48 protein-coding genes (2 of these 48 running past the window's edge) are annotated in these 57,671 nt (G+C 58.8%); 22 read left to right on the forward strand and 26 right to left on the reverse strand.

Annotated elements, in window-relative coordinates; all coding sequences use genetic code 11:
- The 13 genes from ACIPF8_RS11570 to ACIPF8_RS11630 all read right to left on the reverse strand — a co-directional run.
- Nucleotides 1-245: the beginning of a mechanosensitive ion channel family protein gene (locus ACIPF8_RS11570; protein ID WP_400421018.1), read on the reverse strand. It extends 1,117 nt beyond the left edge of the window; the window shows 245 of its 1,362 coding nt (coding positions 1-245); the start codon lies at nt 243-245; its stop codon lies off the left edge, out of view.
- A gap of 93 nt (nt 246-338) precedes the next feature.
- Entirely contained in the window at nt 339-1,592 is a 1,254-nt protein-coding gene (locus ACIPF8_RS11575; RefSeq protein WP_400421019.1) for an RsmB/NOP family class I SAM-dependent RNA methyltransferase, read from the reverse strand.
- A gap of 227 nt (nt 1,593-1,819) precedes the next feature.
- Nucleotides 1,820-2,449, reverse strand: coding sequence for a phosphoribosylglycinamide formyltransferase (purN, locus tag ACIPF8_RS11580; RefSeq protein WP_400421021.1), 630 nt, complete (start codon nt 2,447-2,449; stop codon nt 1,820-1,822).
- A 189-nt stretch (nt 2,450-2,638) separates the two neighbouring features.
- Nucleotides 2,639-3,037 carry a barstar family protein gene (locus tag ACIPF8_RS11585; RefSeq protein ID WP_400421023.1) on the reverse strand — a complete coding sequence of 133 codons (399 nt, stop codon included), beginning with the start codon at nt 3,035-3,037 and terminating at the stop codon, nt 2,639-2,641.
- A gap of 112 nt (nt 3,038-3,149) precedes the next feature.
- Nucleotides 3,150-3,512, reverse strand: coding sequence for a ribonuclease domain-containing protein (locus tag ACIPF8_RS11590; RefSeq protein WP_400421310.1), 363 nt, complete (start codon nt 3,510-3,512; stop codon nt 3,150-3,152).
- Nucleotides 3,513-3,709: 197 nt separating this feature from the next.
- Nucleotides 3,710-4,891, reverse strand: coding sequence for a patatin-like phospholipase family protein (locus ACIPF8_RS11595; protein WP_400421025.1), 1,182 nt, complete (start codon nt 4,889-4,891; stop codon nt 3,710-3,712).
- 134 nt (nt 4,892-5,025) lie between these two features.
- Nucleotides 5,026-7,497 (reverse strand): sodium-translocating pyrophosphatase, encoded by a 2,472-nt coding sequence (locus ACIPF8_RS11600; protein WP_400421027.1) that lies wholly within the window; start codon nt 7,495-7,497, stop codon nt 5,026-5,028.
- A 311-nt stretch (nt 7,498-7,808) separates the two neighbouring features.
- Nucleotides 7,809-8,465 (reverse strand): adenylate kinase, encoded by a 657-nt coding sequence (gene adk / locus ACIPF8_RS11605; RefSeq protein WP_400421029.1) that lies wholly within the window; start codon nt 8,463-8,465, stop codon nt 7,809-7,811.
- Between the two features lie 209 nt (nt 8,466-8,674).
- On the reverse strand, nt 8,675-9,442 hold the full coding sequence (kdsB, locus tag ACIPF8_RS11610) for a 3-deoxy-manno-octulosonate cytidylyltransferase (RefSeq protein ID WP_400421031.1): 768 nt from the start codon (nt 9,440-9,442) through the stop codon (nt 8,675-8,677).
- Nucleotides 9,443-9,471: 29 nt separating this feature from the next.
- Nucleotides 9,472-9,672, reverse strand: coding sequence for a Trm112 family protein (locus tag ACIPF8_RS11615; protein WP_400421033.1), 201 nt, complete (start codon nt 9,670-9,672; stop codon nt 9,472-9,474).
- Nucleotides 9,653-10,717 carry a tetraacyldisaccharide 4'-kinase gene (gene lpxK / locus ACIPF8_RS11620; protein WP_400421035.1) on the reverse strand — a complete coding sequence of 355 codons (1,065 nt, stop codon included), beginning with the start codon at nt 10,715-10,717 and terminating at the stop codon, nt 9,653-9,655. The genes ACIPF8_RS11615 and lpxK overlap by 20 nt, the downstream gene beginning before the upstream one ends.
- On the reverse strand, nt 10,704-11,147 hold the full coding sequence (locus ACIPF8_RS11625) for a biopolymer transporter ExbD (protein WP_061534071.1): 444 nt from the start codon (nt 11,145-11,147) through the stop codon (nt 10,704-10,706). The genes lpxK and ACIPF8_RS11625 overlap by 14 nt, the downstream gene beginning before the upstream one ends.
- A gap of 1 nt (nt 11,148) precedes the next feature.
- The gene (locus ACIPF8_RS11630; RefSeq protein ID WP_400421037.1) at nt 11,149-11,754 is read right to left on the reverse strand and encodes a MotA/TolQ/ExbB proton channel family protein; all 606 of its coding nucleotides are present in this window, start codon (nt 11,752-11,754) and stop codon (nt 11,149-11,151) included.
- A gap of 654 nt (nt 11,755-12,408) precedes the next feature.
- Here ACIPF8_RS11630 and xseA point away from each other — a divergent pair.
- Together xseA and ACIPF8_RS11640 are read left to right on the forward strand one after the other, a co-directional pair.
- Complete coding sequence (xseA, locus tag ACIPF8_RS11635; RefSeq protein WP_400421039.1) at nt 12,409-13,770, forward strand: exodeoxyribonuclease VII large subunit; 1,362 nt, start codon at nt 12,409-12,411, stop codon at nt 13,768-13,770.
- 154 nt (nt 13,771-13,924) lie between these two features.
- The gene (locus tag ACIPF8_RS11640; RefSeq protein ID WP_400421041.1) at nt 13,925-14,512 is read left to right on the forward strand and encodes a superoxide dismutase; all 588 of its coding nucleotides are present in this window, start codon (nt 13,925-13,927) and stop codon (nt 14,510-14,512) included.
- Nucleotides 14,513-14,619: 107 nt separating this feature from the next.
- On the opposite strand, the gene ACIPF8_RS11645 is transcribed toward ACIPF8_RS11640, so the two are convergent.
- Nucleotides 14,620-16,011 carry a CoA transferase gene (locus tag ACIPF8_RS11645; protein ID WP_400421312.1) on the reverse strand — a complete coding sequence of 464 codons (1,392 nt, stop codon included), beginning with the start codon at nt 16,009-16,011 and terminating at the stop codon, nt 14,620-14,622.
- A gap of 108 nt (nt 16,012-16,119) precedes the next feature.
- On the opposite strand from ACIPF8_RS11645, the gene ACIPF8_RS11650 reads away from it, so the two are divergent.
- Nucleotides 16,120-17,325 (forward strand): citrate synthase family protein, encoded by a 1,206-nt coding sequence (locus tag ACIPF8_RS11650; protein WP_400421043.1) that lies wholly within the window; start codon nt 16,120-16,122, stop codon nt 17,323-17,325.
- On the opposite strand, the gene ACIPF8_RS11655 is transcribed toward ACIPF8_RS11650, so the two are convergent.
- Nucleotides 17,322-17,945, reverse strand: a complete 624-nt coding sequence (locus ACIPF8_RS11655) for a TetR/AcrR family transcriptional regulator (RefSeq protein WP_400421045.1) — start codon at nt 17,943-17,945, stop codon at nt 17,322-17,324. The two genes, ACIPF8_RS11650 and ACIPF8_RS11655, sit on opposite strands and share 4 nt — an antisense overlap.
- Nucleotides 17,946-18,122: 177 nt before the next feature.
- On the opposite strand from ACIPF8_RS11655, the gene ACIPF8_RS11660 reads away from it, so the two are divergent.
- Both ACIPF8_RS11660 and ACIPF8_RS11665 read left to right on the forward strand, forming a co-directional pair.
- Entirely contained in the window at nt 18,123-19,328 is a 1,206-nt protein-coding gene (locus tag ACIPF8_RS11660) for an acetyl-CoA C-acetyltransferase (RefSeq protein ID WP_400421047.1), read from the forward strand.
- A 171-nt stretch (nt 19,329-19,499) separates the two neighbouring features.
- Nucleotides 19,500-21,632, forward strand: a complete 2,133-nt coding sequence (locus ACIPF8_RS11665) for a 3-hydroxyacyl-CoA dehydrogenase NAD-binding domain-containing protein (RefSeq protein ID WP_400421049.1) — start codon at nt 19,500-19,502, stop codon at nt 21,630-21,632.
- Nucleotides 21,633-21,717: 85 nt separating this feature from the next.
- Here ACIPF8_RS11665 and ACIPF8_RS11670 read toward each other — a convergent pair whose 3' ends face one another.
- From ACIPF8_RS11670 to ACIPF8_RS11685, 4 genes are all read right to left on the reverse strand, one after another.
- The gene (locus tag ACIPF8_RS11670; protein ID WP_400421051.1) at nt 21,718-22,041 is read right to left on the reverse strand and encodes an SCP2 sterol-binding domain-containing protein; all 324 of its coding nucleotides are present in this window, start codon (nt 22,039-22,041) and stop codon (nt 21,718-21,720) included.
- A gap of 14 nt (nt 22,042-22,055) precedes the next feature.
- Nucleotides 22,056-23,171, reverse strand: a complete 1,116-nt coding sequence (locus ACIPF8_RS11675) for a CaiB/BaiF CoA transferase family protein (protein WP_400421053.1) — start codon at nt 23,169-23,171, stop codon at nt 22,056-22,058.
- A gap of 31 nt (nt 23,172-23,202) precedes the next feature.
- The gene (locus tag ACIPF8_RS11680; protein WP_400421055.1) at nt 23,203-24,123 is read right to left on the reverse strand and encodes an SDR family oxidoreductase; all 921 of its coding nucleotides are present in this window, start codon (nt 24,121-24,123) and stop codon (nt 23,203-23,205) included.
- 103 nt (nt 24,124-24,226) lie between these two features.
- Nucleotides 24,227-25,366, reverse strand: a complete 1,140-nt coding sequence (locus tag ACIPF8_RS11685; RefSeq protein ID WP_400421057.1) for an acyl-CoA dehydrogenase family protein — start codon at nt 25,364-25,366, stop codon at nt 24,227-24,229.
- Nucleotides 25,367-25,802: 436 nt separating this feature from the next.
- On the opposite strand from ACIPF8_RS11685, the gene ugpB reads away from it, so the two are divergent.
- The 4 genes from ugpB to ACIPF8_RS11705 all read left to right on the forward strand — a co-directional run bounded on the left by ugpB (nt 25,803) and on the right by ACIPF8_RS11705 (nt 30,122).
- Nucleotides 25,803-27,116 carry a sn-glycerol-3-phosphate ABC transporter substrate-binding protein UgpB gene (gene ugpB, locus ACIPF8_RS11690; RefSeq protein ID WP_400421059.1) on the forward strand — a complete coding sequence of 438 codons (1,314 nt, stop codon included), beginning with the start codon at nt 25,803-25,805 and terminating at the stop codon, nt 27,114-27,116.
- 122 nt (nt 27,117-27,238) lie between these two features.
- Entirely contained in the window at nt 27,239-28,123 is an 885-nt protein-coding gene (ugpA, locus tag ACIPF8_RS11695; RefSeq protein WP_400421061.1) for a sn-glycerol-3-phosphate ABC transporter permease UgpA, read from the forward strand.
- Nucleotides 28,124-28,189: 66 nt separating this feature from the next.
- The gene (gene ugpE, locus ACIPF8_RS11700; RefSeq protein WP_400421063.1) at nt 28,190-29,041 is read left to right on the forward strand and encodes a sn-glycerol-3-phosphate ABC transporter permease UgpE; all 852 of its coding nucleotides are present in this window, start codon (nt 28,190-28,192) and stop codon (nt 29,039-29,041) included.
- 1 nt (nt 29,042) lies between these two features.
- On the forward strand, nt 29,043-30,122 hold the full coding sequence (locus ACIPF8_RS11705; RefSeq protein ID WP_400421065.1) for a sn-glycerol-3-phosphate import ATP-binding protein UgpC: 1,080 nt from the start codon (nt 29,043-29,045) through the stop codon (nt 30,120-30,122).
- A 117-nt stretch (nt 30,123-30,239) separates the two neighbouring features.
- On the opposite strand, the gene ACIPF8_RS11710 is transcribed toward ACIPF8_RS11705, so the two are convergent.
- Entirely contained in the window at nt 30,240-30,473 is a 234-nt protein-coding gene (locus ACIPF8_RS11710) for a hypothetical protein (RefSeq protein ID WP_400421067.1), read from the reverse strand.
- A 160-nt stretch (nt 30,474-30,633) separates the two neighbouring features.
- On the opposite strand from ACIPF8_RS11710, the gene ACIPF8_RS11715 reads away from it, so the two are divergent.
- Nucleotides 30,634-31,461: a ferritin-like domain-containing protein gene (locus ACIPF8_RS11715; RefSeq protein WP_400421068.1), complete on the forward strand. Its 828-nt coding sequence runs from the start codon at nt 30,634-30,636 to the stop codon at nt 31,459-31,461.
- Between the two features lie 18 nt (nt 31,462-31,479).
- On the opposite strand, the gene ACIPF8_RS11720 is transcribed toward ACIPF8_RS11715, so the two are convergent.
- Nucleotides 31,480-32,334 carry an amidohydrolase family protein gene (locus ACIPF8_RS11720; protein ID WP_400421069.1) on the reverse strand — a complete coding sequence of 285 codons (855 nt, stop codon included), beginning with the start codon at nt 32,332-32,334 and terminating at the stop codon, nt 31,480-31,482.
- Nucleotides 32,335-32,666: 332 nt separating this feature from the next.
- Between ACIPF8_RS11720 and ACIPF8_RS11725 the strand changes: the two genes are divergently transcribed.
- Nucleotides 32,667-33,263 carry a phosphatase PAP2 family protein gene (locus tag ACIPF8_RS11725; protein ID WP_400421070.1) on the forward strand — a complete coding sequence of 199 codons (597 nt, stop codon included), beginning with the start codon at nt 32,667-32,669 and terminating at the stop codon, nt 33,261-33,263.
- 33 nt (nt 33,264-33,296) lie between these two features.
- Here the strand turns inward: ACIPF8_RS11725 and ACIPF8_RS11730 are convergent, their stop codons facing one another.
- The gene (locus ACIPF8_RS11730; RefSeq protein WP_400421072.1) at nt 33,297-34,520 is read right to left on the reverse strand and encodes a CaiB/BaiF CoA transferase family protein; all 1,224 of its coding nucleotides are present in this window, start codon (nt 34,518-34,520) and stop codon (nt 33,297-33,299) included.
- Between the two features lie 237 nt (nt 34,521-34,757).
- Between ACIPF8_RS11730 and ACIPF8_RS11735 the strand changes: the two genes are divergently transcribed.
- Nucleotides 34,758-35,105, forward strand: coding sequence for a hypothetical protein (locus tag ACIPF8_RS11735; RefSeq protein WP_400421074.1), 348 nt, complete (start codon nt 34,758-34,760; stop codon nt 35,103-35,105).
- Between the two features lie 17 nt (nt 35,106-35,122).
- Entirely contained in the window at nt 35,123-35,698 is a 576-nt protein-coding gene (locus tag ACIPF8_RS11740) for a glycine zipper family protein (protein WP_400421076.1), read from the forward strand.
- A gap of 159 nt (nt 35,699-35,857) precedes the next feature.
- Here the strand turns inward: ACIPF8_RS11740 and ACIPF8_RS11745 are convergent, their stop codons facing one another.
- A complete protein-coding gene (locus ACIPF8_RS11745; protein WP_400421078.1) occupies nt 35,858-37,207 on the reverse strand; it encodes a sensor histidine kinase in 1,350 nt (449 codons plus the stop codon).
- A 66-nt stretch (nt 37,208-37,273) separates the two neighbouring features.
- Nucleotides 37,274-37,996, reverse strand: a complete 723-nt coding sequence (locus ACIPF8_RS11750) for a response regulator (protein ID WP_061534097.1) — start codon at nt 37,994-37,996, stop codon at nt 37,274-37,276.
- A 373-nt stretch (nt 37,997-38,369) separates the two neighbouring features.
- Here ACIPF8_RS11750 and ACIPF8_RS11755 point away from each other — a divergent pair, with 373 nt between their 5' ends.
- The 8 genes from ACIPF8_RS11755 (at nt 38,370) to ACIPF8_RS11790 (ending at nt 51,071) form a co-directional block, all read left to right on the forward strand.
- Nucleotides 38,370-38,870 carry a Spy/CpxP family protein refolding chaperone gene (locus tag ACIPF8_RS11755; RefSeq protein WP_400421080.1) on the forward strand — a complete coding sequence of 167 codons (501 nt, stop codon included), beginning with the start codon at nt 38,370-38,372 and terminating at the stop codon, nt 38,868-38,870.
- Nucleotides 38,871-39,265: 395 nt separating this feature from the next.
- Nucleotides 39,266-40,690 carry an MdtA/MuxA family multidrug efflux RND transporter periplasmic adaptor subunit gene (locus ACIPF8_RS11760; RefSeq protein ID WP_400421082.1) on the forward strand — a complete coding sequence of 475 codons (1,425 nt, stop codon included), beginning with the start codon at nt 39,266-39,268 and terminating at the stop codon, nt 40,688-40,690.
- A 17-nt stretch (nt 40,691-40,707) separates the two neighbouring features.
- Nucleotides 40,708-43,863, forward strand: coding sequence for an MdtB/MuxB family multidrug efflux RND transporter permease subunit (locus ACIPF8_RS11765; protein ID WP_400421084.1), 3,156 nt, complete (start codon nt 40,708-40,710; stop codon nt 43,861-43,863).
- A 7-nt stretch (nt 43,864-43,870) separates the two neighbouring features.
- Nucleotides 43,871-47,089 carry an efflux RND transporter permease subunit gene (locus tag ACIPF8_RS11770; RefSeq protein ID WP_400421085.1) on the forward strand — a complete coding sequence of 1,073 codons (3,219 nt, stop codon included), beginning with the start codon at nt 43,871-43,873 and terminating at the stop codon, nt 47,087-47,089.
- 65 nt (nt 47,090-47,154) lie between these two features.
- A complete protein-coding gene (locus tag ACIPF8_RS11775; RefSeq protein ID WP_400421087.1) occupies nt 47,155-48,627 on the forward strand; it encodes an efflux transporter outer membrane subunit in 1,473 nt (490 codons plus the stop codon).
- A gap of 57 nt (nt 48,628-48,684) precedes the next feature.
- A complete protein-coding gene (locus ACIPF8_RS11780) occupies nt 48,685-49,116 on the forward strand; it encodes an EamA family transporter (RefSeq protein WP_400421089.1) in 432 nt (143 codons plus the stop codon).
- A 201-nt stretch (nt 49,117-49,317) separates the two neighbouring features.
- Nucleotides 49,318-50,457, forward strand: a complete 1,140-nt coding sequence (locus ACIPF8_RS11785; protein WP_400421091.1) for a glycosyltransferase — start codon at nt 49,318-49,320, stop codon at nt 50,455-50,457.
- Between the two features lie 17 nt (nt 50,458-50,474).
- Entirely contained in the window at nt 50,475-51,071 is a 597-nt protein-coding gene (locus ACIPF8_RS11790; RefSeq protein ID WP_400421093.1) for a dual specificity protein phosphatase family protein, read from the forward strand.
- A gap of 5 nt (nt 51,072-51,076) precedes the next feature.
- Here the strand turns inward: ACIPF8_RS11790 and pabB are convergent, their stop codons facing one another.
- Entirely contained in the window at nt 51,077-52,948 is a 1,872-nt protein-coding gene (gene pabB / locus ACIPF8_RS11795) for an aminodeoxychorismate synthase component I (RefSeq protein WP_400421095.1), read from the reverse strand.
- 465 nt (nt 52,949-53,413) lie between these two features.
- On the opposite strand from pabB, the gene ACIPF8_RS11800 reads away from it, so the two are divergent.
- The gene (locus ACIPF8_RS11800) at nt 53,414-54,802 is read left to right on the forward strand and encodes an MFS transporter (RefSeq protein WP_400421096.1); all 1,389 of its coding nucleotides are present in this window, start codon (nt 53,414-53,416) and stop codon (nt 54,800-54,802) included.
- Between the two features lie 146 nt (nt 54,803-54,948).
- Here the strand turns inward: ACIPF8_RS11800 and ACIPF8_RS11805 are convergent, their stop codons facing one another.
- On the reverse strand, nt 54,949-57,671 hold the 3' portion of the coding sequence (locus tag ACIPF8_RS11805; RefSeq protein WP_400421098.1) for a translocation/assembly module TamB domain-containing protein. The gene runs 1,300 nt beyond the window's last position; only the last 2,723 of its 4,023 coding nucleotides appear in the window; the start codon falls outside the window, past its right edge; its stop codon occupies nt 54,949-54,951.

The following is a 57,671-nucleotide window of genomic DNA, read 5'->3' on the forward strand; positions in this document are numbered from 1 at the left end:
AGCAACTTGACGAGTATCAGCAGCAGCAAGGTCAGAACCGGCGTCAGCACCTTGACAAAGCTGCCCAGCCCGATTTGCATCGCTGGCGGCTGCACCGCATTGACTGTAAAGAGGCGGCGCAGTGCGCGGGCCAGCAACCAGCCCAGGCAAATGCTCAACACCAACAAGCCGACCTGCTCAAGCAAGCCCGGCGCCCGCAAGTTACTCAGCAAACTGGCGATAAAGTCAGTAAGAATATCCGGCATCAATATCTCTATATGGCTAACGCAAGTACTTGGCGGCCAGCCAAAGCCGGCGCCGACAAAGCCTACACCAGCTCAGGAAAACTTAATCAGTCTTTACTTGCGCACGAACACCGCAGCAAAGAAACCATCGGTTTGATGCTGATGCGGCAGCAGCTTCAGGTAGTCGCCCATCTCCAGCGGAATCTTCTGCTCGGCCAGCACATCCTTCATCGGCACCAGCGTGAAATCTTCATGGCTTGCCAGGAACTGCGCGGCAATCGCTTCGTTTTCTTCATCGAGCAAACTGCAGGTGCCGTACACCAGGCGGCCACCGGATTTCACCAGGCGCGCGGCGCTCGACAAGATCGCAATTTGCTTGACGTTCATTTCGGTAATCGCTTCAGGCGTCTGACGCCATTTGACGTCGGGATTGCGACGCAGCGTACCGAGGCCGCTGCAAGGCGCATCTACCAGCACGCGATCGATCTTGCCGGCCAGGCGCTTTACCTTGCCGTCGTTTTCATGCGCGATCAGCACCGGATGGATGTTCGACAAACCGCTGCGCGCCATGCGCGGCTTGAGTTTTGCCAGGCGCTTGTCGGACACGTCGAACGCATACAAACGACCGGTATTGCGCATGGTGGCGCCCAGCGCCAGTGTCTTGCCGCCGGCGCCGGCGCAGAAATCGACCACCATTTCGCCACGCTTGGCGCCGACGATTTGCGCCAGCAACTGACTGCCTTCGTCCTGCACTTCGATGGCGCCGCTCTTGAACAACGGCAGGTTTTGCAATGCCGGCTTCTTGATCACGCGCAAACCCAGCGGCGCGTATGGCGTCGGTTCGCACAGGATCGGCGCTTCCGCCAGCGTCGCCACGACTTCTTCACGGTTGGCCTTGAGCGAATTGACGCGCAGATCCAGCGGCGCCTGCTGGTTCATCGCGTCCGCCAGTTGCAGCGTGGCGGCTTCGCCATCGCGGGCGACCAGCTTGTCGAACAGCCATTGCGGCAAATTGGAGCGCATCAGCGCCGGCATCAGGTTGCGGTCGATTTCACCGACCCGCGTCAGCCATTCGGTTTCCTCATCCGACAAGCCACCCAGCGATTCAACGCCGACTGCATCGGCCAGGCCGAGCAAGGTCATGCGGCGCATGGTCGGGCCGTTGCCGGATTCGGCAAAGCTGGTATAGATCGACTTGTTGCGCAACAAGCCGTAGACCGCTTCGGCGATCACGCCGCGCTCGCGCGAACCGAGCTTCGGATGGTCGCGGAAATAGCGCGACAAGGTGCCGTCGGCAGGACCGGTAAAACGTAAAATTTCGCGCAGGACTTCTTCGGTGTGACCGATGATCGCTGGAGGCAATCTCATGGTAGTTCTTTCATAAAAATCTGTTAGTGGGGCTATTGCCCGGGCGGCCGCCGCAGTAGCGGCGCCTTCTTCGAACCTGTTCGAAATCTTGCTGCGAGACCATGACTGGATAGCGTACGCTATCCAACAGGCTCACATATTGAATGTATTGCTTCCGCTCGGCGCGCTCCTCTGGCAAGCCCTGGCCGCGCGCTACACATTGCGAACAGCTTATTGCATCGAGAGAATCAGTGCTGGCGCCCTGCTTCGCTGTTGCGCACGCGCCCGTCTTCGATGCTGAGCCTGCCTTCGACAAACCAGCGTACCGCAAGCGGATATATCTGATGCTCCTCAACCAGCACGCGCTGCTCCAGCGACTGCTCGGTATCGTCTTCCAGCACCGGCACCACGGCCTGCGCCACGATCGGACCGTGATCCAGCGTGGCGGTGACGAAATGCACGGTTGCGCCATGCACCTTGACGCCGGTCGCCAACGCCTGCCGATGCGTTGCCATGCCAGGAAAACTCGGCAACAGCGACGGATGGATATTGAGCATGCGGCCAGCATAATGCTGGACGAAGGGAGCAGTCAGGATACGCATGAAGCCGGCCAGCACCACCAGATCAGGAGTAAAGCCATCAATCACGGCGCGCAGCGCTGCGTCGAATTGCTCACGATCGGAATAGTCTTTACTGGCCACCACAGCTGTTGCAATCCCCTGGCTGGCGGCAAATTTCAAGCCTTCAGCATCGGCCCGGTTGCTCACCACGGCGGCGATTCTGGCTGGCCATTGTTCGGTTTGGGCGGCGCGGACGATGGCTTCCATATTGCTGCCACGCCCGGAAATCAGGATAACAATGCTTCTCATGGCGCGCATTGTACCCGTTGCAACGCCATTTTTGAGTAAAACCGGCGGCAAAATATTGTGACAAGTATCGCCATCCCCCTGATTTGCAACAACAAATCAGGGCAATCAGATATCGAACGACGCAAAAAATGCGGGTAAAAAGAGAGGGGGCTCAATGCTGCGGTTCGCTCTGCCAGACCTGCCGACATTGCAGCATTGCTACTGAAATGAATAGAAAACGCGAAAGGCAACTTTTTTGCCAGCCCAGAAGTCGGCGCTGTCGCGGAACACATCTAGCAGTATCTCGCGCGCTTCGCGGTCGAATTTCTGGGTGTTCGGCAATTGTTCGATGACCACGATGAAACCCGGTTGCGGACCGGCCTTGTAGGCCAGGTCAGTCAGACAGTCTTTCAAGGCGTCAAAATTCTTGCCGAAATGCCTGGGGAAATGAAAAGCCTGGGCGATATTGGCCAACACCTGCTGTTTAGTCGTCGCTTCCGCACAGTATGCATACAGGAAGTGCTGCCCGAGATGGGCAGCTTCCGCCTGCAGGTCGGTCACACGGAAGGCGCGGATGGACTGCACTACATTTGGCGGTACGGTTTTAAACAAACTCATTTTTCCCTCAGCTAGAGCAATGATGGATTGCTGTTATTTTTAAGGACTAGCGCTAGCTCCGCCGGCTTAACCTACCCGCCGGCGAGATGCTGCGTCAGTCCCGATATCTCAGTCACTCTTGAATGCGTCTGAAAGTTTGATAATGATTGTCAGTATAGTAATACTCGCCAGAAGTCTGGGGATTTCCACCAGCAATGATTCGGCGTGCACCACGATTGCGTGCACGCGGGGTCTTGACCGTGTATTCGTGATAATACCCACGCCGCTGCCTAGGCAACATTCCCTCGTAATTGCCGAATACCACGCCGTCCTTGGCATATGGAAACGGTCCGCCTTGCTTGATAAGGCTCAAGGTAGTCTGCGCTTCCTGCGGCAGTTGATTGACGGGAATCACATCCTGCGGCAACGATTCCCGGGCAAAAACCTGAAAGGAAAGCAGCAAACCAAGCAGAAGCAGCGTCCAGTTACGCATCATGGCGGCAATCAAATCCGGGTTTAGACCAAGGAACTGGCGCTGGGTTGCGTGACTTTTCATTAATTTAATATTTTCCACATGTACCTGATCTGATACCGTAGGGTAACGTGTTGCTGAAAACGAATCAACCCGTATCACCCCGCGCTTTCCCAGTATTGCAATATTTGACAATATTGCCAGAACAACCAGCCAAAAAGCTAGCTCGCGGGACGATCTGCGAAAAAATTCACCACTTCGTCACGACGTTCCAGGGTATCGCGCTGCCCCATGCGAATCAACTCACGCGTATAGCCGGACTCGAATAACAGATAAGAGGCCAGGCCGCCGCCGCGGCTTTCGGTCGCCCCCAAACCACCCAACAAAGTACGGATCGGCAGCGGCAGGCTGGAAAAATGCTTGGTTGCGATATCGTCGATTTGCTCCGACGGTGAAATGATCAGCATCTCAATCGGCTTCAACGGCGTGCGCTCGCGCTGCTCTTCGGTAAGGAACGACAGCGTGTGATTGATCCGCTCCAGGCGCTCGATATCCACCGCCAGGCCATCCAGGAAAATACTGGATAGCGCATGGCTGGCGATTTGCGCCAGGCTTGGATAGCGGGCAAACGTCGGCGCATCCGATGGCGCTTCCTGGCGGCGGCCGGCGCCGACCACCAACACCTTGCTGGCGCCGAGGTGAATCGCCGGTGAAATCGGCGCCAACTGGCGCATCGAGCCGTCGCCGAAAAATTCGCGGCGACCATCGCAATAAATCGGGATCGCCGGAAAGATGAAAGGAATCGCCGACGACGCCAGCAAATGTCCGACGCCGATCTGGTCGCGCACCGCGCGACGCTGGCTACGGGTCCAGCCCTGAATTTCAGTCGCGCTCTGGTAAAAAGTGATGTGCTGGCCGCCGCTATACGATGAAGCGGTGATCGCCAGCGCCTGCAGGCTGCCGTTGGCCAGCGCGGCGTCCAGTCGCTCCAGATCCAGCAGCCGGTGCAATAGCGTAATCAGCGGGGTATTGTCGAGCAAAGAATTCGGCGGATGCGCATGCCATTGGCGCAGCAACCAACCGAATGACAGCAGCGACAGCCAGCGCGCGCCAGAACGCAGCACGCCCAGCGAATCGGCGCGATACACCTGCTCGACCGTGAAATGCTCCCAGACGTCCATCAATTTCTGCACGCCCAGGCCGAAATTATCGACCCGGCAAGCCAGCGCGGTCGCATTGATGGCGCCGGCCGAAGTGCCGCAGATGATGTCGAATGGATTGCGCTCCGGCGCCCAGCCCTGCTCGCGCAAGATTGACGCCACCGCATCCATCACGCCGACCTGGTATGCGGCGCGCGCACCACCGCCAGTCAGGATGAGGCCGGTTTTTTGTGTTGTCTCCATGAGTGACTAGAGTAACAGAGGGAGAATCGGATTTGTAGGGAAGCGGTCACAAGAAAACGTAAAAAGGGGCAAACACCTGCGGCATCGTGCTGCCGTCGGTATTCACCCCTACGTTGCAGACGCGTCGCCCTACGTCAGCGGATACTTACCTCGACTCGGCGCGCTTCAGCGTTATCGCCGCTGCCGGTGGTGACCTGGGGTTTCTCCAGCACGATGGCATCGTCGGCAATGCCAGCAATCAGAAGCAACGCTTTCACACTCTTGGCACGCTCCTTGGAGATCTCGTCGTTCTTGACCGGATCGCCGGTGGAATCGTGGAAACCGCTCAAGACGATTTTCGCATCACTTCTGGCTTTGGCGGCGGCAACGATAGCCGCCAGTTTATCGGCGGTATCGGCCGGTGCGTCTGCCTTGCCCGAATCAAAATAGATGACTGCGGTAGGCACCGCCACCACCACGCCGGTGGCTGCACCGGCGCCATTGCTGTCGGCCGCACTTGGGGCCGGCGCGACTGCGACCGGCACCGGCACCAGTACAACTTCCTTGCTGCCTGCCGTGGCCTGGTTCAGCCCGGCAGCTGGCAGCAGTGGCACCAGCAACAGCGCCACAATATTGATGATCTTGATCAGAGGATTAACCGCCGGCCCGGCGGTATCCTTGTACGGATCGCCAACGGTGTCGCCGGTCACTGCCGCCTTGTGCGCCTCAGAACCCTTGCCGCCGTGGTGGCCGTCTTCAATGTATTTCTTGGCGTTGTCCCAGGCGCCGCCACCGGTGGTCATCGATATCGCGACGAACAAGCCGGTCACGATGGTTCCCATCAACAAACCGCCCAAAGCTGCCGGGCCAAGTATCAGGCCGACCAGGATCGGCACCACCACTGGCAGCAGCGATGGGATGATCATTTCCTTGATCGCCGATGAGGTCAGCATGTCGACCGCCTTGTCGTATTCCGGCTTGCCGCTGCCGTCCATGATGCCTTTGATGTCGCGGAACTGGCGTCGTACCTCAACCACCACGGCACCTGCTGCACGGCCAACCGCTTCCATCGCCATCGCGCCGAACAGGTAGGGAATCAGGCCGCCGATGAACAGGCCGACAATCACCAGCGGATTCGACAAATCAAACAATGTGCTCTTGCCAACCGAATCCAGCGCATGCGTGTAATCGGCAAACAGGACCAGCGCTGCCAGACCGGCAGAGCCGATGGCATAGCCTTTGGTGACAGCCTTGGTGGTGTTGCCAACCGCATCCAACGGATCAGTAATGGCGCGCACCGAATCGGGCAAGCCGGACATTTCGGCGATACCGCCGGCATTGTCGGTAATCGGACCGTAGGCATCCAGCGCCACGATGATGCCGGCCATCGACAGCATCGACGTCGCAGCAATCGCGATACCGTACAAGCCGCCCAACCAGTAGGATGCCAGGATCGCCACGCACACGGCGAGCACCGGATAGGCAGTCGACTTCATCGAAACGCCCAGGCCGGCAATGATGTTGGTGCCGTGGCCGGTGGTAGAGGCTTGCGCAATGTGGCGCACCGGTTTGAAATCAGTGCCGGTGTAATACTCGGTGATATACACCATCAGGCCGGTCAGCACGATGCCGATCAGGGCCGAACCCATCATCGGTACTTGCATCGGCGCCGGCAGGATCAACCAGGTCACCACCACAAAGCCTATCAGGCTCAGGATCGCCGCCCACCACAGGCCGGTGTACAGCGCCGACATGATTTTCTTGCCCTCTTTGGCTTTCACCATCGTGCAGCCGATGATCGACGCCAGGATCGACACGCCGCCCAGCGCCAGCGGATACAGCACCGCCTGCATTTCGGCTCCGCGGATCAACAGCGAACCGAGCAGCATCGTCGCGATCAGCGTCACCACATAGGTTTCAAACAAATCGGCCGCCATGCCGGCGCAGTCGCCGACGTTGTCACCGACGTTATCGGCGATCACCGCCGGATTGCGCGGATCGTCCTCGGGAATGCCGGCTTCCACCTTGCCCACCAGATCGGCGCCGACATCCGCGCCCTTGGTGAAGATGCCGCCGCCGAGACGGGCAAAAATCGAGATCAGCGAAGCGCCGAAGGCCAGCCCGATCAGCGGCCGGATGACGTCATGCAGCGACACGCCTAAAGGCGCAGCGAACGATACCAGCCACAGGAAGAATAGCGTCACGCCCAGCAAACCCAGGCCGACCACCAGCATGCCGGTGATGGCGCCGCCGCGAAACGCGACGTTGAGCGCCGGCCCCATGCCCTTGGTGGCAGCCTGCGCGGTGCGCACGTTGGCGCGCACCGAGACATTCATGCCGATGAAACCGCATGCGCCCGACAGCAGCGCGCCGATCAGGAAGCCGATTGCCGTCACCAGGCCAAGGCCGGGAATCACTGCAATCACGATGAACAGCACCACGCCGACGATGGCGATGGTGCGGTATTGGCGCGCCAGGTAAGCCGCTGCTCCTTGCTGGATCGCCGCAGCGATCTCCTGCATGCGCGGGTTTCCGGGATCCTGCTTCAATATCCAACTGCGCGAAACCAGTCCGTAAATGACCGCAACAATCCCGCAAGCAACGGCAAACCATAGACTTGATGCCATGTTGACTCCTCCTGTTTTGGAACGACTATCACGACAAAGTAAGACAAGCACACAACTTCACTGGCTGCCGGCGCCAATTGAACGCCGGCCTTTCTGGCCAATACTGCGTAATGCAAAACTTTTCGTCGCCCTTTTATTGTCGGAGACTTGCCTGGGCTGGCGTTGATGGCTGGAGTACTGCAGCCGCATCGGACGCACGGCTATTGCATATTTCAAATTTGTGACTTGGCCAATGGAAAAGAAGCCTTGGTAAATTCTGTCGCAGAAACAAAAAAAGGACAATAAAAAAGCGGACCTGAGTCCGCTCTTTCTTATGCTTCCAACGCCGCAAATGCGCTGTCGCGTATTTGCTCGACCGGACCAACACCGGCAATCTTGCGATATTTCGGTGCGCCGGGCCGACCCGACTTGGCCCAATCGCCATAGTAATTGACCAGCACTTCGGTCTGTTCATGGTAGACCGACAGGCGCTTCTTGACGGTTTCTTCCTTGTCGTCGTCGCGCTGGATCAAGTCTTCGCCGGTCACATCATCCTTGCCTGGTACTTTTGGCGGGTTGTATTTGGCGTGATAAGTACGGCCGGACGACAAATGCACGCGACGGCCGCTCATGCGTTCGATGATGGCGGTATCCGGCACATCGATTTCCAGCACATAGTCGATCATCACGCCGGCATCCTTCATGGCATCTGCTTGCGGAATGGTGCGCGGAAAACCGTCGAACAGATAGCCGTTGGCGCAATCCGCCTGTTTCAGTCGGTCCTTGACCAGGCCGATGATAATGTCGTCCGATACCAGGCCGCCGGCGTCCATCACCTTCTTCGCTTCGATGCCGAGCGGAGTTCCAGCCTTGACTGCTGCGCGCAACATGTCGCCGGTAGAAATCTGCGGGATGTTGAATTTCTCTTTAATGAAAGTCGCTTGCGTGCCTTTACCGGCACCAGGCGCTCCTAAAAGGATGAGGCGCATGTTAAGTCCTAAGGTGAGTTTGTGAAATTGATTGTGGCGACGGCGCGCTACATGGTGTGCGCAGCAACGTCTCCCGATATGCTTTTATTTATATCACGCTATCTTTGCATGAAACTTACCATACAATTTTACCAAACAGCCAGTTCGCAACACTATTTCTATTTTCATATCGATTATGGGCAAGGCGAATTAGCGCGCCGCGGCGGCGCTTAAACACTGCCCGGCGAAGCGCCAAATGCATGCCTGACCCGCTCCAGATCTTCCGGTGTATCGACGCCGACGGCCGGCGTCGAAGCCGCGATATGCACTGCGATCGCGTAGCCGTGCCACAACACCCGCAACTGTTCCAGCGCCTCGATCTGCTCCAGCGGCGATACCGCCAAGGTTGGATAAGTTTGCAAAAAACTATTGCTGTAGGCGTACAGGCCGATGTGTCGCAACGGTTGATAAGCCGCCGGCAAGCTCTGTTGTGTCTGCGCAAAACCGTCGCGGTGCCACGGAATAGTTGCTCGTGAAAAATACAAAGCGCGTCCGGCCTGGTTCAACACCACCTTGACCACATTCGGATTGAAGGCATCGGCGGCAGCATCGATAGCGTGCGCGGCAGTCGCCATCGGCACTTCGGCGCTGATCAGCGCCGCGGTTGCCGCGATCAAGGCCGGATCGATCATCGGCTCGTCGCCCTGCACATTGACCACCACCGCATCAGCCGCCAACCCCAGCGCCGCCGCCACTTCCGCGATGCGATCGGTGCCGGACGGATGATCGGAACGGGTCAGGCGCGCGGCAATTCCGTGCTCGGCACACACCGCCAGGATTTCAGCATGGTCGGTTGCGACGATGACTTGCGCCGCGCCAGACAACGCTGCGCGTTCGGCGGTGCGCACGATCATCGGCTTGCCGCCGATATCGGCCAGCGGCTTGTTCGGCAGGCGGGTAGACGCCAGGCGTGCGGGGATGATGACGGTGAACGGCATTGACGGTTTCACAATATCGATGAGATGACTTAGAGCGGAGCGGCTGGTGTAGCCGGTTCCGGCGGTGCGTTCATGTCGCGTGCCTGGTCGGCCCACATGATTGGAATGCCGTCACGGATCGGGAAAGCCAGTTTATCGGCGTTACAAATCAGTTCCTGGGCTTTCTTGTCGTATTGCAGCGGACCTTTGCAGATCGGGCAAACCAGGATATCAAGCAGTCGGGTGTCCACGGAGTTTCTCCAGAATTTGATGTATTTGATGCGACAGCGCCGGATCGATCTGCGCCGTCACCGGCACAACCCAGATACGCGGGTCATGCTTGATGGTTTCTATTTGCCGACATTTTACTGCATCCTTTTCGGTGATCAGGATCAGATCGACCGTCAGGGCGGCAAAAGGATTGTCGGAAAAATCATAATGATCGGGCAAGGCGAGCGCTTCGAACACCAATCCGGCCGCGCTCAGCATCGAGAAAAAGCGTTGCGGATTGCCGATGCCGGCGGCGGCGGCCAGGCGCAACGCCGGATCGCGCAGATCGGACAGCGAGCGTACTTGTGCCGGATCGGCCAACTGCACGGCATGTTCACCCGCCAGTTGCATGCGGATGGATGCAGCCGGCATCGACGACGGGATCGACGCTGCGTTCACTATCGTAAAGTCGCGCCGGCGCGATGCCGGTTCGCGCAGCGGCCCGGCTGGCAGCAGCCAGCCATTGCCGACGCCGCGTGAATCGAACAGCATGATTTCAATATCACGTTGCAGGCGGTAATGTTGCAAGCCGTCGTCGGACAAGATCAGGTTGACTTCAGGATGCGCCTGCAGCAGCGCCTCGGCGGCGGCAACCCGGTTGCGGCCGACCACCACCGGACATTGTCCGTGCGTAGCAATCAGCAGCGGTTCATCGCCGACTTCAGCGGCGAGCGAAGTTGCGCTGACATGCTGCACCGATGGTTTTCCATCCGTAGATGGCGCGGCATAGCCACGCGAAATCACGCCCGGTACATAACCAGCCTGGCGCAGCATCTGCACCAGCCAGATTGTCAGCGGCGTCTTGCCGGTGCCGCCAACGAAAATATTGCCGACCACGATCACCGGCACCGGCAGGCGCGTACTGCGCAACCACCCCGCCGCATACAGAGCGCGGCGCAGTGCGCCAATCAGCCGGAACAGCAACGACGGCGGCCACAGCAGGCAAGCCAGAATCCCGCGCCGCTGCCAGGCAGCGCCCAGGATCGATTCGGTAGAGTTACGGACCGTTGGCTTACTTGTGGCCACTGGTCTGTGCGGCAAACGTGATCTTGTCGAAACCGGCCAGACGCGCCGCTTCCAACACATTGATCACGGTCTGGTGCGTAGCCATCGCATCGGCATTGATGATCACGACCGGATCGGCTTTACCCGAAGCCGACTGGGTATCGCCCTGGGCTGCGCTCTTCAGGTCGAGCGCCAGCGCTGCGGCATCCCTGGATGAGACCTGCACGTTGTTGATCGCGTACTGGCCCTGCGGATTGACCGCCACATTGATCTCGAACGGCTGCTGCATTGCCTTGTCGGCATCGGCCGTCGGCAAGGTAATCTGCAGCGCAGTGAATTTACTGTAGCTGGTGGTGACCATCAGGAAGATCACGATCACCAACAGTACGTCGATGAACGGGATCAGGTTGATTTCGGGGTCGTCGCGGCCCTTGCCTTTACGGAAATTCATATTATTTACGCGCGCCGTGAACGGTATCGACAAACTTCACCGCCTGCTGCTCCATATCGACGATGAAGCCATCCACCAGTGCGCGGAAATGACGATAGAAAATCAGCGCAGGCATGGCGATCGCCAGGCCAAAGCCGGTGTTGTACAGCGCCACCGAAATACCGTGGCCGAGTTGCGCCGGATCGGCGCCGGCGCCGTTGGTGGCACCGAAAATCTCGATCATCCCGACAACCGTTCCGAACAAGCCCATCAGGGGCGCCAGCGAAGCAATCGTACCGAGCGTGGTCAGGAAACGTTCCAGCTCATGTGCCGTGGCCTGCCCTGCTTCTTCGATCGACTCTTTCATGATTTCGCGCGGCACGTCAACGTTGCGCAAACCGGCAGCCAGCACTTTACCCAGCGGCGAATTGGTTTCCAAATTGGTCAGGACTTCGGCGTTGATCTTGCCGTTGTGATAAACCCGGATCACTTCCTGCAACAGTTGTGGCGGCAAAATGCGCGCCCGGCGCAGATAAACGAGACGTTCGATAATCAATGCGGTGGCAATGATGGAGGCAATGAGCAACAACCAGATCGGCCAGCCCGCTGCTTGAATAATGGCAAACAAAAGAAACTCCTTGGTGAAGTCGAGATCGATAGCGACTGAAGCAAATGAGGGGTTCACCTGCATGGATGCAGAATGTAACTTGTTGAGGCGTTGCGAGCAAGCATGAGCAGCGTCGAAACGCATGAATTTACACGGATATTTCACAGTGACGGCATGACTTCGCAAGTTCCACACACATTATGTGAGCAAGGTTGTGGATAAGTGCCGCAATCAATACTGAAGCCCATGATTTAAAAGGATTTTTTTGCACTGCTCGAAAAACGGGCAGAATTTTCCGACGCCGTACGATAAAAGTTCTCCACAGATTTTGGGGATAACTTTGTGAACAAGCGCACTGGATTCACACGAAGTCCTTGATTGGAAAGAAGTTTTCACCCGTGTGACGGATCGAGTCAAATGCGCGTCAAACCGCGGTTTATAGGTGATTCAGAGTCCCTTCGGCATCTCTTCATGGTTGTTTTGGCATGACGACATCTGCGGATATCCACAGCGCCGCACACATTGAGAGTTACCCACAGATTATGTGGATAAGCTTGTGTGCAAGCGCACTGCAATCGGGACAAGCCTTTGATTTGCATCACTTTTCCATCGATGTGCAGCGACTGTGCTTTACAATGACAGCGCTCCTGACTACTCAGCAAATTGAAAGCGCGCATGAATCTCCCCAACGCCACCGACAACCGCCCCGGCGGACCGCCAGTGCTAACCGTTTCCGGCTTGAACCAGGCGGTTTCGCGGATGCTGGAACGCAGTTTTCCGCTGGCCTGGGTCTCTGGCGAAGTATCGAATTTCAAAAGCTACGCCTCGGGCCACTGGTACTTCACGCTGAAAGACGATGCAGCCCAGGTGCGCGCCGTGATGTTCAAGGGCCGCGCTCAACACGTCGGCTTTGTTCCGCGCGATGGCGACAAGATCGAAGTACGGGCGCTGGTCACCTTGTATGCGCCGCGCGGCGACTATCAACTGAACGTTGAAGCGATCCGGCGCGCCGGCATCGGCAACCTGTATGAAGCATTCCTGCGCCTGAAGGAAAAACTGAACGCCGAAGGCTTGTTCGATCCGGCCCGCAAACGGCCGCTGCCGCCATTCGCCAGATGCATCGGGATAGTCACCAGCCCGCAGGCTGCAGCGCTGCGCGATATCCTGACCGCGCTGGCGCGACGTGCACCGCATGTCCGCGTGATCCTGTATCCGACGCCGGTGCAAGGCGACGGCGCTGCGGAAAAAATTGCGCGCGCCATCAACACCGCGGCCGCCCGCGCCGAGTGCGATCTGCTGTTGGTGTGTCGCGGCGGCGGCAGCATCGAAGATTTGTGGTCCTTCAATGATGAAGCCGTGGCGCGCGCGATTGTCGCGGCGCCAATGCCGGTGATTTCCGGCGTCGGCCACGAAACCGATTTCACGATTGCCGACTTCGCCGCCGACCTGCGCGCCGCTACCCCAACCGCCGCCGCCGAACTGGCTACCGTATCGCGCGCCGATTGGCTGGCGACGCTGGAAGCGCATGCCGACGACCTGACCCGCGCGATGCAGCGCCGGCTCAGCGAAGCCAGCCAGACTCTCGATTGGCTGAGCCGGCGCCTGGCCAGCCCGGCCACCACCATCGCCCACGAACGCCTGAAACTGCAAAGCCTGCAAGCCAGGTTGCAGCACGCCACCCGCATCCCGCTGACGCAATCGCGCTATGCGCTGCTCAACCTGCGCACCCGCTTGTCCGCACAAATACCTGACAGCAGCGCGCCGCGTAACCGGCTGCTCGAACAAAGCCGCCGCCTGAACAGCGCGTGCCTGGCGCACAGCCGACTCGGCCGGCAAACGCTGGCAGCGCTCAACGCCCAGCTGGAATTACTCAATCCGCAACGCACGCTGGAGCGCGGCTACGCCATCGTCTCCGACGCCAAGGGCCACGTGATCCGCACCCCGCTGGGGTTGCAGCCACGGCATTTCGTTACAGTGCAATTGGCAGAAGGCAGCGCCAAGGTCGGCATCGACAGTGTGCAGCCGGCTTTAGATTAGATAGAAATTAGTAAAAACAATAGAAATCGTAAGGTCGCTGCATGGAATGGATAAAGGGCCTTACAATAGCTCTCCCGGAAGCTGTTCTCACGAAGCAAGTAGCAATACGACAGATTCTTGTACTCCCAATAAAACTATAGGAAGGACGCACACCATGGCACACACTCTCCCACCTCTGCCGTACGGTCTGGATGAACTGGCACCGCACATCTCCAAGGAAACCCTGGAATTTCACTACGGTAAGCACCATCAAACCTATGTGACCAACCTGAACAACCTGATCCCAGGTACCGAATTCGAAACTGCCTCCCTGGAAGATATCGTCAAGAAATCGTCCGGCGGCATTTTCAACAATGCAGCGCAAATCTGGAACCACACTTTCTACTGGCACAGCCTGGCGCCGCAAAGCAAAGGTGGCGGCAGCGCACCAACCGGCGCATTGGCAGATGCGATCAACGCCAAGTGGGGTTCGTTCGACAAGTTCAAGGAAGAACTGACCAAGACTGCAGTCGGCACTTTCGGTTCCGGCTGGGCCTGGCTGGTGAAAAACGCCGACGGTTCGCTCGGCCTGGTGTCGACTTCCAACGCCGCCACTCCACTGACTACCGACGCTAAGCCACTGATCACTGTCGACGTCTGGGAACACGCTTACTACATCGACTACCGCAATGCCCGCCCAAAATACCTGGAAGCATTCTGGGCATTGGCTAACTGGGAATTTGCTTCGAAGAATTTCGCATAACAGACCATTCGTTATGGCCGCCCAGGAATAAAAGACTGAGCGGCACGCAAGCAAAAAAGCGCTTACTTCATCGTAAGCGCTTTTTTTTGGCGTTTTTTTACCGTCCCTCACCGCTCCTGTTGCCAACCAGCCTCATGTGCATTCAAGGCTGAAGGTGGCAGATCGAAATGCGGAGGTGTTTCCGACATGTGTTCGGCCGGCGCGATCGCGCTGATTTCTCCATAGGACGACATCATCGTCTGCCGCCATTGATCCACTTCAGCCTGACTGAGGTCGGCATATTGCAGGCCATCGGCAAGTCTCGGCATGGACTGCAACCAGCGGCCGGTCTGCGCCAGCGAAACCCGCACTCGCCAGCCACCGCCCTCCGTGGCCCGTCTGCGCAATGCAACCATGGCACAGAAAGCCGCCAAGTAGCCGGTGGCATGGTCAAGCGCCTGACATGGTAGCTTGCCGGGCTGGTCGCTGCCTGCGGCCTGCCCCTCTTCCCAGGCAATACCGGTGGCCGATTGCACCAAGCTGTCGAAGCCGCGCCGCTCGGCCCATGGACCGGCATGGCCGTAGGCGGAAAGGCGCACTTCGATCAGCCCCGGCCGCAGCGCCTGCAAAGCTTCGCCGGAAAAACCGTGGGCGGCGAGTGCGCCGGGCCGGTAAGCATGCAGGAAAACATCGGTGCCTCGTATCAATTCGCGCAGGCGCTGACGCCCAGCTTCTCTGCGCAAATCGAGCTGAGCGGCGCGCTTGCCGCGGCCATTGTCGATCACCAGCGTCGGGATGTTCGGCAAGTGCGCGGCGCCAATCGCCAGCACTTCGGCGCCGTGCTGCGCCAGCGTGCGGCCCGCCACCGGCGCCGCGATCACACGCGACAGGTCGAGCACACGCACGCCGCTGAGTGGTCGTGGTCCAGGTTGCGGCAGTTCAGGAACGCTGTCGGCGACACGTTCAATCTCGAACAAGGGCAGCGTGGCAATCGCCGCAGCCTGCGGATGCGCCAGCCATTCATCGGGACTGCGCACCAGCGCGGCAACCATGCCCTCTTGCGCCAACCGCGCATCGAGTTCACTGGCCTGCCAACCGGCGATAGCGGCGGCCACGGCAGCGCGGTTGTCGGCGCATTGCAGGACCCGTAATACACCGTCGCGGTGATGCGAAAAATTGGTATGCAACTGTATCCAGCGGCCGTCGCCAGCCTGATAGTAGCCGGCGATAGGACTCCAGGGATCGGCCGGCGATTTGCCGTCTATCTGCAGATAGCGTTCGCTGCGGAAGATGGCAAGCGCGTGGCGCTGGTCGAGCGTGATGGTTTGTCGGCGGCCGCCGCGCAGATGCCAGAACTGCGCCGCCGCTAGCGCCTGCGCACCGATGGTCGCCGCGGCCAGTGCGCCAACCTGGAATTGCGATGGCAGCTGCGCCGCCGGGTTGAGAAAACTGAGCTGCTCCAAGGCTTCTGGAGCGCCGCCTGCGAGCTGCCAGAGTTTGCCTGCCAGCCGTCCTGCCATGTTATCTGTTTGCATGATCGTCCTTATGAGAAGTAACGATTCAGTCTAGAATTTGGCTGTCGGCCGCGTCAATCTTGATTGCGGCAATCCATACAAAGAAATTTCCCGATGAAGAAATTGCTTAGCGCCGCCGAAGCCGCAAGCCTGCTAGGTGTCAGTGCCGCCACGCTGTATTCCTATGTAAGCCGCGGCATGCTCAGCTCGCTGCCGGGCAAAGGAGAGCGCAGCAAACTGTATCCGCGCGACCAGGTGCTGCGCCTGGCGGCGCGGCGCAAGGATGGCCGCCAGGCCGGCCATAGCGTGGAGCAGGCAATCGACTGGGGCAAGCCGATCCTGGAATCGCGCATCACCCTGATTGAGCATGGCGTCATCCGCTACCGCGGCCACGACGCCATGAAGCTGGCACGCAGCGCCACGCTGGAACAGGTCGCGCTGATCTTGTGGGATAGCGGCACGGATTGCTTCGACGGCGCCGCCCCCATCATCGATCTGCAGGGCTGGGCAGCCATGCGCCAGCCGTTTGCCGACTGCCTGCCGCTGCAACGCGCCGCCGCCTTGCTGGCGGCCGCCGCGCCGATCTTGCCGCCATCTGGACAGCTGGCAGACGCTGCGCAACTGATGCGCTTGCTGGCGGCGGCGCTGCTGGATGCCGACATCAGCACGACACCCTTGCATGAGCAATGCTGCGAGGCTTGGCATCTCAGCCTGGAACACGCGGACCTGGTGCGGGCAGCGTTGATCGCCTGCGCCGACCATGAACTGAATGTTTCCACGTTTACCGTGCGCTGCGTGGCCTCGACCGGGGCGCCGTTGCCGGCGGCACTGTTGGCGGGACTGGCAGCGCTTTCCGGCCCGCGCCATGGCGGCGAATCACTGCGCGTGTGGGCCATGATCGACGCCGCCATGGCCAGCGACAACATGCCGGGCTTACTACAGCAATGCCTGAGCGAGCCCGGCCTTGTCCTTGGCTATGGAAGCCGACTGCCGGGTTTCGGCCATCCCTTGTATCCGCAAGGCGACCCGCGCGGACACATGCTGATCGAGATGCTGAAGACGCAGACAGACAACGCCAGCGTCGCCGCGCTGCTGGCGATCGCCGAGGCGGCCAGCGAGCTGACCGGACACGCACCGAATATCGACTTTGCGCTGGCCGCGGTCGAGCATGCCTTCGGCCTGGCGCGCGGCGCTTCGCAAACCCTCTTCGCACTGGGCCGCTGCGCCGGCTGGATCGCCCATGCCAATGAGCAGGCGGCGAGCGGCCAGTTGATCCGGCCGCGGGCACGCTACGTAGGATCGTTTGATTTTCTGGATTAGTTCGGCGCGGGCCGGGCAATCGCCCGCCACAACATCTTGAACAGCGCATTCGCCTGTAGCGCCAGCGGCTCTCTCTCGCCGCGCATGGTGTGCATGTGCACCAGCCGTTCCAGGATGCCGATGAAATAATCCAGCAGGATTTTTTCATCGACCTCGTCGGTGAGGACACCTTCAGCCCGGCCATCGGCCAGGGTTTTCATCAAGACTTCCATCATTTCCGGCTGCCGGAAAGTACGGTCGCGTCCCCATGCGCTGATCTGTAGCGAGTTCATGATGAGCAGGCTGACTTTCGGATTGCGGTCGAAGAAATCCAGCACCACCCAGAACACCTTGCGCAGCTTGTCCTGGCAGCTTTCGATTCCTTGCAGGTGATCGAGCATGCGCGATGCCAACGTGCCTAGCCAGGTTTCAAGACAGGCAAACAGCAACGCATCCTTGCTGCCGTAGTATTTATAAATTGTCTGCAACGATACGTTGGCGGCGCTGGCTATTTCGCCGAACCCGACGCTGCGGAACTCGCGTTCCGAAAATAAATCGAGCACTGCTTCCTCGATCCGCTGTCGGATCACGGGCTTGAGCAAGGAGCGGTCCAATACACTTTTCTGTTTTTCCGATGACATGAATTTGCTATTTGTGTAATTAATATTACCGTCTTGTTGGCGCCCAGTGCGCGGCGGGTTTAGAGTGAACTATCAATTGACGCTGCCTGTCCCACCCACTACAGTGGGTGTTCAGCATAAATCAAACATAACCGTAAGTGTAATTTTCATTACACAAACATACAAGCCGGAGACGCTATGACTGACGCCTATATTTTCGATTCCGTACGCACGCCGCGCGGCAAGGGCAAGAAAGATGGCAGCCTGCACCAGGTAACGCCGATCAATCTGCTGGCCCAGTTGCTGCATGCGCTTCAAGAACGCAACCGGCTTGACACTTCTCTGGTTGACGATGTGGTGCTGGGCTGCGTGACGCCGGTCGGCGAGCAAGGCGCAGATATTGCGCGCAGTGCCATCCTGTATGCCGGCTGGGATCAATCGGTGGCGGGTGTGACGCAATCGCGTTTCTGCGCCTCTGGGCTGGAGTCGATCAACCTGGCGGCGATGAAGGTCATGTCCGGCCAGGAACAACTGGTAGTTGCCGGCGGCGTCGAAAGCATGTCGCGCTGGCCGATGGGATCGGATGGCGGTGCCTGGTTCATGGATCCGCGCGTCAACCAGGGCACCGGCTTCGCACCGCAAGGCATCGGCGCCGACCTCATCGCGACGCTGGAAAATTTCTCCCGCGCCGATGTCGACAATTTTGCGCTGCAATCGCAACAAAAAGCGGCACTGGCCCGTGCTGAGGGTCGTTTCAACAAATCGCTGATTCCGGTAAAAGACTTGAACGGCATGCTGATCCTGGATCACGACGAATACATCCGCGCACAAACCACGCTGGAGAATCTGGCGGCATTGAAGCCGGCGTTCGAGCAGATGGGGCAAATGGGCTTCGACGCCACCGCCTTGCGCAAATACACGACCGTCGAAAAAATCAACCATGTGCACCATGCAGGCAACTCTTCGGGAATCGTTGACGGCGCGGCACTGGCGCTGGTCGGCAGCAAGGAAATGGGCGTCAAGCTCGGGCTCAAGCCACGAGCGCGGATCGTCTCGGTCGCCGTCACCGGTTCGGAGCCGACCATCATGCTGACCGGCATCGCTCCGGCGGCGCGCAAGGCGCTGGCCAAGGCCGGCATGGGCACCAGGGATATCGACCTGTTTGAAATCAACGAGGCGTTTGCCGCTGTCGTGATGCGCGCCATCCGCGACCTCGACATCGACCCGCAGCGCGTCAACGTCAATGGCGGCTCAATCGCCATGGGGCATCCGCTGGGGGCTACCGGCGCCATCATCCTCGGCACCGCACTCGACGAGCTGGAGCGCAGCGGAAAATCCACCGCATTGATCTCGCTGTGCGTCGGCGGCGGCATGGGTATCGCCACCATCATCGAACGAATTTAAGTATTGTGGGACGGAGTTTAGGAGCCACCGTAGCGTGGCGAATGACTCTGTCCTCAACTGATCAAGGGAAAAGGTCGAATTGCGAAGAAACGCAAAAAACCAGTCCACACCTCTGAGTGACGCAGTGCTCTAAGCAAACAGCTTTACTCCAACATCTCAGGAAGCCATATCATGAGCATAACCATACAAAGAGACACCGACAATATCGTCACCCTGCTGCTTGACATGCCGGGGCGTTCGATGAACGTACTGAATGAAGCGTTGACCACACCATTCATGGCGGCGATTGCCGACATTGAAGCCGACCCGACTATCGCCGGCGTCATCATCACCTCCGGCAAGGCGGATTTTGTCGCCGGCGCCGACATCGAAAAATTGTTCCAGATCACCGAAGCCCAACCCGCATTCAATCTGGTGCAGGAATTCAAAGGTTTCCTGCGCCGCCTGGAGCAATGCGGCCGGCCTGTGGTGGCGGCGCTCAACGGCACTGCGCTGGGCGGTGGACTGGAGCTGGCGCTGGCCTGCCATCATCGGATTGCGATCAATAATCCGAAAGCGAAATTCGGCCTGCCGGAAGTCAAGCTGGGTCTGCTGCCCGGCGGTGGTGGCACGCAACGCCTGCCGCGCCTGATCGGTATCCAGAATGCGTTGCCGCTGATGTTGGAAGGCAAGGAATTGCGTGCAGAAGACGCGTTGCAGCAAGGGATCATCCAGGAACTGGCGACTGACAAGGAAGACTTGCTTGCGAAGGCCAAGGCATGGTGCCTGGCACACCCCAAGGCGACGCAGCCGTGGGACGACAAGAAATTCCGCTGGCCTGGTGGTGACTCGAAAACCCCGGCCAATGCCCAATTGTGGTCGATCGCACCATCAATGGCGAGCGCCAAGACGCATGGCAATTATCCGGCTGTCACCAATATCCTGAGTTGCGTATTTGAAGGCGGCATTGTCGATTTCGACACTGGCTGCGAAATCGAATCGCGCTACTTCGTCAACTGCGCATTGTCGCCGGTCGCCAAGAACATGATCGGCACGCTGTGGTTCCAGTTGAACGCGATTAACAAGGGCAAATCGCGCCCCGAGGGTTTCGCACCTTCACGCGTCAGCAAGGTTGGCATACTGGGCGCCGGCATGATGGGCGCCGGCATCGCCTATGCATCGGCCAAAGCCGGCATTGGCGTAGTGCTGCTGGACAGCAGCATCGAAGCTGCCGAGAATGGCAAGAACTACTCCACCAAACTGCTCGACAAGGCGCTAAAGCGTGGCCAGCAAACTGCGGCCGGCAAGGAGTCACTGCTGGCTCTGATCAAACCGACCGTCGACTTCAACGACCTGGCCGGTTGCGACTTGATCATTGAAGCAGTATTCGAAGACCGCCAGGTCAAAGCCGAGGTCACCAGAAAGGCCGAAGCGATCATCGGCACGGATGCCGTCTTTGCCTCCAACACCTCCACTTTGCCGATCTCTGGCCTGGCGCAAGCCAGTTCGCGTCCGGCCAATTTCATCGGCCTGCATTTCTTTTCCCCGGTCGACAAGATGCCTTTGGTGGAAATCATCATCGGCGAACATACCAGCCCGCAGACGTTGGCGCGCGGCTTCGACTACGTACAGCAAATCAAGAAGACCCCGATCGTCGTCAACGACTCGCGCGGCTTCTACACTTCGCGCGTGTTTGGCACTTACGTGATGGAAGGCTTGAAACTGCTGATGGAAGGCCAGCATCCGCGCGCTATTGAGATGGCCGGCCTGCAAGCCGGCATGCCGGTCGGACCACTGGCGTTGCATGACGAAATCAGCCTGTCGCTGTCATGGCACATCTTGCAGCAAACCCGCAAGGATTTTGCCGCCGCCGGCAAACCGTTCGCCGGCCATCCAGCCGATGCCGGCCTGGAAAAAATGGCGAAAGAACTGGACCGCAACGGCAAGAAAGCCGGCAAGGGATTCTACGATTACCCGGCAAATGAACCCAAGCACCTGTGGCCCGGATTGCAGCGGGCATTCCCGCTGGCATCGCAGCAATTGCCGCAAAAGGACATGATCGAGCGGATGATGTTCGTGCAAGCCAATGAGGCCGCCAAATGCTATGAAGAAAAGGTGATGCTGAGCGTGGCCGACGCCAACATCGGCAGCATTTTCGGTTGGGGCTTTGCGCCGTTCCAGGGCGGTGCGCTGCAGTATATCAACGCCTACGGCGTGGCCAATTTTGTCAAACGCGCCAACCAGTTGGCGGAACAATTCGACGCCTATTTTGCGCCAGCAAAAATACTGGTGCACATGGCCGAACAAGGGAAGAAATTCGAATAGGGTCTTGCGTGTTCGTTGCACCGCTCTTCGTCAATTGCCGATGAAGAGCGGCTATTCAGAGTGTTGGTCTGGATTTTTTCAATCTTTATGCGGCCGGAAATTTACTGGCGTCAAACAGCGACGGAATCCGCTGCGCCAGCATCATGTCGCCCTTCAATTTCAGCTTGCCGCTCATGAATGCCATGGCGCCGTTCAGCTCGCCCTTCAGCAATGCTTTCAGATCGTCGTCCGCCATCGTCAGCGCCACATCGGGCGCATCGGCAACGCCGTCATGCGCGCTGCATGTGCCATCTTCGATGCGCAGGTACATCGGGCTCGAAATATCAAACTGGATGGTGTTTTTCATATTTGCCGCAGCGTCAGCCTTCAGGCAGGCCGGCATGAGTTTGATGATGTCGTTGACTGTCATGTGTTTTCCTCTAGTTATAATAAAAAATCTGATCTTTTAACGGTGCTTCTTTGCGTCAGAAATCCTGATTCAAATTGCTGACGCCGCGGACAATCGCCGTGCACACTATCCGCATCGCTAAACTTGATCGGCAAATCCAGCAGCGGTTTGCCATCTTCGTTGCGGATCAGGCCGCGCGCCTTGACTTGCGGATTATCGAGTGCTTCCTGCGGACTGTAGATGCCCGACACGCAACAGTCGCGATCGGCCAGCAGCAACTCCCATTCGTCGCGCGAGCGAGTACTGAACAAGACTTCCAGCGCGTTACGCAGTGCGGCGCCGTTCGCTGGTAATCCCGCTAATTCCGGCTTGCCGACGGCCTGACAGAAATTCAAAAAGAACTTGGGCTCCAGCGCCGCCATGGCGACATGCTTGCCGTCGGCACACGCATAGATATTGTAATTGGCCAGGCCGCCACTCAGCATATCGCTGCCACGCTGCGCGCTCTGGCCAGCGCTACGAATGGTGGCCAGCGATAGTGCCTGCAAGGCCAACGTGCCGTCAAGCATGCCGACATCGACCAGGGTTCCCTGCCCCGATGCCCGCGCACCAATGACAGCAGCGAGTATGCCCAACGCGCAAGTCAGCGCGCCGCCGGCCAGGTCGGCGCTTTGGAAGTTCGACAGCACCGGTGGGCCGCCGGCGACACCGGTTTGTTCCAGCACGCCGGCGTAAGCGCAGTAGTTCATGTCGTGCCCGGCGCGATCCTTGTAGGGACCGGTCTGACCATAGCCGGTGAGCGCCGCGTACACCAGGCGCGGGTTGATCAACTTCAACTGCTGGTAACCGCAGCCGAGCTTGTCCATCACGCCCGGGCGGAACGATTCGATCACAACATCGGCATCCTCAACCAGCTTGTGGAAGGCGGTCACGGCTTGCGCTTGGCGCAAATCAAGCGTCACCGATTTCTTGCCGCGATTGACCAGCGTGAACAATTCCGGCGCCAGCATGCGGGCGTAATCCCCGCCCTGCGGTTCCTCCAGCTTGATCACCTCGGCGCCTAACTGCGCCAGGTAAAAACTGCAAAACGGCCCAGGCAGCAGACGTGTCAGATCCAGTATGCGTATCCCGGACAGGAGAGGATTGCTCATCGCATCGGCCGATTTGTCTGGCGCCGGCAGATCAGTTCTTGCCTTGCCCGAACGGCGACGCCACACCCTGCAGAATCGACATCAGCGATTCGCCGATGCTCTTCGGATACGTGGCTTCATTGAAGTCGCCGATCTCCGCCCATTTTTCCGCAACCTCTTCGGGACCGAACGACTTGCCCTGGAAATGATGGCCCACTGTACGTTCCCAGCGCAGCTTGGCATGGAAACCGGCGCCGACTTCGAACAAGCTGCCGCTTTCCTCGCAGCTCTCATGGGACAAATAAGCCGCCAACGGCGCTACGTACTCCGGCTTCAACGCTTCCAGCATCTGCGGCGGCATCACCGTCTCGGAGATACGCGAGCCGGCCAGCGGCGCGATCGTGTTGACGCGGATGTTCTTCGAAGCGCCTTCGATGGCCAGGGTGTTGGCCATACCGATCAGGCCCATCTTGGCCATGCTGTAGTTGGTCTGGCCGAAATTGCCGTAGATGCCAGCCGCCGAGGTGGTCATGACGATCCGGCCATAGCCCTTGTTGCGCATATGCGGCCAGGCCGCATGAGTGACGCGGAAAGCGCCCAGCACGTGGACGCGGTAGATCAGGTCCCAATCGTCGGCGCTCATTTTGGCGAAGCTGCTGTCGCGCAGGATGCCTGCGTTGTTGATGACGATATCGATACCGCCAAAGTGGTCGAGTGCAGTCTGCACGATACTGCCGCCGTCCTCCACCGAGTCGTAGTTGGCGACCGCGTTGCCTCCTGCTGCCTTGATCTCCGCCACCACCTGGTCCGCCGCTGCACTAGACTTGCCGCCGCCGTGGACATCGCCACCGAGGTCGTTGACCACCACGCTGGCGCCGCGCGCGCCCAGCAACAGCGCATGCGCGCGTCCCAATCCATTGCCTGCGCCGGTGACAATCGCCACACGGCCGTCGTAACGCAATTCATTTGCCATGATCTAAATCTTTATGAGTTGAAAACGAGTTAAAAATTTATTCTTGAAAACTGTCCGAATTCAGACACTATAAGCAACAAGGTGACTTTCCGCCAAGCCCGCATCAAATGTTCCGCGAAATGATCTCTTTCATGATTTCATTGGTGCCGCCGTAGATGCGCTGGGCGCGGGCGTCGATGAAGGCGCGCGCAATCGGATATTCCTGCATGAAGCCGTAGCCGCCGTGCAGTTGCAGGCACTGATCCAGCACCTTGCCTTGCAGGTCGGAGCACCAGTACTTAGCTGCTGCTGCGGCATCCACCTGCAGTTCGCCCTTGACCTCCAGCTCGACGCAGCGATCAACAAACACGCGCGCGATCTGCAATTCGGTTTTCATTTCAGCCAGTTTGAAGCGGGTATTCTGGAACGACGACACGGCACGGCCGAAAGCTTGTCTGTCGCGGGTGTAGGCGATGGTGACATCGAGCATGGCTTCGGCATTGGCGACCGAGGTAATCGCAATCAGCAGGCGCTCCCAAGCCAACTCTTGCATCAGCATGGAAAATCCGGCGCCGACTTCGCCAATGATATTGCTCTTGGGGACGCGCACATTTTCGAAGAACAGCTCGCAGGTATCCTGCGCCTTCATGCCTATCTTCTTGAGCGGCTTGCCTTTGCTGAAGCCGGGCCGGTCCGCCTCGATCACCAGCAGCGACACGTTCTTGGCGCCGCGCGCCTTGTCGCCGACCTTGAGCGCCACCACCACCATGTCACTGTTGTAGCCGTTGGTGATGAAAATCTTGGAGCCGTTGACGATGTAGTCGTCGCCATCCTCGATGGCATTGGTCTTGATCGATTGCAGGTCCGATCCGGTGCCTGGCTCCGACATGGCGATCGCGGTGATCGCCTGGCCAGCCGCCATTTTCGGCAGCCAGGCCTGTTTCAGCTCCTCGCTGCCGTAGCGCAGCAGGTAAGGCGCCACGATATCCGAATGCAGTGGCCAACCAATGCCGGAGGCATTCGCCCTCGCCAGTTCTTCCAGCACGATGGTGCTGAACTTGCGATCAACGCCGGAACCGCCATAATTCTCCGGCATGTTGGTGCATAGGAAACCCAAGGCGCCGGCGCGCTGCCAGATATCGCGATCGACAAATCCCTGCTCTTCCCAGCCGGCGTGACGCGGCATGACCTCGGTTTCAACGAAACGACGAAAGCTCTGGCGAAACTCTTCGTGATCGGCATCGAACAACTGGCGGGGAATCATGCGCGACTCCCGGATACAAAGCTGAAATCGGCACTGGAATCGTGCAAAGTATGGTGAGTGGACGCGTGGCGCATTGAGTCTCCTGGTATTTTTATTGCGTAATTTAAATTACACTTTATCGAATTGATACCGCAAAATCGCTCGATCGATGGTAGGTAAGGATTTCTTGGATGTCAATCTTGAAGCATAGAGCCCCCATTCGACATATGGGTAATTTTTATTACACTATTTTTTCTTTTTTCCGATGATCTGACTCGTCTACAACGAGCCGCAGTTACGCCCTGCGATGTCGCATTCATGACAAGTACGCAAAACAAACATTGCGCGCGGCATAAACTCGCCTATAGAATCCGGCTTTACAGCAGCTTCCCACACCGCAGCTGTCACGCGGTCGTCACATCGACTAGCTATATTCAAAAATTTTACGGAGGCCCTGATGAAATCGAAATTCAAAGCACTAGCCATCGCCTGCGCGCTTGCGTCCATGTCCGTTTCAGCCCATGCCGTCACCGAAATATCCTGGTGGCACTCGATGGCCGGCGCCCTCGGCGACCGCGTCAATGGCCTCGCCGACGAATTCAACAAGAGCCAGTCCGAATACAAGGTAACCCCGGTTTACAAAGGCGCTTACGATGAAGCCATGGCCGCCGCGGTCGCCGCTTATCGCGCCGGCAATGCGCCGGACATCCTGCAAGTATTTGAAGTCGGCACTGCCACCATGATGTATTCCAAGGGCGCCATCAAACCGGTGTCGGAAGTCATGAAACTGGCCGGCGAGCCGTTCGATCCGTCTTCCTACATCCCTGCCATCGGCGGTTACTACGCCGCACCAAAAGGGGGCGGTCTGCTGTCACTGCCATTCAACAGCTCGACCACAGTGATGTTCTACAACAAGGACATGTTCTCCAAGGCCGGCCTGGATCCGAACAAGCCGCCGGTGACCTGGCAGGAACTCGCGGTCGACGCCGCCAAGCTGAAGGCCAGCGGCGCCAAATGCGCGTACACCACCACCTGGCAATCATGGGTCGAACTGGAATCGTTCTCGACCTGGCATAACGTCGAATTCGCTTCCAAGAACAATGGCTTCGACGGCCTCGACGCGCGCCTGAAATTCAATAGCCCATTGCACGTCAAGCACATAGAGAACCTGGCCAACTGGGCCAAGCAAGGCTACTTCACCTACGCCGGCCGTAAGGATGAGGCAACCTCGAAATTCTATGCCGGCGAATGCGGCATCCTGACCGGCTCGTCGTCCAGCTATGCGGATATCGCCAAAAATTCCAAGTTCAAGTTTGGTATCGCTACCCTGCCGTATTACAGCGATGTGCCAGGCGCACCGCAAAATACGATGATCGGCGGCGCTTCGCTGTGGGTCATGGGCGGCAAGAAAAACGACGAATACAAGGGCGTCGCCAAGTTCTTCAAGTTCCTGTCGAAACCTGAGGTGCAAGCCAAGTGGCATCAGGAAACCGGTTATCTGCCAACCACCATCGCGGCTTACGAGATCACCAAGAAATCGGGCTTCTATGATCGCAATCCTGGCACCGATGTCCCGGTCAAGCAGATGATTACCAAGACTACCGACAAGTCGCGCGGCATCCGCCTCGGCAACATGCCGCAAATCCGCACCATCATCGACGAAGAACTGGAAAACGTCTGGACCGGCAAGATCACGGCAAAAGAAGCGCTCGATACCGCGGTAAAACGTGGCGACCTGTTGCTGGAACGCTTCGAAAAAACCAACAAATAAAGCAAGCTGATACCTAGTCTTTCATGTAGCACGTAGGGTGGGCAGTTGTGCCCACCCTACGGAATTGCAGCCCCGTCATACCCTGATATCCCGCATCGCCGCGGACGATAGAAAGTCCCATCGTGGAAAAACGCGCTCGCTTCAAATCTGCCTGGCTGCCCTATGCGCTGGTCGCGCCGCAGATCATTGTCACCCTATTGTTTTTCGTCTGGCCGGCAGTCCAGGCGATGTACCAATCCATGCTGCTGCAGGATGCCTTCGGCGGCTATTCCGAGTTCGTCTGGTTCGACAATTTCCGCGCGCTGTTCGCCGACAGCAACTATCTCGCCTCGTTCAAGACCACCGCGATATTCTCGCTGCTGGTCGCGGTGCTCGGATTGTCGCTCTCGCTGATGCTGGCCGCCTTTGCCGACCGCGTCATCAAAGGCGCTTCGATCTATAAAACCTTCCTGATCTGGCCATATGCGGTGTCGCCTGTCGTGGTTGGGGTCCTGTGGACGTTCATGCTGAGCCCGACGCTGGGTATCATTTCCAACTGGCTGCATCACTTCGGCATCGAATGGAATCACGTACTGAACGGACGCCACGCGATGATCCTGATCGTGATCGCAGCGGTCTGGAAACAGGTCAGCTACAACTTCCTGTTCTTCCTGGCCGGCTTGCAGGCCATTCCCAAATCGCTGATCGAAGCGGCTGCAATCGATGGCGCCGGACCGGTCAAGCGTTTCAGGACGATTGTATTTCCATTGTTGTCGCCCACCACTTTCTTCCTGCTGGTGGTCAATATTGTCTACGCATTTTTCGATACCTTTGCGATCATCGAAGCCACCACCCAGGGCGGTCCCGGCAAAGATACCGAGATCCTGGTCTACAAGGTATTCCTCGACGGCTTCAAGGGCGGCGATCTGGGCAGCGCTGCCGCACAGTCGGTAGTGCTGATGACCATCGTCATCGTGCTCACCGTGGTGCAATTCAAATATGTTGAAAAGAAAGTGCAGTACGCGTGAACAAAAATATCGCCGATCCCGTCGCGTCATTTCCGCGCATGACGGATTTCATCACGAAGGAACGCAATGATTGAGCGCCGCCCTATACTCGACATGATCAGCCATCTGGTGCTGCTGCTGGGCGTCATCATCATCGCCTTTCCGCTGTATGTGGCGTTTGTCGCCAGCACCCAGACCGCGCAGGAGGCTGCGCAAGCGCCATTGTCCCTGATGCCTGGCAGCCACCTCATCCAAAACTATGGCGCGCTGCTGACCCAGGGCGCGTCCGGCAACGTCTCGGCGCCGCCGGTGGCGCGCATGCTGTGGGTCAGCCTGGTATCGGCATTGGCCATCGCCATCGGCAAGATTTCCATTTCGATGCTGTCGGCGTTTGCCATGGTGTATTTCCGTTTCCCTGGACGCTCGCTGTTCTTCTGGATGATTTTCATGACGCTGATGCTGCCGGTCGAGGTACGCATTACACCGACCTACCAGGTGGTCTCCGATTTCCACATGCTCAACAGTTATGCCGGCCTGACGATCCCGCTGATCGCTTCGGCTACCGCGACTTTCCTGTTCCGGCAATTCTTCCTGACGGTGCCCGATGAACTGGCGGAAGCGGCACGCATCGACGGCGCCGGCCCCCTGCGCTTCTTCAAGGATGTGATCTGGCCGCTGTCGCGCACCAATGTCATTGCGCTGTTCGTGATCATGTTTATCTACGGCTGGAATCAGTATCTGTGGCCGCTGATGATTGCTACCAACCAGGACATGTATCCGATCGGTATCGGCATCAAGACCCTGATCGCCGGCGGCGACTCGGCAGTGGAATGGAATATGGTGATGGCGACCCTGGTGCTGGCGATGCTGCCGCCGGGCCTGGTGGTGGTGGTGATGCAAAAATGGTTTGTTAAAGGATTGGTTGATTCCGAGAAGTGATATGGCAAAAGTACACCTACAGAACGTCAAGAAAACCTACGGCAAGGCGCCGAAGACAGTCGATGTCATCCATGGCATTTCGATCGATATTGCGGATGGCGAATTCATTGTCATGGTCGGCCCTTCCGGCTGCGGCAAATCGACCCTGCTGCGCATGGTGGCCGGGCTGGAAGAGATCAGCTCGGGCGATATCGTGATCGGCGACCGCGTGGTCAACAAGCTGGAACCGAAAGACCGCGACATCGCGATGGTGTTCCAGAACTACGCGCTGTACCCGCACATGAGCGTCTACGAGAATATGGCCTACGGTTTGAAAATCCGCGGCCTGAGCAAGGACGATATCGAAGTGCGCGTGCAGAAGGCAGCCAAGATCCTCGAGCTCGGCGCCCTGCTGCAACGCACGCCGCGCCAGCTGTCGGGCGGGCAACGCCAGCGGGTGGCGATGGGACGCGCGATCGTGCGCGAACCGGCGGTATTCCTGTTCGACGAACCGCTGTCCAACCTGGATGCCAAGCTGCGCGTCCAGATGCGCCTGGAAATCCAGAAACTGCACCGCACGCTGGGCACCACCAGCCTCTACGTGACGCATGACCAGGTCGAAGCCATGACCCTTGGCCAGCGCATGATCGTCATGAACGGCGGTCGCGCCGAACAGATCGGCACGCCGGCTGCGGTTTATGCCAAACCGGCCACAACGTTCGTCGCCAGCTTTATCGGCTCACCGCCGATGAACCTGCTGAATGGCCGGGTGGCGACGGACGGCAACAGTTTCGTGCTGGAGAACGCCGCACCGATCCAGCTGCCGTTTACCCACAATGCGATTGCCGGCCACGACTGTATTCTGGGATTGCGGCCGGAACACCTGCTGTTCGGCCAGCCTGGGCTGTCGATGCGGGCAGAACTGGTGGAAGCGTTAGGCGCCGACCTGCTGGTGCATGCGTCGATAGGAGATCAAACGCTGGTGATGCGGGTGCCTGCCGCCACTGCGGTGGAAACCGGGCAGCAAATCACCGCCGGCTTTGAGGACAGTTCCCTGCACTGGTTCAATTCGCAAACGACGCAGCGCATCGAATTTGCCTAAAATGACTTGCCGGCGCCTCACATCGACGCCGGCGAACAAAGCCCGCTTGCTGCACTCTTGCAGCAAGCGGGCTTATTCATTGGCGGGGCATTAGCGATGTATATCGCCAATCAGATTTCACTCGCTCACTGCGACCAGGTTATCCACTTCAATCTTGGCGAACTCGACGCTGCTGTCAAGCGCCGTACTGCGCGTGGCATGCGCACTTTCCGTGTTGGTGCGGCTTGATACGCTGGCACCGGCTTTCAGTATCTGATAGCCGTCATGCCACAAATCGTCATGGCCCTGCACCGGCTGGGGCACGATTACATATCCGCGATATTCGACACTGCTGCTGGCCTGGTCACTCATGTTCACCTCTCTTGCAAGTAAGAGTTCAATCCTAGCACGAGGCTAAAAAATGCACACAGCCGCAAAATCGTGTAACTTGAACTAATTGTTACGTCAGGCGTCGTACCTAGGACCTGCTAGCAGGTCCCAAGTCAGTCACAACCACATGGAGAGATTGATTATGCCCAAAGATCGCGAAGAGAATGCGCATTGGAAAATCGCCGATCTTGATTTTTCAAAAATCGATGTCGCGCGCGTCAGACCCGACGAAAACCTGTTCTACCTGGTCACCTGCGCCTCGTTTGTCGAAAGCGGATCCGATCTGTATACGCAAAACCTGGTCGATTTTTACGGCGACGAGCCCGAAATCTCGGCTTGGCTGCGGGAGCAATGGGAAGTTGAAGAGTTGCAGCATGGCCAGGCTTTGCGTGCCTACGTCAAGCACATCTGGCCGGAATTCGATTGGCCGACCGCTTATCGCAGCTTCCTCGACGAGTATTCAGGCTATTGCAAGGTCGAACTGCTGGAGCCCAGCAAAGGCCTGGAAATGGTGGCGCGTTGCGTGGTCGAAGCCGGCACCGCAACCTTCTACGGGGCCCTGTCGCGCAGCACCGACGAACCGGTATTGCAGGACCTGGCAGCGCGCATCGCCCGCGATGAAGTGAATCATTACAAGCATTTCTTCCGTTATTTCCGCAGTTTCCGGCAACAGGAGCATCTGCGCCGCCACAGCATATTCGGCGCCCTGCGCCGCCGCACGCTGGAGCTGCGCAACGAAGATGCCGCTTGCGCACTGCGTCATGTGCTCAAGATGAGAGAGCCGCAACACGCCGACGACCCTGTCCGGCTGCAGCAGATCAGCAGCAAGATGAACGGCACCATCCGCAGCCACGTGACGGCCGACATGACCATCAAGATGATCATGCGCCCGCTCGACCTGCCGCGTGTGCTGCAGTCTCTGGTTGCGTATCCGGCCACGCAAATCATGAACAAGGTGATTCTGCGTTGATAGCCCCTGCCAACGTTGCTATAAGCGATAGAAACGCTGCGCGTTCAACCCCATGACCTGTTGCCGCTGCTGCTGATCCAGCTTCGACAGCAGGTTGTCCGTGGTGGTGAGCCAGCGCCCATAATCGGCGGCCAGGTTGACTACCGGCCAGTCGCTACCCCAAATCACGCGCGATGCGCCAAACACGTCGAGAACGTGATCTGCATACGGCCGCAGGTCGCCATCCTGCCAATCGGCCGACGCCTCAGTAACCAATCCGGACAATTTGCAATACACCTGCGGTAATGCAGCAAAGCGGGCGATATGCTCGCGCCACGGGGTCATTTCAGCACTTGCAATCGGCGGTTTGGCGGCATGATCGATCACGATCGACAGATCGGGGTGGGATTGCGCAAACGCCAGCAATGCCGGTAAATGACGTGGCAACACCAACGCATCCAGGCTGAGCCGGTGGCGCTGCATGGCGGCGATCGCCGGCGCCAGCAGCGGATCGGCAATCCAGTCGTCAGCCAGGCCCTGCAGCATCGGCCGCAATCCCCGCAACTTCCGGTGTGAGGCCAATAACGCAATCTGCTCAACGGCATTCATTGATTTCAAGTCGGCCCAGCCGACCACCGCCTGGATGAAAGGCGTTTGCTCCGCCAGCGTCAGCAGGAACAACGTATCTGTCACGCTCGGCAGGGATTGCACCAGCACCGTGCCGTCGATGCCGTGCTGCTTCAACAGAGGAGCCAACTGCTGCGGCAAGAAATCGCGATGAATCGCCGCCAGATCCGCAGGCGGCCATTGCCCACTTCGATTGGCCAGCAGCCAAAAATGCTGGTGGGCGTCGATGCGTAACGCTGCTTGCGGGACTGGGGATTCGGGAACCATGCATTTACTCTACGGTTAAGACGGCAGGTCGTTATTTCAGTATATACAATAACGACTTAAAGGCCCATTGGCTGGACCAATACTAGCATATGAGATTTTCGCAAAGCAATGGAAAGATGGCGGGCAAACAGTTTTTCTGCAGCTGAATCAGGTCGCCAATATCGCCACTCGTCGCCGTCGCTGTCACCATCACCGATGATCGTGCTCGTCCTCAGCAACAGCTAAGTCTTTGCAACTAATCTGATATCCAACAGTCTCAACCCCGCTCATCTGCGCCCCGCCTCACAGCTATTCACGCAGCAAATTCACTGTTATTCAAATCCCGGAAATCGATGGAAGAACTTAATCAAACCCTGTTCCTGCTGATCAATGCAAACGCCAACCCCAATCCGACCTTGCTCGATGCCGCCATTGTCTGCGCCGAACTGCTGATTTTCCTGATCCCGATTTCGTTGCTGCTAGGCTGGCTGCGCGGCGACGAACAGACCCGCAAGCTGATGCTGGAAGCGGTGGTGGCCGGCGTCGTCGGTTTATCGATCAGCCTGGTCATCGGCATGCTGTGGAATCATCCACGGCCGTTTGTGATCGGCCTCGGCAGCAATTTGCTGGCGCACTCTCCCGATTCGTCATTTCCGAGCGATCACCTGACTTTGCAATGGTCGGTCGCTTTCAGTTTCCTGTTGCATCAACGCTTGCGCAAGATCGGCCTGGCGCTGAGCCTGCTTGGGCTGCCGATGGCGTGGGCGCGTATTTATCTCGGCGTCCACTTCCCGCTCGACATGGTCGGCGCGGCGCTGGTCGCCATCATCAGCGCCAGGCTCAGCCATCGCTGCGCCCCGTGGCTTATCGGCCCCTTGTTTCGCTGCGTGTCGCGCATCCACGGCCTTGTATTCGCGCCATTGATCCGGCGCGGCTGGATGACGAAATAGCGCCCGCGCCAATGCGGCGAGCGGTAGCGGCGATCAAACCACGCCCTGCTCCCGCAGCAGTGCGATCTGCTCGGGATTGCGGCCGATAGATGCCAGCACTTCATCCGTATGCTGACCCAGTTCCGGCCCGACCCAGTTGGTCTGTCCCGGCGTCGCCGAAAGTTTCGGCACGATGCCTGGCAAATCGATAGGCTGCCCATCCGGCAGCACATGCTGCTGGATCATGTCGCGTGCCCGGAAATGCGGGTCCTGGTGGATGTCGGCGGCGGTATAGACTTTACTGCTCGGCACCTCGGCCTGCTCCAGAACCTGCAGCACGTGCGCCAGATCGTGCTGTGAGGTCCACTCGGCGATGGCAGCGTCGATCATGTCATTGTTCTGTGCCCGGCCGTCGTTGCGCGCCAGGCGCGGATCTTCAGCCAGGTCGCTGCGGCCGATGGCATGCATCAGGCGTTTGAAAATGCTGTCGCCGTTACCGGCGATGATCACGTAATGCTCGCCGTGCTCGTCATTGCGACAAGGATAAGTGCTGGACGGAGAAATACCGGGAAAACTGGCGCCGGTACGTTCGCGCACAAAACCAAACTCGGCGTATTCTGGAATCAAACTTTCCATCACGCCGAACACCGCTTCGTACAAGGCGATGTCGATGAATTGCCCTTTGCCGCCATTGGCTTTGAGATGATGCATCGCCAGCAGCGCGCCAATCACGCCGTACAGCGAGGCCAGCGTATCGCCGATGCTGACGCCGACGCGCACCGGCGGCCGATCCGGATAGCCAGCCAGGTTGCGCAGACCGCCCATCGATTCGGCGATCGCCGCAAATCCGGGACGTGCATGATACGGGCCATCCTGGCCATAGCCGGAGACCCGTACCATGATCAGGGTCGGATTGATTTTCGATAATTCATCCCAGCCCAGTCCCCACCCTTCCAGGGTTCCAGGGCGAAAATTCTCGATCACGATATCGGCATCCTTGACCAGGTCACGGACGATCTGCTGGCCTTGTGGCGATTTCAGGTTCAGCGTCACCGACTTCTTGTTGCGGCTTTGCGAGTACCACCACAGCGAGGTGCCATTGTGCAGCTTGCGCCACTTGCGCAGCGGGTCGCCATCTCCTGGCGCTTCGATCTTGATCACTTCGGCGCCGAACTGGCCCAGCAAGCTGGCGGCGTAAGGTCCGGCAATCAGGGTGCCGAGTTCGATTACCTTGACGCCTTGGAGGGAAGACTGCTGGTCGACGGGGACGTTGTTCATGTTCCGAATGGTTTAAAATGTGTTTAGAAAGACAGGCTTCGACCGCGCGCAGACAGCTGCCGTAGCGCAATAGTCGGTGCAACCCCGTCGGCTCGTTTCCGAGCACTCCCGCCCCGCCGCGAGGCAATTTGAACAATTCTACAGAATTGCCAACATTTGCAACCAGAAGTAACTCCTTTTGGCGGATATTATGGTGGGGATTATGATTAAATCACTGATAAATGTGTAGGACATATCATGAAGAAAATTGCTTTATTGGTATTGGCTGCTGCAGGATTGATGGTAACCAGTTCCGCCAGCTTTGCTTATGGCTATTATGGTCATGGCGGTTATTATGGCCCGCGCGTCGGCGTCGGCATCTCGATCGGCGGACCGCTGTATTGGGGGCCTCCGCCGGTATATTATGCTCCGCCGCCGGTGTATTACGCGCCACCAATCTACGTAGCTCCAGAGCCGCAGACGTATATTGAAAAAGCTCCCGACTATGCATATTACTGCCCTAGTCCGGCAGGTTACTACCCACAAATTCCACGCTGCCCGAAGGGCTGGATGAAGGTAGCGCCAAACGATTCCCAACCTAGATAAGCATAAGGCGGTGTGTGATGATTAACGGAACAACCAAGGTAATCGCGGCTTCAATGGCCGTGCTGCTGTCCGGCTGCGTTACCGCGCCGACCGGACCAAATGTCATGGCGCTGCCTGGCGCCGGCAAAAGCTATGAGCAGTTCCGCAATGACGAGGCAGACTGCCAACGTGCCGCCCAGGACCGGATAGGCCCGTACGCGCCGCAAGCGGCCGCAGATAACGCCGTAGGCACTGCCGCAGCCGGCACAGTGATTGGCGCCGCAGCCGGCGCCCTGATCGGTGCCGCAACCGGTCGCGCCGGTGCCGGTGCAGCCATCGGTGGCGGCGTTGGTTTGCTGGCCGGTAGTTCGGTGGCTGGCGACTCTGCCTCGCGCAGCAGCTATGGCATGCAGCGCCAGTACAACAACGTGTACACGCAATGCATGTACGCCAAGGGCAACCAGGTTCCGGTGTCCGGCGGCTATGCCAACAATCGTCGTCAATACGCGCCACCGCAATATGCACCGGCGCCACAATATTCGACGCCGCCTGACTACTATCCGCCGCAACAACGCGGCAACTACGGACCACCGCCGGATTACGCGCCTTACTGATCCTGGCAGACCAAATAAAAAGCCTGAATGCACGAAAGTGATTCAGGCTTTTTTACGTCAGGAGAGAACTCAGATCAACCCAACTGGAACTCATTTCACAAGCTTCACAAGCAATTCCCGCAAAACCGGGGCAAGGACCCTTTAGCCGGAATTCCTTGCCTAACTTCTTGCCGGCAACCGCAACGTCACTTCCAAACCGCCCTCTGGATGATTGCGCAGTTCAAGTACGGCACGGTGATTTTCTGCGATGTTGCGGGCGATGGTCAGCCCCAGGCCGGTGCCGCCGGTATCGCGCGAGCGTGAGGTCTCAAGGCGGAAAAACGGATCAAATACGGCTTCCAGCTGATCCGCCGGAATACCGGCCCCGCCGTCGCGAATCGTAATGACGATATCGCTGCCGTCGCGCGCTACTTTCAGACGCGCATAGCGTCCGTATTTGATTGCATTGTCGACCAGATTGATCAGGCAGCGTCGCAAAGTGTTTGGCTGCGCCATGATCGAGGCGCGGGTGCTGCCTTCCAGCGTGACATCCTGCCGCGCATCGACCGCATCGGCGCAGACGCTGTCGAGCAGCGAATCGATGTCCAGCATTTGCATTACCTCTGCAGAATCCATGCTGCGCGCCAGTTCCAACCCCTCGCGCACCATGCTTTGCATGACCGCCAGATCCTCCAGCAATTTATGGCGCAAATCGCCATCGCCAACTTTTTCCAGACGCAGGCGCAGACGGGTCAGCGGCGTTTGCAAATCGTGGGTGATCGCCGCCAGCATGTGGGTGCGATGCTGTATCTGCCGCTTGATACGGGCCTGCATGGCGTTAAAGGCGGCGGCAGCCTGCCGCACCTCAGTCGGGCCGGTTTCATCCAGCGGCGGCCGGTCAATATCGCTCCCCAGGTTGCCGGCCGCATTGGCCAGATGCTGGATCGGCCGCGCCGTCATTTTGGCCACAATGAATGCCAGAATGCCGATCAGCAGCATGAACAAGGCGAAATACGGGGACAGGAAAGGCAGACCTGGAGGCCGGCCCGGAGGGCTGCCCGGGTCGCGCATCATCCGCAACTTGACCTTGAGCAAAGCACCATCCTTGAGACTCACGTAGACCACCTGGCATTCGTCGACACGACGGAATTCGGGGCCACGGCGATCGCGCAATTTACAGTCGGTCTGCTTTGCCACGGTCACGCGGCGATCCCCGCCGAGCCGGGTTTTCAACAGCGTGGTCAGTGTCGGATTGTCGTCGACTGCATGTTCGGTGTCCTTGACCAGGCTCGCCTCAAGGCCGAAATTTTCGCCTGTGCGCAATACAAGCGCGCGCATCTCAGGGCCAACGTTATCGATTGAGTAGACGATTTGCTCAACCCGCTCGGCAATTCGGAACTCATACAATTCCTTGAATGCCTTGCGCTTCTCGTTATCGGCCAGCCAGCTGGTGGTGCCAGCTGCGACCAGGATCCCCGCCAGCAAAATCAGGAACACCCGGTTCGCAACCGAGCCAAGAAAATTTCTCACGAACAGCATTCCTTTTCTACTTCCGCCGCGCAGCCGACAAAAGAGGTGATTGATACGGTCGGCGCGTCATGACTCGACTGTCACCGTGGTCGCCAGCACATAGCCTTCGTTGCGCACGGTCTTGATGATTACCGGAGTGCGCGCATCGTCGCCCAATTTCTGGCGCAGGCGGCTGATCTGGATGTCGACCGAGCGGTCGAAAGGATCGGATTCACGGCCTTGCGTCAACTCAAGCAGTTGATCGCGATTGAGCACCCGGTTCGGGTGATCGAGGAACACTTTGAGGATGCGATATTCGGCGCCCGACAAAGCCACTACCAGCCCTTCGTTGTTGACCAGGTGGCGCGCGATCAGGTCCAGCGTCCAACGTCCAAACTGGATTTGCTGCGCTTCCGGCGACGCCATGTTCGGCGGCAGCGCCTGGGTACGGCGCAGCACGCTGCGAATCCGGGCAAACAATTCACGCGGCTCGAACGGCTTCGACAAATAGTCGTCAGCGCCCATTTCGAGACCGAGGATACGATCCAGCGGTTCGCCGCGCGCCGTCAGCATGATCACCGGGATATTCGAATCGGCGCGCAGGTTGCGGCACAACGTCAAGCCATCTTCGCCGGGCAGGGTCAAATCCAGCACGATCAGGTCGACCCGCGCTTCCGACAGGACTTTACGCATGTCGTTGCCGTTGGTCGCGATCAAGGTGCGAAAGCCATTGGCATCCAGGTATTCCGCCAACAAGGTACGGATTTCGTGATCGTCATCGACCACTAGTATGTGAGCAGCAGTTTCCATATGCATGATTATCCTAGTAACTGCAGTTGAGCCGAACATGCGCCAATAATACGGCCAAACGAAAAACATCGATATACATGGGATGAATGACGATATATGGCGAAATATCCCATGTTAACAATTCCAACCTCGTCAGGTAACAACATCGCTCCCTATTGAGGTTTCCTGGATTATGACAATTCAGCGCAAGAAAAACGATAGTAATTTGTATATTGGCATATCTGCCACGCGAATGGACACTTTGCGATACAAAGCAAACTAGATGCCATACACATGGATACAAAGGCGGGGCACCATGAAAAATCGCCGACACACCTCCGCGGTTCAATAGGAACTGTGCGGATTGCACTCAAATTCATGGAAGGATTTCATTATGTTCACGCTTCGTAAACAAATATTGATCGGCGTTACAGCACTGAGTTTTGCTGCCATGGGCGTGACTGCCTACGCACAACAAGCTGACGGTCCTGGCGGCCGCCATGCGCCGACCCCGGAACAGCAAGCCAAATTCGCCGCCAATATGGCAAAGCGCCAGGCAAAATGGCATGACGACCTGAAGATCACACCAGACCAGGAAGCGGCTTGGCAGACTTTCCTGGGCAAGATCAAGCCGGTCCGTCCGGAAGGCGCTCCACCACGTCCGAACAAGGAAGAATGGGCCAAGCAAACCGCCCCTGAGCGCCTGGATCACCAGATGGAATTCCTGAAACGCGCTGAAACCCGCCTGGCCGAACACACAGCAGCCGTCAAGGAATTCTACGCAGTTTTGACGCCAGCACAGCAAAAGACCTTTGACGAACACTTCAAGAAGATGGAGCAGCATCGTTTCGGCCATCGCGGTGGTCACCGTGGCGGCCCGGACGGCCGTCCATAACTGACGCGAGGGGTTCACCCTCGGGCCAGGGCTGGCGCTGGTGGGACGTAACAGCCAAATCGCCGATTTGGCTGCCAGAGTCCGCCAACCGCCAGATCAAAGGCCACAGAAGCAGCAATATCGTGTTGCGCCGTTCCAGGCGCAAAGCGGCTCGCTTCTGTGGCCTCATCGTTTCCCGCATGCCTCGATCCAGCGCCGATTGCCGTCCGCCACGCTAGCGGATACACTGCCTCGTTCGTTCGTGCTGTTCAAAAACTGAAAAGATTTCCAACAAATACACACGACGGTAAAATTTACTCGCTACACTCGTGTCTTTAAATTTCTCTGCTGAGCGCCGTTTTTCAGCAGAATTACGCATTGCATCTGACCACATTCTGACTGACCTCCTGCCTGCGATGACTACTAAATCCACCCCAAAAGCCGATCAACATCCCCTGCCGCAAAGCCGGCCCGCCACACTGCAAAACCAACACCAGGGCGGATTCATACGCGGCTGGATGTGGCTGGTGGCGGTGGTTGTACTGGCGCTGGCCGCTTACCTGATCTGGGGACGCAGCCACCAATCCGCCGATGCGGCGGCAGGCGCATCGGGGCAAGCGGCCAGAGGCGGCGGCAAAGGCGGCAAGCGCGGGGCATTTGCCGGCGCCGGCGGCCCATTGCCGGTCGGTGTGGCGGTCGCTAAAACCGGAGACATCAATATCTATTTGAATGGCCTCGGCAGCGTTACTCCCGAAGCCACCGCGATCGTCAAAAGCCAGGTGAGCGGCACATTGATGAAACTGCATTTCAAGGAAGGTCAGATCGTCAAGGCAGGCGACCTGCTGGCAGAGCTGGATCCGCGCCCTTACCAGGTGCTGGTGAAGCAGGCCGAAGGCCAACTGATCAAGGACAACGCCCTGCTGAAGGCAGCGCAAATCGATTTGCAACGCTATCGCACGCTGTTGGCGCAGGACTCCATCGCCAGCCAACAGGTCGATACCCAGGCGGCGCTGGTCAAGCAATACGAAGGTACTGTCCGGTCGGATGAAGGCACACTCGACAACGCTCGCCTGCAACTGACTTATTCGCGCATCACCGCACCGATCAGCGGCCGCCTTGGCCTGCGTCAGGTCGACCTCGGCAATCTGGTGCAGACCAGCGATACCAACGGCATCGTCGTCATTACCCAGCTGCAGCCGATTACAACCGTTTTCAGCATCCCGGAAGACAATATTCCAAGCGTGATGAAGCAGATCCAGGCCGGCAAGAAGCTGCCAACCGACGTCTGGGATCGTGACCAACGCAACAAGCTGGACAGCGGCAGCCTGCTGACCATCGATAACCAGGTCGACAGCACCACCGGCACGGTCAAGCTGAAGGCGGAAACGCCGAATGCCAACTACGCCCTGTTCCCGAATCAGTTCGTCAATGCGCGTCTGCTGCTCGATACCCTCCGTAACGCCACGGTCATCCCCAACGCCGCGATCCAACGCGGTTCCAGCGGCAATTTTGTGTATGTGGTCAAACCCGACCATACCGTCACCATCCGTCAAGTAACGGCCGGTCCGGTGGAAGGCGAATCGACAGCGATCAACAACGGTATCGCGGTTGGCGAAACAGTCGTCATCGACGGCATCGACAAACTCAAGGAAGGCGCCAAAGTGGAGCCGATCGCACGTGACGGCTCGGCGGCTACAGCTACTGCCGCAGGCGGCACTGCGGCGGGCGCCCATAAAGGTGGCCATCATCACCGGCAAGATGCCAGCGCAGACGCAGCCGCCGCCAGCGCTCCGGCCGCCAGCAGCGCGCCAGCCAGCGCCGCCAATCGCAACGGTCAATAACCGGTTTTGAAGAACGCATGAATCCCTCACGTCAGTTTATTCTTCGGCCGGTTGCCACATCACTGCTGATGCTGGCCATTTTCCTGGCCGGTATCGTCGCGTACAAGCAATTGCCGCTCTCTGCGCTGCCGGAAGTCGATTACCCGACTATCCAGGTAGTCACACTCTACCCGGGCGCCAGCCCGGATGTCATGACCTCGTCGGTCACTGCTCCGCTGGAGCGCCAGTTTGGCCAGATGCCGGGACTCAACCAGATGTCGTCGACCAGTTCCGGCGGCGCCTCCGTAATCACGCTGCAGTTCAGCCTCGACCTGAGCCTGGATATCGCCGAGCAGGAAGTGCAAGCTGCGATCAACGCCGGCAGCAACCTGCTGCCGGCCGACCTGCCGACGCCACCGATCTACAACAAGGTTAATCCGGCCGACACGCCTATCATGTCGCTGGCAATCACTTCCAAGACCCTGCCGCTGCCGAAGGTGCAGGATCTGATCGACACCCGTCTGGCGCAAAAGATTTCGCAGGTCCCTGGCGTCGGTCTGGTGAGCCTGTCCGGCGGCCAGCGTCCTGCCGTGCGACTGCAGCTGAATCCGCGCGCCGTCGCCGCACTGGGATTGAATCTTGACGATATCCGCACCGCCATCGGCAATGCCAACGTCAACCAGGCCAAGGGCAGTTTCGACGGCCCTTCGCGCGCCTCGACCATCGACGCCAACGACCAGCTGCGCTCGGCCGACGAATACCGCAACCTGATCATCGCCTACAAGAGTGGTGCGCCGATCCGCGTCTCCGATATCGCCGACGTCGTCGACGATGCCGAAAATGTCAGGCTCGCAGCCTGGGCCAACCAGTCGCCGGCGATCATCCTGAACATCCAGCGCCAGCCTGGCGCCAACGTCATCGGCGTGGTCGACAGCATCAAGAAGATCCTGCCGAAACTGCAGGACACCCTGCCCGGCGCGATCGATGTCCAGATCCTGACCGACCGCACCACCACCATCCGCGCTTCGGTATCAGACGTGCAATTCGAACTGCTGCTGTCGATCGCCCTGGTGGTGATGGTGATTTTCCTGTTCCTGCGTAGCATACCTGCCACCATCATTCCGAGTGTCGCAGTACCTTTGTCCTTGATCGGTACGTTCGGCATCATGTACATGACCGGTTTTTCGGTGAATAACCTGACGCTGATGGCGCTCACCATCGCCACCGGTTTCGTGGTCGACGATGCGATCGTCATGATCGAGAACATCTCGCGCTATATCGAAGAAGGCATGAAACCTCTGCAGGCGGCGCTGAAAGGCGCCGAGCAGATCGGCTTCACCATCATTTCCCTGACGTTTTCCCTGATTGCCGTGTTGATTCCGCTGCTGTTCATGGGCGACGTCGTGGGGCGCCTGTTCCGTGAATTCGCCATCACGCTGGCGGTGGCGATCCTGATCTCGGCCGTGATTTCGCTGACCCTGACGCCGATGATGTGCGCCAAGCTGTTGCACCACATTCCGGAAGAAAAACAAAGCTGGTTCTACCGCAAGAGCGGCGAATTCTTCGACAAGATCATCGCCCGCTACGGCGTTGCGCTGGAATGGGTGCTGCGCCACCAGTTCGCAACGCTAGTCGTCGCCATCGGCACGCTGGTGCTGACCGCGGTGTTGTACATCTTCATTCCCAAGGGCTTTTTCCCAGTGCAAGATACCGGCGTCATCCAGGGCATCTCGGAAGCCAGCCAGTCGGTTTCCTTCGCTGCCATGGCGGAGCGGCAGCAAGCGTTGGCGGCGGTAGTGCTGAAGGATCCGGCAGTGGAAAGCCTGTCTTCCTTCATCGGCGTCGACGGCACCAATGCCACCCTCAACAGCGGCCGCATGCTGATCAACCTGAAGCCGCTTGAACAGCGCAACATGAGCGCCAGCGACATCATCCGCCGCCTGCAACCGGAACTGGATCGCCAGGTCGGCGGCATCACGCTGTACATGCAGCCGGTACAGGACTTGACGATTGAAGACAGCGTCAGCCGTACCCAGTATCAGTTCAGCGTTCAAGACTCCAATCCCGACGAACTCAGCATCTGGGTGCCCAAGCTGATCGAACGCCTGCGCAAGATTCCGCAACTGGCCGACATCGCCAGCAACCAGCAGGATCTCGGCTTGCAAGCCTATATCGCGATCGACCGCGATGCTGCATCGCGTCTCGGCATCACTACCGCGGCGATCGACAATGCCTTGTACAACGCATTCGGCCAGCGCCTGATCTCAACCATCTATACCCAGTCCAACCAGTACCGGGTGGTGATGGAAGTCAAACCTGAATTCCAGAAGGGGCCGGCGGCATTGAACAGCATCTATCTGGTGGCCGGCAACGGCAACCAGGTGCCCTTGTCCAGCATCGCCACCATCGAGGAACGCACCTCGCCGCTGGTAGTCAACCACATCGGCCAGTTCCCCGCCACCACGATCTCATTCAACCTGGCGGCCGGCGCGTCGCTGGGCGATGCCGTCAAGGCGATCCATGCGGCGGAGCAGGATATCGGCTTGCCTGACAGCATCCAGACCCAGTTCCAGGGCGCCGCACTGGCGTTCCAGGCGTCATTGAGCAATACGCTGATGCTGATCCTGGCAGCGATCATCACCATGTACATCGTGCTTGGCGTGCTGTATGAAAGCTATATCCATCCGATCACCATCCTGTCGACACTGCCGTCGGCCGGGGTCGGCGCCCTGCTCTCCCTGATGATCGCCGGCAGCGATCTCGGCATCATCGGTATTATCGGGATCATCCTGCTGATCGGTATCGTCAAGAAAAACGCCATCATGATGATCGACTTCGCCCTGGATGCCGAGCGCAACGAGGGTAAAAGCCCGCGTGACGCAATCTATCAGGCCTGTCTGCTGCGTTTCCGTCCGATCCTGATGACGACCATGGCGGCCTTGCTGGGCGCCCTGCCGTTGATGCTGGGCACCGGCGTCGGCTCGGAACTGCGGCAGCCGCTGGGGATCACCATGGTCGGTGGCCTGCTGGTATCGCAAGTGCTGACCTTGTTCACCACACCGGTCATCTATCTGGCATTCGACAGCCTGGCGCGCCGCATGCGCGCACGCTTCGGCAGCAAAGATGCGGACGGCGACGACGACCAACACAGCAACCCGAACGACGGCGCTGTAGCGGAGCCGGTTAAGCCGTGATGACAGCATGAATATATCGCGTCCCTTTATTGAACGGCCGATCGCCACGACGCTGCTGACCATCGGCGTGGCGCTGGCCGGCATGGTGGCGTTCCGGCTGCTGCCGGTGTCACCTTTGCCACAGGTGGATCTACCGACCATCTCGATCTCGGCCGGCTTGCCCGGCGCCAGTCCGGAAACCATGGCCGCCACCGTGGCGACACCGCTGGAACGGGCCCTCGGTTCGATTGCCGGGGTCACCGAAATGACCTCATCGAGCACGCTCAGTTCGACCCGCATCACCATGCAGTTCGACCTCAGCCGCGACATCGACGGCGCCGCGCGCGATGTCCAGGCCGCGCTCAACGCCGCCCGTAACCTGCTGCCGACCGGCCTGCCCAGCAATCCGAGCTATCGCAAGGTGAATCCGGCCGATGCGCCGATCATGATCCTGGCGCTGACGTCGGACAGCATGACGCAAGGCCAGATGTACGACGCCGCCGACACCATCCTGGCGCAGAAGTTGTCGCAGGTACGCGGCGTTGGCCAGGTCAGCGTCGGCGGCAGTTCGCAACCGGCGGTGCGGGTCGAATTGAACCCGACCGCGCTCAACAAGTACGGCATCGGCAGCGCCGACGTCCGCACCGCAATTGCCGCCACCAACGCCAATCGCCCCAAGGGCGTGCTGGAAGACGGCGACAAGAACTGGCAGATCTACGCCAATGACCAGGCCAAGACCGCCGCCGAATATATGCCGCTGATCGTTGCCTACCGCAACGGCGCCGCGGTGCGGGTCAGCGATGTCGCACAGGTGACCGATTCGGTGGCCAATGTACGCAACGCCGGCTCGGCCAACGGCAAGCCCTCCGTGCTGGTCATCCTGAATCGCCAGCCGGGCGCCAACATCATCGAAACCGTTGACGATGTGCGGGCGCTGCTGCCACAGCTGCGCGCCTCGATTCCAGCCGCCATCAATCTCGACGTCGTCATGGATCGGACTCCGACCATCCGCGCGTCCCTGCATGAAACCGAGCGGACGCTGCTGATGTCGATCGGGCTGGTGATCATGGTGGTGTTCCTGTTCCTGCGCAACGGCCGCGCCACGCTGATCCCGGCGGTGGCGGTACCGATCTCGCTGATCGGTACTTTCGGCACCATGTATTTGCTCGGCTACAGCCTCGACAACCTGTCGCTGATGGCGCTGACAATCGCCACCGGTTTCGTGGTGGACGATGCGATCGTGGTGCTGGAAAACGTCTCGCGTCACATTGAGCAGGGCAAGAAACCGTTTGCGGCAGCCATGCTGGGCGCCAAGGAAGTCGGCTTCACGGTGCTGTCGATGAGCATCTCGCTGATCGCCGTGTTCATACCGATCCTCTTGATGGGCGGCATCGTCGGCCGCCTGTTCCGCGAATTTGCCGTCACCTTGTCGGTGGCGATCCTGGTCTCGCTGGTGGTCTCGCTGACCACCACGCCGATGATGTGCGCGCGTTTGCTGAAACATGAACCGAACCGCAAGCAGGGCCGTTTCTTCACTGCCACCGAACGCGCCTTCGAAGCCATGCTGCGCGGCTATGAACGCTCGCTGGCATGGGCGCTGCACCATTCCCGTCTGATGATACTGATCCTGGTGGCTACCATCGGACTGAACATCTATCTGTACACCGTGATTCCCAAGGGCTTTTTGCCGCAGCAGGACACTGGGCTGGTCATCGGCGGCATCCAGGGCGACCAGTCGATTTCGTTCCAGTCGATGACGGTCAAACTGAATGAATTCGTCAGCATTGTCCGCAATGACCCGGACGTTCAGAGCGTGATTGCCTTCACCGGCGGCGGCCAGAGCAATCGCGGCAACATGTTCATTACGCTCAAGCCGCTGACCGTCCGCAAGCTCACCGCAGACCAGGTAATCGCGCGCCTGCGTGGCAAGCTCAGCCACGTGCCGGGCGCCAACCTGTTCATGCAATCGGTGCAGGATATCCGTACCGGCGGCCGCTCCAGCGATGCCCAGTACCAGTACACCCTGCAGTCGGACGACCTCAACGAGCTACGCACCTGGGAACCGAAAATCCGCGACGCCTTGAGCGCATTGCCGCAACTGGCCGACGTCAATACCGACCAACAGGACAAGGGTTTGCAGACCACGCTGACCATCGACCGCGAAACCGCAATCCGCAGCGGCGTCACGCCGCAGCTGATCGATGCCACCCTGAACGATCTATTCGGTCAGCGCCAGGTATCGACCATTTACAGCGGCATGAACCAGTATCACGTGGTGATGGAAGCCGGGCCGCAATACTTGCAAAGCCCGCAAATCCTGCGTGACACTTACGTCAGCATCCCTGCCAGCACAGCCAATCTGTCGCCCACCACCTCGGCGCTGGGCACGCCACCAGCCTTGACCGCCGGCGGCCAGCTGGCTTCCAACTCATCGCTGGCGCTGACCTTGTCGACCACGGCCGAACAGCAGATGCCGTTGGCGGCATTCTCGAGTTTCCAGCCGACCAGCACCTCGCTAGCGGTGAATCACCAGAGCCAGTTCATCGCCTCGACCATCTCCTTCAATCTGCCGCCCGGCGTATCGCTGTCAGATGCCACGCTGGCGATCAACGACGCCATGGCCAGGATCGGCGTACCAACCTCGGTGCACGGCAGCTTCCAGGGCACAGCGAACGTGTTCCAGTCGTCTCTCAGCAGCCAGCCAATGCTGATCCTGACGGCGCTGCTGGCGGTCTACATCGTGCTCGGCGTCCTGTATGAAAGCTATGTACATCCGATCACCATCCTCTCGACCCTGCCTTCGGCCGGCGTCGGCGCCCTGCTCGCCTTGCTGGCGACCGGCACCGATTTCAGCCTGATCGCCCTGATCGGCGTGATCCTGCTGATCGGTATCGTCAAGAAGAATGCGATCATGATGATCGACTTTGCCTTGCATGTGGAACGCGAGCAGGGACTGTCGTCGCGCGATTCGATCTTTGAAGCCTGCCGCTTGCGCTTCCGGCCGATCATGATGACCACCATGGCCGCCATGCTGGGCGCCCTGCCGCTGGCGCTGGGTGCCGGCGACGGCGCTGAATTGCGGCGGCCGCTGGGTATCGCGATTGTCGGCGGTTTGATCATGAGCCAGTTGCTGACTCTGTACACAACACCCGTGGTGTATCTGTACATGGATCGCTTCCGCTTGTGGAGCGCGAATAAATGGGAGCGCCGCGGTGGCAGAGCAGCGCCAGATGTAGCTGAAGCGTAGCAACCCGACAAATCAGGAACCCTGGTCGGCGCACAACGATAATCAACGGATCTAACATGAAACACATGCATATACCTACGCACAAAAACCTGATGGCGCTGGCGATCGCGACGCTGTTGTTGAGCGCCTGTGCCGTCGGCCCCGACTACGTGCGCCCGGTGGCCGATACGCCGGTGGCCTTCAAGGAAAACAAGGACTGGAAAGTGGCGACGCCGCAAGATCAGCCCTTGCAGGAAAAATGGTGGGAAATCTACCAGGATCCGCAATTGAATGCGCTGGTCGAGCAGGTGAATATCTCCAACCAGAACCTGGCACAGGCTGAGGCGCAGTTCCGCCAGGCCCGGGCGCTGGTGCAATCGGCGAGGGCATCTTATTTCCCGACGATAGGAGCGAACGGCTCAGCGACGCGTTCGGGATCCGCCGCCAATGCCATTAATGGCGGCCAGATTTCCAACGCCTATTCGCTGGGCCTGAGCAGCAGTTGGGAACCCGACGTGTGGGGCCGTATCAGCCGCACGGTAGAGGCCAATCGCGCGTCGGCGCAAGCCAGCGCCGCCGATCTGCAGGTGGCCAAACTCAGTGCCCAGTCCACTCTGGCGCAAGACTACCTGCAGTTGCGCGTGGTAGACATGCAGCAGAATCTGCTCAACGACACCGTCGCCGCCTATCAGAAATCGCTGCAGCTGACGCAGAACCAGTACGCAGTCGGCGTCGCCGCGCAATCCGATGTCATTCAAGCGCAAACCCAGCTTAAATCGGCGCAGGCGCAGGCCGTCGACAACGGCGTGCTGCGCGCCCAGCTGGAACACGCGATTGCCCTCCTCACCGGGCAAGCCGCTTCCAGTTTCTCGATAACGCCGGCGCCGCTGGTTGCGGTATTGCCGACTATCCCGATCGGCGTACCGTCTGCATTGCTGGAACGTCGCCCCGACGTGATCGCTGCCGAGCGCTTAGCAGCCGCAGCCAACGCCCAGATCGGCGTGGCCAAGGCGGCTTATTTCCCGAACCTGACGCTGTCGGCTTCCGGCGGCTTTCAAAGCAGCAGCTTTGGCGACTGGCTGACGGTGCCGAATCGGATCTGGTCGCTCGGACCATCGCTGGCCGCAACCTTGTTTGACGGCGGCGCCCGCCGCGCCCAAAGCGATCAGGCAATCGCTGCGTATGACGCCAGCGTTGCTGTGTACAAGCAAGCCGTGCTGACCAGCTTCCAGGAAGTCGAAGACAATCTGGCTGCTTTGCGAATCCTCGAACAAGAGGCCACCGTGCAAAGTGAAACCGTCAAATTTGCGCACCGTGCAGTTGAACTCATCCTCAATCAATACAAGGCCGGCACCGTCAATTACAGTAGCGTAGTGACTGCGCAAGCGACCGCATTCAGTGCCGACCTGTCTGCACTGAATATCCAGAACCGGCGCTTTGCCGCTAGTGCGGCACTGATCAAGGCGCTGGGCGGCGGCTGGGACCAGGCTGAATTGCCTGATAACGCCATGCTGAATGATCGCGGTGCGGATGGCGCAGTCAAGCCGATCCAGAAGTAAAGATATTGCCGTCGGCCGCACGGCCCTCGGCATCGTCGCGTTCGACAGGGGGAAAAAATGAATTTCGGCTCAAGCTGGCAACTGTTTGCACTCGGCTCGGCATTTTTTGCCGGCCTGACGGCAATCTTCGGCAAATTCGGCGTGACCGGCATGAATTCGAATTTCGCCACCTTCATCCGCACCATCGTCATCCTGTTCGTGATCGCCGCCATCGTCACCTTGCGTGGCGAATGGCAAAAACCAACGCAGGTAGGCGCCACCAATTGGCTGTTCCTGGTGCTGTCGGCCATCGCTACCGGCCTGTCGTGGCTGTGCTATTACCACGCCCTGCAAATCGGCCCGATATCGAAGGTCGCGCCAATCGACAAACTGAGCGTGGCGTTTGCCATCGTGCTGGGACTGCTGTTTGCCGGCGAACAATTGACCTGGCCGGTGGCAATCGGCGGTTCGTTGATCGTGGCCGGGTCGGTGGTGATCATCGCCTTCTGATTGATTCTCAAGCGCCAAACTGGTTTGCGTAACAGCAGGTTCGCAGCAAGCGCAATTGGGGAAAATCGCCCTGTCTTGCCGGTTCGCGCCATCAAAAATTAACACATGATTAATTTATAGTCTTGCTTAATTTTCAAGAGTATGATGCCAATTCCCGCGCGGGGCATCCTCCCGCAGAAGAATTCGTCGTCTATCAAGAAAATGAAAAAAATCCTGATCCTGAGTGTCAGCGCCGGCGCTGGACACATGCGCGCAGCCGAAGCCATCCGTTCCTTTGCCACAACCCACGAGAGTGAAATACAAGCAACGCACCTGGACGTGATGGAGTATGTCTCGACCAGTTTTCGCAAGCTGTATACCGATTTCTATATCAAACTGGTCAGCAACCACCCGGCGCTATGGGGCTATCTGTATCAGAAAACCGATGAAGCTTCGCAAAGCGCATTCAGCCAGAAAATTCGCCGCGCCGTAGAGCGTCTCAACTGTCGCACACTGCTCGCCGAGATCAAGCGATTGCAACCCGACGCCATCATCTGCACCCACTTCCTGCCGGCGGAACTGCTGTCCCGGGAAATACGCAAGGGTCGCCTGTCGGCGCCGGTCTGGGTACAGGTAACCGATTTCGACTTGCACAATATGTGGATCGTGCCGAACATGCGCGGTTATTTTGCCGCCAACGATGAAATTGCTTATCGCATGCGCCAGCGCGGGCTGCCATCTAATTCCGTACACGTGAGCGGCATACCGATCATGCCGGCGTTTTCGGCCAAACTCGATCGTGCCGTCTGCTCGGCAGAATACGGCATTGATCCCACCCGAAAAACCTTTCTGATGATGTCCGGCGGCGCCGGCCTCGGTAGCCTTCCCGATTTGGCGCAACGTCTGCTTGCCATGGAAGGCGATTTCCAGTTGATTGCACTGGCAGGCAAGAACACACAAATGCTGGAGGCGCTCAAGCAGATCGCCGCCGCGCATCCGGGACGTTTATTTCCCCAAGGTTTTACCGACAAGGTGGAGCGTCTGATGGCATGCGCCGATCTGGTCATCACCAAGCCGGGCGGCCTGACCACCTCGGAATGCATGGCGATGGGATTGCCGATGATCGTCAATTCACCGATTCCCGGGCAGGAAGAGCGCAACGCCGATTTTCTGCTTGAGCAAGGCGTCGCGCTCAAAGCTGTCGATGCCATTGCGCTGGAATATCGGATTCGATCACTACTGAATGAGCCGCAACGGCTGGACGCGATGCGCCTGAAGATAACGCCGCTGGGCCGTCCGCACGCCGCGCAATGTGTGCTGGATCGGGTACTTGCCGCCGCACCGCTGGATGACACAGCATAACTGTTCTCAAATTAAATATGTCACGTCGATACATCTCTTTCGCATCATCGCTACTGATCTGCCTGGCGAGCCTGTTCGTCACAGCAGGCAACGCGTCTGCGGTCGGCGACGATCTTGCCACGCGGCCGTTGCAATGGGCGCAAACTGTCGCCGACGCCCCGGTCAGCAACTTGCATCGCGTCACTCCGCTACTGTATCGCAGCGCTCAACTGTCAAAGGATGACGTGCCAACCCTGCAGAGTCTAGGCATCAAGAAGGTCATCAGCTTCCGTGCTTTTCATGCGGACGACAAGATACTCGCCGGCAGCAACATTGCCATGCAGCGGATTCCGATCAATACCTGGAACATTCGCGATCAGGATATGGTCGCCGCCCTCAAGGCTCTGCGCAATCTGGATCAGGATGGACCGATCCTGATCCACTGTCAGCACGGCGCTGACCGTACCGGCCTGGTCTCCGCGCTGTATCGCGTTGTTTATCAAGGCTGGACCAAGGAGCAGGCCTTGAACGAACTGCAAAATGGCGGATATGGCTTTCACGCCATCTGGCAAAACATCAAACGCTATCTGGAACAAGTTGACATCGACAAGCTACGCCGCGCAGTCGCCAGCTAAACCATTCACAGCGTCGCCATCACGGCTCCGCGCAATGCATTACAGACCATGATCTGCTCGGCGGCCAACAGATCGTCCCTGGTCAGGCGTCGCTCCTGGGCATTCCACGCAGGATCGCTCAACACCACGCTGCGCATTACGCCCGGTAACAAACCCGCTGCCAACGGCGGCGTGTACCAGCGTCCATCCAGCATGACGAACACCGAGCTGCGTCCGCCTTCGGTCAATTCACCCAGATGATTGAAGAACAGCATATCGAAGGCGCCCTGCTGCTCGGCCAATCGCCAGGCCTGATCGTAACGCTGCCGCACGCTGCTCTTGTGTCTTAAAAACAGATCGCCGCGCTGAGTCGGTTCATCTGCAATCAATAATTTGACCGGCGAAGTGAGCGTGCTTAATGGCGCGCTCTGCACACTGCACGCACCATCTGCCGATAAGGCCAGGCGCAAGCGTTGCGCACCCTCCGGCGGCAGGCTTGCACAATGCGACTGCACGGCCGCACGGCATTGTTCCGGTTCGCAAGGAATACCGAAATACACCGCTGAATCCTGCAGCCGTCGCAAATGCAAATCCAGGTTCCGGCAACCGTCGGCACGGGTCGCGTACATGGTTTCAAACAAGGAAAAATCGCCACGCAGGCCGGTGAGGAACTTTGCCTTCAGTGCGCATTCGGCATATTCGTCGGCGGCCACGCTGTCGTGCACGATGCCGGCGCCGACACCCATTTCACCGCGTCGTATGGTCGCGCCCAAAGGACCGTCCGGTGTCGGTGGTTGCAGCACCAGGGTACGGATCGGCACCGACAGGCAGAAATCGCCAAACTGGCGGCCTTCCGCGGCTGCATCGAACCAGCCGATCGCGCCGGTGTACAACCCGCGTGGCTCCGGTTCCAGTTCTTCAATGATCTGCATGGTGCGCAACTTCGGCGCACCGGTAATCGAACCGCAGGGATACAGCGCCTGCACTACGCCGGCCAGGCCGACATCGTCGCGCACCCGGGCTTGCACCGTGGAGGTCATTTGCAGCACGGTATTGAAACGGGTGACTTCAAACAGCTTCGGCACCTGGACCGAACCCGGCACCGCAATACGTCCGAGGTCGTTGCGCAGCAAATCCACGATCATCAGGTTTTCTGCTCGATTCTTGGGATCGGCCGCCAGCGCCAGCGCGCTCTGCCGATCTTGCTCGGCATCGCCGCTGGCCGCAGCGGTGCCTTTCATTGGCCGCGCGGTCAGCACGCCCTGCGTATGACGCACAAACAGTTCCGGCGACAGCGACAGCACCGTGGCGCCATCGGGCAAAGCGATCAGCGCCCCGTAAGGCACCGGCTGGCGACCCCGCAATTGCCGATACAGCGCCAACGGATCGCCGTACATGTCGAAGCGCAGCCGATAGGTGTAGTTGACCTGATAAGTGTCGCCGGCCTCGATGTAGGCGTGAATTTTTGCGATTGCAGCAGCAAACTGCTCGGCGCTGACATTCGGCTGCAGCTTGGCAATACCTGCATTGTCGTCGCTGCTCTGCTCCGCCTGACGTTGTTCCAGCCACGACTCGACCTGATCGTCGTTCAGTTGGCTGCAATCGGCGAACAGCAGGATTTGCGCCAGTCCCGGCTGCGACCGCTGCGGCAAGACATGCTGCAGCCCTATTCCCAATTCGTAGGCAAACAACGTCACCGCATGCAGGCCGTCCTGCACAGCCTGCTGCATCTGCGCCAGCAACTGCGGCAACTCCTCGGCCCGGGAACATTGCAGGCATTCAACCAACCCGGTATAGAGGCGCGACGAGCCGGTCCGGCCGGACTCGGCACTACGGTCATCCAGCAATGCAAAGCAGGCGGAAAATTCGGCCCGAGAAGAACAAAACGTTGTATTCATGATTTTTTACAGACAAACAGCATGCCGCCAATGCAACAACGACGCACTTCGGCGGGAAAGCCTGCCATGCTACCTGATCGGCCAAAGATTAGGGCCTATTGACCTTCAATTTGGGAGATGCGTTCCAGCCAAAACGTGTGGTGGCAAGGCGCGTGGCGCAGCTGGGGCTGGTGCCCCAGCAAGCCATGCAACGCGGCCAGCGCACGTTTTGGCTGGAACCCTTCGGGAACGGCTGCAGGCGTCGCATGCCGTTGTTGCAACTCCTTGCCGTAGCACCACTACGTCGCGTCGTCGCGCCTAGGCACGCAACGCCTGCCGCGCGTTCGCACTCCCAAATTGAAGGTCAACAGGCCCAAGCCAAAACGCTATAATTATGCACTTTGCCAGCACAGCCGCTTACGATGGCGCCAAGCTCTGTCAAGGCATCGTCGGCAGCCCGGTTCCGGCTCTATCTACCGATCCCACATGGCCATATCCCGCGTCTTCCTCACACCACTGATTGTGGCCTGCGCCCTGTTCATGGAAAACATGGACTCCACGGTCATCGCGACCTCTCTGCCAATGATGGCGCACGATATGGGTGAAAGCCCGATCGCGCTGAAACTGGCGATGACCTCCTACCTGGTCAGTCTCGCGGTATTCATCCCGATCAGCGGCTGGATGGCCGACCGCTTCGGCGCCCGCACCGTATTCCGCAGCGCCATTGGCGTGTTCATGTTTGGCTCGATCCTGTGCGGCATCTCGAATACGCTGGCCGAATTCGTCGCCGCCCGTTTCCTGCAAGGTGTCGGCGGCGCCATGATGGTGCCGGTCGGACGGCTGGTGATCTTGCGCACCACTTCCAAAGCAGAGTTGGTGCGCGCACTCAGCTACCTGACCATCCCGGCGCTGCTGGGGCCGGTCATCGGACCGCCGCTGGGCGGCTTCATCACCACCTATTTCCACTGGCGCTGGATTTTCTTCATCAACGTACCGATCAGCATCCTCGGCATCTATCTGGCCACACGCTTCATTGAAAACCTGCGCAGCGACGACACCGTGCCGCTCGACTGGATCGGTTTCCTGCTGTCGGCAATCGGCTGCTCGACCCTGATGTTCGGCCTGGCCAGCGCCGGCCGTCATCTGGTCGCCGGCGATGTTTCGTTGATCTGCGTGATTGTCGGCACGATCAGTTTGATGGCGTACGTCTGGCATGCGTTCCGAACGCCACATCCGTTGATCAATCTGCGCCTGCTGCAAATTCCAACCATGCGCATGAACGTGTTCGGCGGTTCGTTGTTCCGGATTGGCGTCGGTGCGCTGCCATTCCTGCTGCCGCTGTTGTTCCAGCTTGGTTTCGGCTTGACGCCGTTCCAGTCAGGCTTGCTGACTTGCGCTTCCGCTGCTGGCGCGATCTTTGTGAAGACCATGACTACCGTGGTGTTGAAGCGCTTCGGCTTCCGCAATGTACTGGTCTACAACACCGTGCTGGGTACCTTGTCGATGGCGGCGTTTGGCCTGCTGCAGTTCGACACGCCGCATCTGATCGTGATCCTGATGCTGCTGCTGGGCGGTTGCGTACGCTCGATGCAATTCACCAGCCTGAATGCGATTGCTTACGCCGAGATCGATCAGCGCCAGATGAGCCAGGCTACCAGTCTGACCAGCGTGGCGCAGCAGTTGGCGATCGGGTTGGGAGTGACGGTTGGCGGTTTTGCGTTGCAGGTGTCAAATCAAGTGCAGGGTCATGCGACGATCGTGAGTGCAGACTTCTGGCCGGCGTTCTTACTGATTGGCTTGATTGCATTGGCTTCGTTGCCGTTTGCACTGAAGTTGCAACCGGATGCCGGAGCTGAATTGTCCGGGCGCAGATAGCCGTTCAAACAAGGGGCAGTTGCAATACGTAGGGTGGGCACGCAGTGCCCACGTCGGCTTTCTCAAACACCTTATCTGGTTATCGGTATTTCCGCGTGGGCATTGTGTGCCCACCCTACCTAAATGTGCTTGTGGCTGCGTAGCCGTTAATCGAACCGCAGGTTATACAAGACATCCAAGCCATTGATGGTGCCGCCGCGCATGACCATTGACCAGCGTCTTGAAAATTGCCAGGTAAGCCTGAGGATGCTGGCGGCGCTGGTCAGGCTCTGTTCATAGCCAAGGTTGATTTTTTCGGTAATGGCCTTGCCGAGGCTGACGACCTGCTCGTTGTCGATGCCCGATTCGCTCGATCCGATCGAGAACTCATCGAAACCGATGCCTTGCGCGATCTTCTTGCCGCCCAGGTTGCCAAGCAGCGCCAGCGCCTGCCCCGCCGCTTGTCGCTGCCCCAAAGCGGAACTGTCGCTGCCATGGCCGAACATCAACCAGGATAATTTTTCTTCATCCGACACATTCGGTTCCGACACCAGCTTGACCCGCAGGGTGGATGGCGTACCGGTGATTTCGGCACCGGCCTCGACGTCCTGATTGCGCTTCATCGCCAGGATATAAATGTTCGGATTGTCGATCGGTCCCTGGAAATTGATCAGCCCGCGTTCGATCGCCAGTTTGCGGCCGAACACCTCATAACTGCCGCTGGCGACCCGGATGGTGCCTGTCGCGCGCAACGCCTGGTAAGGTTCGCTGCGTACCTGCATGGCGCCGCGCAACAACAAGTCGGCGCCGCTACCGCGGAAGCGGAAATCGTCGCCGAAATCCACTTCGACGTTCATCACTGGAGTGGCGCCACCGGCCGGCTTCTCTGCTGCCTTGGCCAAGCGTTCCTTCTCGGTCAGCGGCGTAGCCCGGGCTTTCACATCTTTACGGACAATGATCACGTCGTCGCCCAGCACCGGCGCACTGCTCTTCGGCAAATCGAACAACGCCTTGTCGACCGTGAACTTGCCGTCGACATGCAGCTGCTCCCTGACGTTGGCGATCTTGGCCTGGCCGGAAAGCATCAGTTGCCGGTCTGGGCTGGCGAACAACTGCAGATGATCGGCGATGACATTCGCGGTCAAGTCGGGATTGTCGTGTCCCAGTTGCAAGCGCCCGGTAGCACGTATGGTGCCGTCGCCGCCATGGAATTCCAGCTGCTGCAAATCAACCACGTTATCGGCAAGATTGAGACGGGCAGTACCGTCCTTCAATTTGATCCCCTGATCAAACAGGGTCACTGCTAGCTGATCGCCGGTGACGGTGCCGGATATTTTCGGTTTGCCAAGCTCGCCGGTCAGATTCAAATCCATACCGATGCTGCCATCCAGCGCAACCTGCGGCCCGATCAAATCTCCCATCGATTTCAGTTTCGGCACCTGCAGCCGGGCATAACCTGACAACGCCGAGCTATCGCTGATAGTCCAGACTCCACCGCTGTTCTGCAAGGCCAGCTGCAACTGCGTCGTCAGCGTGCCAATCCGGGCCGCGGCCAATTGGCCGTCAAGCTTGATATGATTGGACTGCAGATCGGCACGCAACTTGAGTTCAGACAAACCAAGGTTGATGTCGCCTCGTCCGTGACTGACACGCAGGTCGCCGCTGCGGCGGGCGATCTGCACGAAGCCGCTCATGTTGTCCGCCAACGAAAAATCCCAACTGCTGTCCAACACCAGGTCGGTCTTCAGCGGCACTTCAGGCGCGCCAAACTCATGTGCCAGGCTCAGTACTGTGGCGACATTGAGCGCATTGATCTCACCTGCCGAACGCAATTTACCGTTGTCGTAGCTAAAATTTTTCAGATCAATCTGCGCATCGGCGACGTTCAAGCGCGTCGCACCCAGCACCACGCGCCCGGCTTCTGCGCTGATCGTCAACGGCGCGCCAAGATTGATGCGCGGCGTTCCCTGATTCTGCAACTCGCTCAATTGGCCCTGCCAGCCGTAACCGTTCTTGCCTTGCGTGAGCTGGCCTTGCGCAGCCATCGTCAAATGCAAGGGCTTGCCGCGCACACTACCGTCGCTTTCCAGTTTCAAGGTATGGGCGCCATAAGTGCCGGATAAATTCAGATGCAATTTATCGAGCGCAAGATCGGATCCGCTATGCAAACCGCGGCCATCGACGCTCAGCGCCAGGCGATTGCTGCTGGAATTGAGTTTGGCGTCGAGGTCGGCCTGGACATCGGCCTGCCCCGCCAGGCTATCTACCCGATGTTCACCGAATGCCAGTTTGTCGGCCCGATAGGTCGCTTGTACGCTAGGCCGTTGCAATGTTCCGCTGGCCTGTCCATCCAGGTGCAGTGCACCGGACAAACCGAATCCGAGCCGCTGCAATTCCGGTGCATCAATCTTCACTTGCAGGCGGTCGCCGACGGCGCCGAAACTGCCCTTGGCCTGTACCTCGTTACCCGCCACCGACAATGCAATATCGCTCGGCAGCAGACGTTTTCCGGTCAGGTTGAGCACACCGCCGCCGCTCATCGGCAATTGATCGTAGCGGCTGTCGCGAATCGCGAACTTAAGCTTGAGGCCCAGTTCGGGCATCAGGTTACCGGCAGCATCGAGATCCATGTTGATGCTCGCCGTGACTGGCTTCGCCGGCGCCTTCGCCTTGGTTTTGGAGTTGGCCGGCGCCGCGCCGTTGTTGATAAACAAGAACGGATCAAAGGCACGCAGGCTTCCCTTCAGCGCGTAAGACATTTTCTCATCGTGCCCCAACGTGCCGCTGGCGTCGAGACGCGCCGCACCGACCGCCAGTTGCGCAGTTTTCAGCGTGATCTGCTTGGCATCGAACACGGCTTCCAGTTTGGCCTTGTAAGTGGCGTCGGCCA

Origin of the sequence: Collimonas sp. NPDC087041 (assembly GCF_044745265.1) — a bacterium.
Lineage (GTDB): Bacteria > Pseudomonadota > Gammaproteobacteria > Burkholderiales > Burkholderiaceae_D > Collimonas.

Bases quoted from the DNA above. Each gene is read 5' to 3' on its own strand.
- ACIPF8_RS11785 (WP_400421091.1), top strand. From the start codon at position 49,318: ATGAAAAAAATCCTGATCCTGAGTGTCAGCGCCGGCGCTGGACACATG.
- ACIPF8_RS11760 (WP_400421082.1), top strand. From the start codon at position 39,266: ATGACTACTAAATCCACCCCAAAAGCCGATCAACATCCCCTGCCGCAA.
- ACIPF8_RS11595 (WP_400421025.1), bottom strand. From the start codon at position 4,891: ATGGAGACAACACAAAAAACCGGCCTCATCCTGACTGGCGGTGGTGCG.
- ACIPF8_RS11680 (WP_400421055.1), bottom strand. From the start codon at position 24,123: ATGGCAAATGAATTGCGTTACGACGGCCGTGTGGCGATTGTCACCGGC.
- ACIPF8_RS11665 (WP_400421049.1), top strand. From the start codon at position 19,500: ATGAGCATAACCATACAAAGAGACACCGACAATATCGTCACCCTGCTG.
- ACIPF8_RS11575 (WP_400421019.1), bottom strand. From the start codon at position 1,592: ATGAGATTGCCTCCAGCGATCATCGGTCACACCGAAGAAGTCCTGCGC.
- ACIPF8_RS11740 (WP_400421076.1), top strand. From the start codon at position 35,123: ATGATTAACGGAACAACCAAGGTAATCGCGGCTTCAATGGCCGTGCTG.
- ACIPF8_RS11730 (WP_400421072.1), bottom strand. From the start codon at position 34,520: ATGAACAACGTCCCCGTCGACCAGCAGTCTTCCCTCCAAGGCGTCAAG.
- ugpE (WP_400421063.1), top strand. From the start codon at position 28,190: ATGATTGAGCGCCGCCCTATACTCGACATGATCAGCCATCTGGTGCTG.
- ACIPF8_RS11655 (WP_400421045.1), bottom strand. From the start codon at position 17,945: ATGTCATCGGAAAAACAGAAAAGTGTATTGGACCGCTCCTTGCTCAAG.
- ACIPF8_RS11650 (WP_400421043.1), top strand. From the start codon at position 16,120: ATGAAGAAATTGCTTAGCGCCGCCGAAGCCGCAAGCCTGCTAGGTGTC.
- ACIPF8_RS11780 (WP_400421089.1), top strand. From the start codon at position 48,685: ATGAATTTCGGCTCAAGCTGGCAACTGTTTGCACTCGGCTCGGCATTT.
- ACIPF8_RS11800 (WP_400421096.1), top strand. From the start codon at position 53,414: ATGGCCATATCCCGCGTCTTCCTCACACCACTGATTGTGGCCTGCGCC.
- ACIPF8_RS11645 (WP_400421312.1), bottom strand. From the start codon at position 16,011: ATGGCAGGACGGCTGGCAGGCAAACTCTGGCAGCTCGCAGGCGGCGCT.
- ACIPF8_RS11770 (WP_400421085.1), top strand. From the start codon at position 43,871: ATGAATATATCGCGTCCCTTTATTGAACGGCCGATCGCCACGACGCTG.
- purN (WP_400421021.1), bottom strand. From the start codon at position 2,449: ATGCGCGCCATGAGAAGCATTGTTATCCTGATTTCCGGGCGTGGCAGC.
- ACIPF8_RS11585 (WP_400421023.1), bottom strand. From the start codon at position 3,037: ATGAGTTTGTTTAAAACCGTACCGCCAAATGTAGTGCAGTCCATCCGC.
- ACIPF8_RS11725 (WP_400421070.1), top strand. From the start codon at position 32,667: ATGGAAGAACTTAATCAAACCCTGTTCCTGCTGATCAATGCAAACGCC.
- adk (WP_400421029.1), bottom strand. From the start codon at position 8,465: ATGCGCCTCATCCTTTTAGGAGCGCCTGGTGCCGGTAAAGGCACGCAA.
- ACIPF8_RS11790 (WP_400421093.1), top strand. From the start codon at position 50,475: ATGTCACGTCGATACATCTCTTTCGCATCATCGCTACTGATCTGCCTG.
- kdsB (WP_400421031.1), bottom strand. From the start codon at position 9,442: ATGCCGTTCACCGTCATCATCCCCGCACGCCTGGCGTCTACCCGCCTG.
- ACIPF8_RS11675 (WP_400421053.1), bottom strand. From the start codon at position 23,171: ATGAGCAATCCTCTCCTGTCCGGGATACGCATACTGGATCTGACACGT.
- ACIPF8_RS11625 (WP_061534071.1), bottom strand. From the start codon at position 11,147: ATGAATTTCCGTAAAGGCAAGGGCCGCGACGACCCCGAAATCAACCTG.
- ACIPF8_RS11750 (WP_061534097.1), bottom strand. From the start codon at position 37,996: ATGGAAACTGCTGCTCACATACTAGTGGTCGATGACGATCACGAAATC.
- ACIPF8_RS11755 (WP_400421080.1), top strand. From the start codon at position 38,370: ATGTTCACGCTTCGTAAACAAATATTGATCGGCGTTACAGCACTGAGT.
- ACIPF8_RS11710 (WP_400421067.1), bottom strand. From the start codon at position 30,473: ATGAGTGACCAGGCCAGCAGCAGTGTCGAATATCGCGGATATGTAATC.
- ACIPF8_RS11685 (WP_400421057.1), bottom strand. From the start codon at position 25,366: ATGATTCCCCGCCAGTTGTTCGATGCCGATCACGAAGAGTTTCGCCAG.
- ACIPF8_RS11720 (WP_400421069.1), bottom strand. From the start codon at position 32,334: ATGGTTCCCGAATCCCCAGTCCCGCAAGCAGCGTTACGCATCGACGCC.
- ACIPF8_RS11765 (WP_400421084.1), top strand. From the start codon at position 40,708: ATGAATCCCTCACGTCAGTTTATTCTTCGGCCGGTTGCCACATCACTG.
- ACIPF8_RS11775 (WP_400421087.1), top strand. From the start codon at position 47,155: ATGCATATACCTACGCACAAAAACCTGATGGCGCTGGCGATCGCGACG.
- ACIPF8_RS11660 (WP_400421047.1), top strand. From the start codon at position 18,123: ATGACTGACGCCTATATTTTCGATTCCGTACGCACGCCGCGCGGCAAG.
- ACIPF8_RS11590 (WP_400421310.1), bottom strand. From the start codon at position 3,512: ATGATGCGTAACTGGACGCTGCTTCTGCTTGGTTTGCTGCTTTCCTTT.
- ACIPF8_RS11705 (WP_400421065.1), top strand. From the start codon at position 29,043: ATGGCAAAAGTACACCTACAGAACGTCAAGAAAACCTACGGCAAGGCG.
- ACIPF8_RS11600 (WP_400421027.1), bottom strand. From the start codon at position 7,497: ATGGCATCAAGTCTATGGTTTGCCGTTGCTTGCGGGATTGTTGCGGTC.
- ugpB (WP_400421059.1), top strand. From the start codon at position 25,803: ATGAAATCGAAATTCAAAGCACTAGCCATCGCCTGCGCGCTTGCGTCC.
- ACIPF8_RS11715 (WP_400421068.1), top strand. From the start codon at position 30,634: ATGCCCAAAGATCGCGAAGAGAATGCGCATTGGAAAATCGCCGATCTT.
- ACIPF8_RS11735 (WP_400421074.1), top strand. From the start codon at position 34,758: ATGAAGAAAATTGCTTTATTGGTATTGGCTGCTGCAGGATTGATGGTA.
- ACIPF8_RS11670 (WP_400421051.1), bottom strand. From the start codon at position 22,041: ATGACAGTCAACGACATCATCAAACTCATGCCGGCCTGCCTGAAGGCT.
- pabB (WP_400421095.1), bottom strand. From the start codon at position 52,948: ATGAATACAACGTTTTGTTCTTCTCGGGCCGAATTTTCCGCCTGCTTT.
- xseA (WP_400421039.1), top strand. From the start codon at position 12,409: ATGAATCTCCCCAACGCCACCGACAACCGCCCCGGCGGACCGCCAGTG.
- ACIPF8_RS11640 (WP_400421041.1), top strand. From the start codon at position 13,925: ATGGCACACACTCTCCCACCTCTGCCGTACGGTCTGGATGAACTGGCA.